The organism is Kribbella sp. NPDC004875 (assembly GCF_042873375.1).
Taxonomy (GTDB): domain Bacteria; phylum Actinomycetota; class Actinomycetes; order Propionibacteriales; family Kribbellaceae; genus Kribbella.
On the sequence record NZ_JBIALI010000001.1, the window covers coordinates 1,178,693 to 1,234,281 of the forward strand.

The 55,589-nt window shown below is 68.2% G+C and carries 57 protein-coding genes (2 of these 57 running past the window's edge); 36 read left to right on the forward strand and 21 right to left on the reverse strand.

The features are described from left to right. Nucleotides 1-12, forward strand: the 3' end of a protein-coding gene (locus ACFYRH_RS05615) for an acyl-CoA thioesterase (RefSeq protein WP_387768603.1). 405 nt of this gene lie to the left of the window's left edge; the window shows 12 of its 417 coding nt (coding positions 406-417); the start codon falls outside the window, past its left edge; the stop codon is at nt 10-12. Next, complete coding sequence (locus ACFYRH_RS05620; RefSeq protein ID WP_387768605.1) at nt 9-1,115, forward strand: zinc-dependent alcohol dehydrogenase family protein; 1,107 nt, start codon at nt 9-11, stop codon at nt 1,113-1,115. Before ACFYRH_RS05615 ends, ACFYRH_RS05620 begins: the two co-directional genes overlap by 4 nt. Here the strand turns inward: ACFYRH_RS05620 and ACFYRH_RS05625 are convergent. Continuing rightward, complete coding sequence (locus ACFYRH_RS05625) at nt 1,097-1,567, reverse strand: YciI family protein (protein WP_387768608.1); 471 nt, start codon at nt 1,565-1,567, stop codon at nt 1,097-1,099. The two genes, ACFYRH_RS05620 and ACFYRH_RS05625, sit on opposite strands and share 19 nt — an antisense overlap. Before the next feature lie 138 nt (nt 1,568-1,705). Between ACFYRH_RS05625 and ACFYRH_RS05630 the strand changes: the two genes are divergently transcribed. Both ACFYRH_RS05630 and ACFYRH_RS05635 read left to right on the forward strand, forming a co-directional pair. After that, on the forward strand, nt 1,706-3,151 hold the full coding sequence (locus tag ACFYRH_RS05630; RefSeq protein WP_387768611.1) for a M12 family metallo-peptidase: 1,446 nt from the start codon (nt 1,706-1,708) through the stop codon (nt 3,149-3,151). A gap of 94 nt (nt 3,152-3,245) precedes the next feature. Then, nucleotides 3,246-4,676, forward strand: a complete 1,431-nt coding sequence (locus ACFYRH_RS05635) for a pre-peptidase C-terminal domain-containing protein (protein ID WP_387768614.1) — start codon at nt 3,246-3,248, stop codon at nt 4,674-4,676. A gap of 62 nt (nt 4,677-4,738) precedes the next feature. On the opposite strand, the gene ACFYRH_RS05640 is transcribed toward ACFYRH_RS05635, so the two are convergent. The 7 genes from ACFYRH_RS05640 to ACFYRH_RS05670 all read right to left on the reverse strand — a co-directional run bounded on the left by ACFYRH_RS05640 (nt 4,739) and on the right by ACFYRH_RS05670 (nt 10,534). After that, on the reverse strand, nt 4,739-5,926 hold the full coding sequence (locus tag ACFYRH_RS05640) for a M20 family metallopeptidase (RefSeq protein ID WP_387768617.1): 1,188 nt from the start codon (nt 5,924-5,926) through the stop codon (nt 4,739-4,741). 146 nt (nt 5,927-6,072) lie between these two features. After that, the gene (locus ACFYRH_RS05645; protein WP_387768620.1) at nt 6,073-7,134 is read right to left on the reverse strand and encodes a hypothetical protein; all 1,062 of its coding nucleotides are present in this window, start codon (nt 7,132-7,134) and stop codon (nt 6,073-6,075) included. Beyond that, on the reverse strand, nt 7,131-7,346 hold the full coding sequence (locus ACFYRH_RS05650; protein WP_387768622.1) for a hypothetical protein: 216 nt from the start codon (nt 7,344-7,346) through the stop codon (nt 7,131-7,133). The genes ACFYRH_RS05645 and ACFYRH_RS05650 overlap by 4 nt, the downstream gene beginning before the upstream one ends. Before the next feature lie 85 nt (nt 7,347-7,431). Then, nucleotides 7,432-8,262, reverse strand: coding sequence for a DUF72 domain-containing protein (locus ACFYRH_RS05655; RefSeq protein WP_387768625.1), 831 nt, complete (start codon nt 8,260-8,262; stop codon nt 7,432-7,434). Between the two features lie 2 nt (nt 8,263-8,264). Continuing rightward, the gene (locus ACFYRH_RS05660) at nt 8,265-8,804 is read right to left on the reverse strand and encodes a GNAT family N-acetyltransferase (protein ID WP_387768628.1); all 540 of its coding nucleotides are present in this window, start codon (nt 8,802-8,804) and stop codon (nt 8,265-8,267) included. 69 nt (nt 8,805-8,873) lie between these two features. After that, entirely contained in the window at nt 8,874-9,953 is a 1,080-nt protein-coding gene (locus ACFYRH_RS05665) for an inositol-3-phosphate synthase (protein ID WP_387768631.1), read from the reverse strand. After that, nucleotides 9,950-10,534, reverse strand: coding sequence for a helix-turn-helix transcriptional regulator (locus ACFYRH_RS05670; protein ID WP_387768634.1), 585 nt, complete (start codon nt 10,532-10,534; stop codon nt 9,950-9,952). Before ACFYRH_RS05670 ends, ACFYRH_RS05665 begins: the two co-directional genes overlap by 4 nt. A 215-nt stretch (nt 10,535-10,749) precedes the next feature. Between ACFYRH_RS05670 and ACFYRH_RS05675 the strand changes: the two genes are divergently transcribed. Further along, nucleotides 10,750-12,243: a short-chain fatty acid transporter gene (locus tag ACFYRH_RS05675; RefSeq protein ID WP_387768636.1), complete on the forward strand. Its 1,494-nt coding sequence runs from the start codon at nt 10,750-10,752 to the stop codon at nt 12,241-12,243. Here the strand turns inward: ACFYRH_RS05675 and ACFYRH_RS05680 are convergent. Then, nucleotides 12,236-14,350 carry a family 43 glycosylhydrolase gene (locus ACFYRH_RS05680; protein ID WP_387768639.1) on the reverse strand — a complete coding sequence of 705 codons (2,115 nt, stop codon included), beginning with the start codon at nt 14,348-14,350 and terminating at the stop codon, nt 12,236-12,238. The genes ACFYRH_RS05675 and ACFYRH_RS05680 overlap by 8 nt on opposite strands. Nucleotides 14,351-14,519: 169 nt before the next feature. Between ACFYRH_RS05680 and ACFYRH_RS05685 the strand changes: the two genes are divergently transcribed. The 5 genes from ACFYRH_RS05685 (at nt 14,520) to ACFYRH_RS05705 (ending at nt 20,273) form a co-directional block, all read left to right on the forward strand. Further along, nucleotides 14,520-16,766 carry a transglycosylase domain-containing protein gene (locus tag ACFYRH_RS05685; protein ID WP_387768642.1) on the forward strand — a complete coding sequence of 749 codons (2,247 nt, stop codon included), beginning with the start codon at nt 14,520-14,522 and terminating at the stop codon, nt 16,764-16,766. 168 nt (nt 16,767-16,934) lie between these two features. After that, nucleotides 16,935-17,432, forward strand: a complete 498-nt coding sequence (locus ACFYRH_RS05690; protein WP_387768645.1) for a DUF2690 domain-containing protein — start codon at nt 16,935-16,937, stop codon at nt 17,430-17,432. A 168-nt stretch (nt 17,433-17,600) separates the two neighbouring features. Further along, complete coding sequence (locus ACFYRH_RS05695) at nt 17,601-18,710, forward strand: mannosyltransferase family protein (RefSeq protein WP_387768648.1); 1,110 nt, start codon at nt 17,601-17,603, stop codon at nt 18,708-18,710. Nucleotides 18,711-18,996: 286 nt separating this feature from the next. Next, nucleotides 18,997-19,509 (forward strand): SigE family RNA polymerase sigma factor, encoded by a 513-nt coding sequence (locus ACFYRH_RS05700; RefSeq protein ID WP_387768651.1) that lies wholly within the window; start codon nt 18,997-18,999, stop codon nt 19,507-19,509. Then, entirely contained in the window at nt 19,506-20,273 is a 768-nt protein-coding gene (locus ACFYRH_RS05705; protein WP_387768654.1) for a hypothetical protein, read from the forward strand. Before ACFYRH_RS05700 ends, ACFYRH_RS05705 begins: the two co-directional genes overlap by 4 nt. Before the next feature lie 21 nt (nt 20,274-20,294). Here the strand turns inward: ACFYRH_RS05705 and ACFYRH_RS05710 are convergent, their stop codons facing one another. Further along, nucleotides 20,295-24,245 (reverse strand): GH92 family glycosyl hydrolase, encoded by a 3,951-nt coding sequence (locus ACFYRH_RS05710; RefSeq protein ID WP_387768657.1) that lies wholly within the window; start codon nt 24,243-24,245, stop codon nt 20,295-20,297. A gap of 340 nt (nt 24,246-24,585) precedes the next feature. Here ACFYRH_RS05710 and ACFYRH_RS05715 point away from each other — a divergent pair, with 340 nt between their 5' ends. From ACFYRH_RS05715 to ACFYRH_RS05755, 9 genes are all read left to right on the forward strand, one after another. Beyond that, a complete protein-coding gene (locus tag ACFYRH_RS05715; RefSeq protein ID WP_387768660.1) occupies nt 24,586-25,209 on the forward strand; it encodes a hypothetical protein in 624 nt (207 codons plus the stop codon). Next, entirely contained in the window at nt 25,202-26,758 is a 1,557-nt protein-coding gene (locus ACFYRH_RS05720) for a hypothetical protein (protein WP_387768663.1), read from the forward strand. The genes ACFYRH_RS05715 and ACFYRH_RS05720 overlap by 8 nt, the downstream gene beginning before the upstream one ends. A gap of 62 nt (nt 26,759-26,820) precedes the next feature. Then, complete coding sequence (locus ACFYRH_RS05725) at nt 26,821-27,336, forward strand: hypothetical protein (RefSeq protein ID WP_387768665.1); 516 nt, start codon at nt 26,821-26,823, stop codon at nt 27,334-27,336. Nucleotides 27,337-27,350: 14 nt separating this feature from the next. Then, nucleotides 27,351-27,680, forward strand: coding sequence for a hypothetical protein (locus tag ACFYRH_RS05730; protein WP_387768667.1), 330 nt, complete (start codon nt 27,351-27,353; stop codon nt 27,678-27,680). Next, nucleotides 27,673-28,317, forward strand: a complete 645-nt coding sequence (locus ACFYRH_RS05735; protein ID WP_387768669.1) for an HD domain-containing protein — start codon at nt 27,673-27,675, stop codon at nt 28,315-28,317. The genes ACFYRH_RS05730 and ACFYRH_RS05735 overlap by 8 nt, the downstream gene beginning before the upstream one ends. A gap of 16 nt (nt 28,318-28,333) precedes the next feature. Continuing rightward, a complete protein-coding gene (locus ACFYRH_RS05740; protein WP_387768671.1) occupies nt 28,334-28,558 on the forward strand; it encodes a hypothetical protein in 225 nt (74 codons plus the stop codon). A gap of 134 nt (nt 28,559-28,692) precedes the next feature. Beyond that, nucleotides 28,693-28,854: a hypothetical protein gene (locus ACFYRH_RS05745; RefSeq protein WP_387768673.1), complete on the forward strand. Its 162-nt coding sequence runs from the start codon at nt 28,693-28,695 to the stop codon at nt 28,852-28,854. Between the two features lie 203 nt (nt 28,855-29,057). Next, nucleotides 29,058-29,957, forward strand: a complete 900-nt coding sequence (locus ACFYRH_RS05750) for an NAD-dependent epimerase/dehydratase family protein (RefSeq protein WP_387768675.1) — start codon at nt 29,058-29,060, stop codon at nt 29,955-29,957. Continuing rightward, nucleotides 29,954-32,197 carry a glycosyltransferase gene (locus tag ACFYRH_RS05755; RefSeq protein ID WP_387768677.1) on the forward strand — a complete coding sequence of 748 codons (2,244 nt, stop codon included), beginning with the start codon at nt 29,954-29,956 and terminating at the stop codon, nt 32,195-32,197. The genes ACFYRH_RS05750 and ACFYRH_RS05755 overlap by 4 nt, the downstream gene beginning before the upstream one ends. Here the strand turns inward: ACFYRH_RS05755 and ACFYRH_RS05760 are convergent. Then, the gene (locus ACFYRH_RS05760) at nt 32,103-32,570 is read right to left on the reverse strand and encodes a GtrA family protein (RefSeq protein ID WP_387768679.1); all 468 of its coding nucleotides are present in this window, start codon (nt 32,568-32,570) and stop codon (nt 32,103-32,105) included. The genes ACFYRH_RS05755 and ACFYRH_RS05760 overlap by 95 nt on opposite strands. 156 nt (nt 32,571-32,726) lie before the next feature. Between ACFYRH_RS05760 and ACFYRH_RS05765 the strand changes: the two genes are divergently transcribed. Then, on the forward strand, nt 32,727-33,881 hold the full coding sequence (locus tag ACFYRH_RS05765; protein ID WP_387768681.1) for an NAD-dependent epimerase/dehydratase family protein: 1,155 nt from the start codon (nt 32,727-32,729) through the stop codon (nt 33,879-33,881). On the opposite strand, the gene ACFYRH_RS05770 is transcribed toward ACFYRH_RS05765, so the two are convergent. The 5 genes from ACFYRH_RS05770 to ACFYRH_RS05790 are packed head-to-tail and all read right to left on the reverse strand — an operon-like array spanning nt 33,871 to nt 38,121. Further along, nucleotides 33,871-34,242: a VOC family protein gene (locus ACFYRH_RS05770; RefSeq protein WP_387768683.1), complete on the reverse strand. Its 372-nt coding sequence runs from the start codon at nt 34,240-34,242 to the stop codon at nt 33,871-33,873. The two genes, ACFYRH_RS05765 and ACFYRH_RS05770, sit on opposite strands and share 11 nt — an antisense overlap. Nucleotides 34,243-34,252: 10 nt before the next feature. Continuing rightward, complete coding sequence (locus ACFYRH_RS05775; protein ID WP_387768685.1) at nt 34,253-34,975, reverse strand: methyltransferase domain-containing protein; 723 nt, start codon at nt 34,973-34,975, stop codon at nt 34,253-34,255. 34 nt (nt 34,976-35,009) lie between these two features. Beyond that, nucleotides 35,010-36,011: an alanine racemase gene (locus ACFYRH_RS05780; protein ID WP_387768688.1), complete on the reverse strand. Its 1,002-nt coding sequence runs from the start codon at nt 36,009-36,011 to the stop codon at nt 35,010-35,012. Nucleotides 36,012-36,015: 4 nt separating this feature from the next. Beyond that, nucleotides 36,016-37,146: a lipid II:glycine glycyltransferase FemX gene (locus ACFYRH_RS05785; RefSeq protein ID WP_387768691.1), complete on the reverse strand. Its 1,131-nt coding sequence runs from the start codon at nt 37,144-37,146 to the stop codon at nt 36,016-36,018. A gap of 54 nt (nt 37,147-37,200) precedes the next feature. Continuing rightward, entirely contained in the window at nt 37,201-38,121 is a 921-nt protein-coding gene (locus ACFYRH_RS05790) for an SDR family NAD(P)-dependent oxidoreductase (RefSeq protein WP_387768694.1), read from the reverse strand. A gap of 121 nt (nt 38,122-38,242) precedes the next feature. On the opposite strand from ACFYRH_RS05790, the gene ACFYRH_RS05795 reads away from it, so the two are divergent. From ACFYRH_RS05795 to ACFYRH_RS05805, 3 genes are read left to right on the forward strand one after another with little or no spacing between them, the layout of a single operon-like run. Next, on the forward strand, nt 38,243-38,809 hold the full coding sequence (locus ACFYRH_RS05795) for a TetR/AcrR family transcriptional regulator (protein ID WP_387768697.1): 567 nt from the start codon (nt 38,243-38,245) through the stop codon (nt 38,807-38,809). A gap of 17 nt (nt 38,810-38,826) precedes the next feature. After that, nucleotides 38,827-39,525, forward strand: a complete 699-nt coding sequence (locus ACFYRH_RS05800; RefSeq protein WP_387768700.1) for an SDR family NAD(P)-dependent oxidoreductase — start codon at nt 38,827-38,829, stop codon at nt 39,523-39,525. 31 nt (nt 39,526-39,556) lie between these two features. Beyond that, a complete protein-coding gene (locus ACFYRH_RS05805; RefSeq protein WP_387768703.1) occupies nt 39,557-40,765 on the forward strand; it encodes an MFS transporter in 1,209 nt (402 codons plus the stop codon). Here ACFYRH_RS05805 and ACFYRH_RS05810 read toward each other — a convergent pair. Further along, a complete protein-coding gene (locus ACFYRH_RS05810; protein ID WP_387768706.1) occupies nt 40,734-41,267 on the reverse strand; it encodes an NUDIX domain-containing protein in 534 nt (177 codons plus the stop codon). The two genes, ACFYRH_RS05805 and ACFYRH_RS05810, sit on opposite strands and share 32 nt — an antisense overlap. 28 nt (nt 41,268-41,295) lie before the next feature. Between ACFYRH_RS05810 and ACFYRH_RS05815 the strand changes: the two genes are divergently transcribed. Next, the gene (locus tag ACFYRH_RS05815; RefSeq protein WP_387768708.1) at nt 41,296-41,826 is read left to right on the forward strand and encodes a hypothetical protein; all 531 of its coding nucleotides are present in this window, start codon (nt 41,296-41,298) and stop codon (nt 41,824-41,826) included. On the opposite strand, the gene ACFYRH_RS05820 is transcribed toward ACFYRH_RS05815, so the two are convergent. Together ACFYRH_RS05820 and ACFYRH_RS05825 are read right to left on the reverse strand one after the other, a co-directional pair. Beyond that, nucleotides 41,819-42,622 (reverse strand): deoxyribonuclease IV, encoded by an 804-nt coding sequence (locus ACFYRH_RS05820; RefSeq protein ID WP_387768711.1) that lies wholly within the window; start codon nt 42,620-42,622, stop codon nt 41,819-41,821. The genes ACFYRH_RS05815 and ACFYRH_RS05820 overlap by 8 nt on opposite strands. 51 nt (nt 42,623-42,673) lie before the next feature. Beyond that, a complete protein-coding gene (locus tag ACFYRH_RS05825) occupies nt 42,674-43,174 on the reverse strand; it encodes an Lrp/AsnC family transcriptional regulator (RefSeq protein WP_387768713.1) in 501 nt (166 codons plus the stop codon). A 94-nt stretch (nt 43,175-43,268) separates the two neighbouring features. Between ACFYRH_RS05825 and ACFYRH_RS05830 the strand changes: the two genes are divergently transcribed. The 5 genes from ACFYRH_RS05830 (at nt 43,269) to rplI (ending at nt 46,316) form a co-directional block, all read left to right on the forward strand. Then, nucleotides 43,269-44,387 (forward strand): MFS transporter, encoded by a 1,119-nt coding sequence (locus tag ACFYRH_RS05830; RefSeq protein WP_387768716.1) that lies wholly within the window; start codon nt 43,269-43,271, stop codon nt 44,385-44,387. A gap of 197 nt (nt 44,388-44,584) precedes the next feature. After that, nucleotides 44,585-44,875 carry a 30S ribosomal protein S6 gene (rpsF, locus tag ACFYRH_RS05835; protein WP_130386399.1) on the forward strand — a complete coding sequence of 97 codons (291 nt, stop codon included), beginning with the start codon at nt 44,585-44,587 and terminating at the stop codon, nt 44,873-44,875. 95 nt (nt 44,876-44,970) lie between these two features. Then, complete coding sequence (locus ACFYRH_RS05840; RefSeq protein ID WP_387768719.1) at nt 44,971-45,546, forward strand: single-stranded DNA-binding protein; 576 nt, start codon at nt 44,971-44,973, stop codon at nt 45,544-45,546. 75 nt (nt 45,547-45,621) lie between these two features. Beyond that, nucleotides 45,622-45,855: a 30S ribosomal protein S18 gene (gene rpsR, locus ACFYRH_RS05845; protein ID WP_012924539.1), complete on the forward strand. Its 234-nt coding sequence runs from the start codon at nt 45,622-45,624 to the stop codon at nt 45,853-45,855. Nucleotides 45,856-45,869: 14 nt separating this feature from the next. Further along, nucleotides 45,870-46,316 carry a 50S ribosomal protein L9 gene (gene rplI / locus ACFYRH_RS05850; protein ID WP_387768723.1) on the forward strand — a complete coding sequence of 149 codons (447 nt, stop codon included), beginning with the start codon at nt 45,870-45,872 and terminating at the stop codon, nt 46,314-46,316. Between the two features lie 81 nt (nt 46,317-46,397). Here the strand turns inward: rplI and ACFYRH_RS05855 are convergent, their stop codons facing one another. Beyond that, nucleotides 46,398-46,583, reverse strand: coding sequence for a hypothetical protein (locus ACFYRH_RS05855; RefSeq protein WP_387768726.1), 186 nt, complete (start codon nt 46,581-46,583; stop codon nt 46,398-46,400). Next, nucleotides 46,580-47,998 (reverse strand): hypothetical protein, encoded by a 1,419-nt coding sequence (locus ACFYRH_RS05860; protein WP_387768729.1) that lies wholly within the window; start codon nt 47,996-47,998, stop codon nt 46,580-46,582. The genes ACFYRH_RS05855 and ACFYRH_RS05860 overlap by 4 nt, the downstream gene beginning before the upstream one ends. Before the next feature lie 410 nt (nt 47,999-48,408). Here ACFYRH_RS05860 and ACFYRH_RS05865 point away from each other — a divergent pair, with 410 nt between their 5' ends. The 7 genes in view from ACFYRH_RS05865 to ACFYRH_RS05895 are tightly spaced (at most 38 nt apart) and all read left to right on the forward strand, a layout consistent with a single transcriptional unit that may run on beyond the window. Beyond that, nucleotides 48,409-48,867, forward strand: a complete 459-nt coding sequence (locus ACFYRH_RS05865) for a DUF6668 family protein (protein WP_387768732.1) — start codon at nt 48,409-48,411, stop codon at nt 48,865-48,867. Nucleotides 48,868-48,882: 15 nt separating this feature from the next. Continuing rightward, the gene (locus tag ACFYRH_RS05870) at nt 48,883-49,155 is read left to right on the forward strand and encodes a TrbC/VirB2 family protein (protein ID WP_387768735.1); all 273 of its coding nucleotides are present in this window, start codon (nt 48,883-48,885) and stop codon (nt 49,153-49,155) included. A gap of 38 nt (nt 49,156-49,193) precedes the next feature. Then, the gene (locus ACFYRH_RS05875; protein ID WP_387768738.1) at nt 49,194-50,054 is read left to right on the forward strand and encodes a hypothetical protein; all 861 of its coding nucleotides are present in this window, start codon (nt 49,194-49,196) and stop codon (nt 50,052-50,054) included. After that, nucleotides 50,051-50,950 carry a hypothetical protein gene (locus ACFYRH_RS05880; protein WP_387768741.1) on the forward strand — a complete coding sequence of 300 codons (900 nt, stop codon included), beginning with the start codon at nt 50,051-50,053 and terminating at the stop codon, nt 50,948-50,950. Before ACFYRH_RS05875 ends, ACFYRH_RS05880 begins: the two co-directional genes overlap by 4 nt. A 1-nt stretch (nt 50,951) precedes the next feature. Beyond that, nucleotides 50,952-52,529: a hypothetical protein gene (locus tag ACFYRH_RS05885; protein WP_387768744.1), complete on the forward strand. Its 1,578-nt coding sequence runs from the start codon at nt 50,952-50,954 to the stop codon at nt 52,527-52,529. After that, nucleotides 52,516-54,024: an SCO6880 family protein gene (locus ACFYRH_RS05890; protein WP_387768747.1), complete on the forward strand. Its 1,509-nt coding sequence runs from the start codon at nt 52,516-52,518 to the stop codon at nt 54,022-54,024. Before ACFYRH_RS05885 ends, ACFYRH_RS05890 begins: the two co-directional genes overlap by 14 nt. Nucleotides 54,025-54,058: 34 nt before the next feature. Then, nucleotides 54,059-55,589 carry the 5' portion of an ATP/GTP-binding protein gene (locus tag ACFYRH_RS05895; RefSeq protein ID WP_387768750.1) on the forward strand. 83 nt of this gene lie beyond the right edge of the window, so the window shows 1,531 of its 1,614 coding nt (coding positions 1-1,531); it begins with the start codon at nt 54,059-54,061; its stop codon lies off the right edge, out of view.

Genomic DNA, 55,589 nt, shown 5'->3' on the forward strand with positions numbered 1-55,589 from the left:
ATCACGGGATGATCGTGCGCGGCGCCGTACTCCGGGAGATGGGCCTGCCGGCACCGTACGCCGAATCGAGGCCGCTGCGGGTCGAAGAACTGGAGCTGGCGCCGCCGGGGCCGGGTGAGTTGCTGGTCCGGATCCGGGCGGCCGGGTTGTGCCACTCGGATCTGTCGGTGATCGACGGGTCCCGACCGCGGGTGATGCCGATGCTGCTCGGCCACGAGGCGACCGGTGAGGTCGTGGAGTCGGCGGCGCCCGGGTTCGCGCCAGGCGACGTGATCGCCTGCGCCTTCGTCCCGGCCTGCGGTGGGTGTGCGCCGTGTGCCGAGGGGCGGGCTGCGTTGTGTGAGCCGGGTGCCGCCGCGAACACCGCGGGCACGTTGCTCTCGGGGTCGCGCCGGCTGGACGGCGTACACCACCATCTGGGCGTCTCCGGTTTCGCGGATCACGCGGTGGTGTCCGCGCAGTCGGCGGTGAAGATCGATCCAACACTGCCGCCGGAGATCGCCGCGCTGTTCGGGTGTGCGGTCATGACGGGCGTCGGCGCGGTCGTGAACACGGCGCAGGTCCGGGCCGGCCGGAGTGCGGTGGTCTTCGGCCTCGGTGGTGTCGGGCTGTCGGCGTTGCTCGGCGCTGTTCTCGTCGGAGCGCATCCGATCGTCGCGGTGGACGTCGTACCGTCGAAGCTCGCGCTGGCACGGGATTTGGGTGCGACGACCGTCGTCGACGCCCGGGACGGCGATGCGGTCGAGCAGATCCGGGACGCGACCGCGGGCGGCGCCGACTACGCCTTCGAGACCGTCGGGAGCGCGAAGGTGCTCGAGCAGGCGTATGCCGCGACGCGCCGCGGCGGCACCACCGTCACGGTCGGGCTACCGCATCCGTCGCAGGCGTTCAGCGTCCCGGCGGTCAGCCTGGTCGCGGAGGAACGCACGGTGAAGGGCTCGTACCTCGGTTCGTCGGTGCCGTCCCGCGACATCCCGCGGTACGTCGCCCTCTACCGTGCCGGCCGCCTCCCGGTCGACCGTCTGCTGACCGCGACGGTCCGCCTCGACGACCTGAACCGGGCCTTCGACGACCTCGCCGCCGGTACGTCGATCCGTCAGGTGCTGCTCTTCTGAACCTTCTCCAGGTTCTCGGCGGCCTTCCGGAAGGTGTCCTCGTTCCGGTCCCGCGCCTCGTCGGTGTAGTTGTCACCGAAGTAGTCGGCGGTCGGCACCGGCCGGATCTCCAGCAGCCCGGACGTGTCGGGTTCGCCGGCGCCGAGGGCGTCCGCCGCGATGCAGCGCCACCCCCACTCCATCGCCTCCTCGCGGGACGCCACCTCGATCAGGCAGAACCCGGCGATCAGCTCCTTGGTCTCAGTGAACGGACCGTCGACCACGCGCCGCTTGCCCTCGTCCAGTTGGAGCCGGAAGCCGTGCGAACTCGGCAGCAGCCCGTCGCCCGCGAGCAGGACGCCCTTCTCCGCCATCTCGGCCATCACCAGACCCATCGCGGTCAGGCTCTCCTCGGACGGCAGCCCGCCGGATTCGGAGACGTCATTGGCCTTGAAGATCATCATGAAACGCATCGGGAGCCCCTCCCAAGTCGGCGTTAAATCCCGAGACGAATCTATACAGCGGCAGGGACTTTCCGGCAGGCTACCGAGGGTGCGTGCCCGCGCACGAGATGTGAGGCCAGTCCGGAGTCCCTGAGGAGGACCCCAACCATGCGCACCCGCCCCCGCCGGATCGGCGCGCTCGCCGCCGCCGGTGTCGCCGCTTTCGGAGCGCTGGCCGTCGTGGTCGGCAACCAAGCCGACGCCCAGCAGCCCGCTCCGCTCCCGATCGACCAATTGCTCGGCCAGGAGCTGCAAGGACAGGCCGCGCTCGGCCGGGTCCAGTCCCGACTCGCCGAGGTAGCCGGCCAGAACCAGCTGTCCGCCGGCAACCTGCGCCAGATTCTCGCGACCGACCGTACCGCCTGGCTGGACCAGGCCGGCAAGCTCTTCTACCGCGAGCCGGTCGCCACCGGCAGCGAGCTGAAGACCGCCGCCGTGGCGTCGCCGCGCTGGGCGACGCAGTCCGTCGCCGCCGCGACCGGGCCGGCCTTCGAGCTGCACAGCAAGCCGGGTTCGAAGCGGGTCATCTACCTCGACTTCACCGGCCACACCATCACGGGTACAGCGTGGAACACGAACGGCAAACCGGCGACGGTCAAGGTCGCGGCGTACGACACCGACGGGGACACGAGTAACTGGAGCGCCGCCGAGCAGGACGTCGTACACGATGTGTGGGCGCGGGTTGCCGAGGACTACGCACCGTTCGACGTGGACGTGACGACGCAGGAGCCGTCGGCCGCCGCGATCGACCGGAGCGGTTCGGCGGACGACCAGTACGGGACGCGTGTGGTGATCGACCCGGGCACCTGGTACCAGTCCGGCTGTGGATGCGGCGGCGTCGCGTACGTCGGGGTGTACGACAACACCAGCAAGCACGCGTACTACCAGCCGGCTCTCGTCTTCACCAAGGGTGTCGGCACCGGCGCGAAGAACATCGCTGAGGCCGCCGCGCACGAGGCCGGCCACAACGTCGGCCTGAGCCACGACGGTACGGCGTCGGTCGGGTACTACGCCGGGCACGGAGCCTGGGCGCCGATCATGGGCGTCGGCTACTCCAAGGCGATCAGCCAATGGAGCAAGGGTGAGTACTCGGGTGCCAACAACAAGGAAGACGACTTCGCGGTGATCGGCCAGAACGGGTTGGCGCTGCGGGCCGACGACCACGGCAACGGCACCGGCACCGCGACCGCGCTCACGCTGGGCACGAGCGTGAAGGGCATCTACGCGAGTGACGCGGACGTCGACATGTTCCGGATCGACCTGCGGGCCGGCACGTTCAAGTTCGCCGCGAACTCCGCGGCGACCGGCGCCGACCTGGACATCAAGCTCCAGTTGCTGGACTCCTCCGGTGCGGTCGTCGCCACGGCCAACCCCGCAGCCGGGCAGTCCAGCGCCGCGACGCCGACCGGGCTGAGCGCGAGCATCAGCCGCCAGGTCACAACCGGCCGCTACTACCTGAAGGTCGTGAACACCGGGTACGGCGACCCGCTCAACACCGGCTACTCCACGTACGGCAGTCGCGGCGCCTACTCGGTCCGCGTCACCACCGCCTGACACCGAGCCACCCGGGGCCGTCGATCCCACCGAGATCGACGGCCCCGGGTCTTTGGGGGGACCCGCCCGCGGGGGGACGTGAGGAGGAACCCGAATGAACAAGATCCGCCGCACCGGCGCGCTCGCGTGTGCTGGTGCCGTCGTTTTCGGAGGGCTGGCCGTCGCACTCGGCGGCCAGGCCGATGCGCAACAGACGCCGATCGACCAGTTGCTGGCCCAGCCGTTGGCCGGTGGACAGGCGCTCGGCAAGGTCCAGTCGCGGCTGGCCGAGGTGGCCGTGCACAACGGTCTGCCGACTGAGCAGTTGCGGCAGATCCTGGCCACCGACAAGACCGCGTGGCTCGATGCCGACAGCAAACTGTTCTTCCGCGAGCCCGGTCTGACCAGCGCTCAGAAGGCTCCCGAGGCCGCGCCGCGCTGGGCGCGCGCCGCTGTTGACGGCGCGACCGGTCCGGCGTTCGAGCTGCACAGCAAGCCTGGTTCGAACCGCGTCATCTACCTGGACTTCGACGGTCACACCATCACCGGTACGGCGTGGAACGCGTCGAAAGGTGTGGACCCGGTCAACGTCTCGGCGTACGACACCGATGGTGACCCGGCGAACTTCAGCACCGCCGAGCAGGACGTCGTCCGCGAGGTGTGGGCGCGCGTCGCGGAGGACTACGCGACGTTCGACGTGGATGTGACGACGCAGGAGCCGCCGCAGTCCGCGATCGACCGGTCGGGGGCGTCGGACGAGCAGTACGGAACGCGAGTACTGATCGACCCGGATACCTGGTATCAGTCCGGGTGCGGTTGTGGCGGCGTCGCGTACGTCGGGGTGTACGACAACACCAGTCAGCACGACTACTACCAGCCGGCGCTGGTGTTCACCAAGGGAGTCGGGACCGGCGCGAAGAACCTCGCCGAGGCCGCGTCGCACGAGGCGGGCCACACGGTCGGGCTGAGTCACGACGGGACCTCGACAGTCGGGTACTACCAAGGTCACGGCGCCTGGGCGCCGATCATGGGCGTGGGTTACTACCGCGGCATCAGTCAGTGGAGCAAGGGTGAGTACGCCGACGCGAACAACAAGGAAGACGACTACGCGGTCGTCGGGTCGCACGGCCTCGCACTGCGGGCTGACGAGGCCGGTGACACGGTCGGCGACGCTGGGGCGCTGACCGTCGGTACGCCGGTCTCGGGGATCATCGCGCAGGAAGATGACACCGACGTCTACCGTGTCGATGTGGGGGCCGCCGGCAACTACACCGCGACGGCGAGCCCGGCTGCGACCGGCGGCAACCTGGACATCAAGCTGGACCTGCTGGACAGCTCCGGCGCCGTCGTCGCCTCGAACGACCCGGCCTCCGGCCAGAGCGACGCCGGTACGCCGACGGGCCTCGGCGCGAGTGTTAGCGGCAACCTTCAGCCGGGTACGTACTACCTGCGGATCGACAACGTGGGCTATGGCGACCCGCTGAACACCGGGTACTCGACGTACGGCAGTCGCGGCGCCTACACCCTCGGCATCACGCCCTCCTGATCCCCTGTGGCTGGTCGGTCTCTGGCGGACCGACCAGCCACAGGCTCACTTCTTGTGCGATCTCAGGTCGGTAGGAGGTGCCTGGTCGCGAGGTGCGCCAGCGCCGCTGCTTGATCGGCGAGGACCGCGTCGTCGAACCTCACGATGCTGGAGTGGTTCGACGGCGCCTCCGCGGCGGACACGTCGTCCGGTCGCGCACCGACCATCGCGAACGTGCCCGGCACCTCCCGCAGCACCATCGAGAAGTCCTCAGCACCCATCAACGGGTTCTCGAGCCGCTCGACCCGATCCGCTCCGAACAGTCCGGACAGCGCCTGGATCGTCTCCTCCGTACGTCCCGCGTCGTTCACCGTCACCGGGTACTGCGGGTTGAGTCGCGCGTCGACCGTGCATCCGTGTGCCGCCGCGATCTGCTCCGCCAGCGCCGGCAGCTCACGGGTCAGCTGGTCGAGCATCGCGTCGGACAACGTGCGCACGGTCGCCCCGAGGCGGGCGGTGTTCGGGATGACGTTGATCGCGACACCGGCCTCCAGTTGCGTCACCGTGATCACGACCGGGTCGAACACGCTCACCCGGCGCGTCGTGTACGCCTGCAATGCCAGCACCAGCTCGGCCACCACCGGCACCGGATCCACCGTTGTCGCGGGCATCGACCCGTGTCCGCCCTTCCCGCGCACGGTGATGTGCAGCTGGTTCGAGCTGGCCATCATCGTGCCCGGCCGGAGCTGGAACGTGCCCTTCGCCGCCTGCGCCCAGACGTGCAGCGCGTACGCCGCGACCGGCTTGTCACCCGTCGCTTCCAGCAGCCCTTCGCGCACCATGTACCCGGCGCCGCCGAGCCCTTCCTCGCCCGGCTGGAACATGAAGATCACGTTCCCGTGGAGTTCCTCGCGATGCGCACTCAGCAGCCGCGCCGCACCGACCAGACCCGTGGTGTGCAGGTCGTGGCCGCAGGCATGCATGTTCCCGTTCTCCGCGGCGTAGTCGAGACCCGTTTCCTCGACCACCGGCAACGCGTCCATGTCCCCGCGCAACAACACCGTCGGCCCGGGCGCGCCGCCTCGCAGTACCCCGACCACCGAGGTCACCTCGTTGCCTGTGGTCACCTCCAGCGGCAGCCCCGCGATCGCGTCCATCACCGTCGCCTGAGTCCGCGGCAACACCAGCCCGACCTCAGGCTCGCGATGCAACTCGCGCCGCAACTCCACCAGCCCGGCCTGCAGCTCGCGACTCTCACTCACCAATTCCATCCACCACTCCTTCCGTCACCCCGCGCCCGCCACCGTACCCACCCCCGACCCAATCCGCCCCGAGCCGCCTGCTGCACCCGATGGACAGCTCGGATTTGCGTTCTCCTCCGCGAAGGCTCCGGTCCGCAGCTGCTGGGCGAGGCAGGCTACTGGGCGGGGCGGTGGAGGCCTCCTCTGGTCAGGCGGGGGCTGGTGTGTGCGGGGCGGAGGTGGGTGTTGGCCGGGCGGGGTGCGGTGGGGGGAGCGATGCCGGTGAGGGCCGCATGATGCGGGGGTGGGATCTGGTGAGTGGGCGTTGGCGCGTGCCGAGTGGGCGGTAGGGCGTGGCCGGTAGATGAGGAGACGGCTAGGGCGGTTGAGGTGGGGGTGAAGAGGGAGGCGGATTCGGCGGTGCGGATTTCGTGGTTGAGGTGGTCGAGGATGTGGTCGGCGGTGGAGAGGGACTTGGCGGTGGCGAAGCTGGGGGCGGTGAGTTCGTAGGCGTCGAGGTGTGCGAGGCCGGAACGCAAGGTGTTCTCGAGGCGGGAACGGGTCATGACGCCAGGCGGCAGCTCCAGATCAGGGAGGCGGGTGGAGTTGTAGACGAGGTCGACCAGTAGCGGGAACTGACCGTCGGCGGTCTGGCGGTTGAGGAGGTCGAGGACCTCGCCGCGGCGGAGGCCGTTGCGGTTCTCCAGGTCGGCGCTGAGCTTGCGGACGGCGGGCACGAACGCGGCGTAGTACCCCGGCGCCTGGACGGAATTGATGCCGGGAGCAACTCGGTCGATGCCTAGCCGGTGGATGTACTCGTCGAGGTGGTCCTGAGCCCAGGCTTCGGTGACGCCTTCCTCCAGCTCACGGCTGCCGGGTTTGAGGAACGCTTCGCGCGCCGACTCCTGGGTGGAGCCGGACGGGCCGAGGAAGTGCGCATGTTCGTGGAGCAGTGTGGCCAGGGCCTCGCGGTAGCGGGCGAGGGTGGGGATGGCGTGGTCCTCACCGGCGTGCTCGTACAGATGATGCAGTGGATCGAGGATGGACTCGCGGTCGAGGTACAGCGTGCCGTCCCAGTGCGCCAACCCGAGGACCCCGGCGGGCGCCTCGGCGATCTGCCCGTTCCACGCCGAATGCTCGGCGCCGGCGAGATCGCGAGCGATCTCCCCGCTGCGGGCAAGGAGCTCAGCGGCCGAGGCCGGGACGGGAGGACTCGGCGCGATCGTCGCGGTGGTCACGAGCGGAACGCGATCGCGAGCCGGACGAGCGAGTCCGCGGTACGGCGGAAGCGGGCCTGGTCGTGCGGATCGTCGGCGTCGGCCGCGAGTCGCCCGAGCTCGGTGATCAGCCAGTCCGCCCGAGCCTGCCTCTCGTCGCTAGGCGAGACAGGTGCAACAGACGCGACAGATCCGGCAGGTGCGAACGGCGCCGTACCGTTGGGGTGCTCCATGTGATGTCCTCCCGAGGTGTGAAGTCGGCGGAGAACATACGGAGATCGACCACGAAATCCGCGGCCACTTCGAAGCTGTGGATAACTAGAACAGAGTCGGCGGTTCGGTGGCGACGGGCTCCGCGAGCGGGGCCAACGAGGGCACGATTGCCGCGACAGTCGCGTGGAAGCGGCGCGCGAGATTGAGAGCCTCGGCGTTGTCCGGGGTGTGCAGGAAGACCGTCGGGGAGCGGCCCTCGGACAGCCAGTTCACGACCAGGTCGACGAGGTACGACCAGCCCTCGACGGTCTCGTCGACGGAGTCCCGGCCGATGTAGCGGACGATCGGGTGACCGGTGAGCGCGCGCGTCCGCCGAGCCACTCGCGGCTTCTTCATCCAGGCGTCGCGCTCCGCCAGGCTTGTCGGGCGGCGACCGAACAGCGTGCCGGTGTCGAACGGGACCCACTCCGCGTTCGCGCGTGCCAACACGCGTTCCAGGTTGGCGGCCGCGCTCGGGTCCTCGAAGAACGCGCGGTGGCGGACCTCGACGGCGTACCGGAACTCGCGGGGTGCGTGGTGCAGGAACGCGGCGAGGGTGCCGAGGTCGGTGGGTGAGAACGCCGCCGGCAGTTGGATCCACAGGGCGTGGTTGCGCGGGCCGAGCGGTTCGACCGCGGCGACGAACTCGCGGAGCTCTGCGTCGACGTTGGTCAGTCGGCGCTCATGGCTGATGACCTGCGGCAGCTTCACCACGAAGCGGAAGTCCGGTGGTGTCTGCTCAGCCCAGTGAGCCACCGAGGACACGGACGGTGTCGCGTAGAACGTCGTGTTGCTCTCGACCGCGTTGCACCACGAGGCGTACGACCGCAGCTTCTCGCGACTCGGCTGCGGCCAGGCAGGATGCGTCCACTGCGCACATCCGACATGAAGCGGCACGACTACAACGCTCGCACGTACTGCCGGCAGACATGCACTCGCGCGAACCGCTCCCGCATCGCAGCCTCGGCCGAGATCGGCGCATGCATGAACGCGGACATCACCTTGTCGACACCCTCAGGCGCCGCAAGCGTCTCGTCGTCCTGCCAGGACTTGTAGACATGCAGATAGCGGAAGTTCTCCACAAACCCCGACCGCTGGTACCAGGCGTTCGCCGACGCATCCCCACGCGTCCACGCATCCAGTACGCCGACCTTCAGCCGAGGCAGCACCGCCTCGAGCAGCTGGGCGGCGAGCCCGCGTCGCTGGTGATCCGGGTGTACGGCGAGTACGTCGATCGTCGCGCGATCCGCGAGGATCTCGACGTCCATCAGCCCGATCACCGTGTCGTCCTGCACCGCCACGAGACGGTGCGCCGGGTTCTCGAACGACGGACGGGTCACGACGACGTCGTCGAAGTACTCCGTGGTCAAGAAGCTGAGGACTCGGCAGCGAAGCCAGCTGGTGGCGTCGGAGTCTTGGTACTCGCGGATCTCGGTCATCCGGCGCCATGATCGCACGCTGCCCCGCGACCCGGGAGGGGTGCGGGGCGGCGTGCTGTCAGAACGGGGTCAGCGCTCGACCTCGCCGCGGATGAACTTCTCGACGAGCTCGCGGCAGACGTCGTCGGCGTACTGCTCCGGCGGCGACTTCATGAAGTACGACGAGGCGGAGAGGATCGGGCCGCCGATGCCGCGGTCCTTGGCGATCTTCGCGGCGCGGATCGCGTCGATGATGATGCCGGCCGAGTTCGGGGAGTCCCAGACCTCGAGCTTGTACTCCAGCGACAGCGGGACGTCGCCGAAGTTGCGGCCCTCGAGCCGGATGAACGCCCACTTGCGGTCGTCCAGCCAGGCCACGTAGTCGGACGGGCCGATGTGGACGTTGCGGTCCTCGATCTCCGCACGCAGCTGCGAGGTGACGGACTGCGTCTTGCTGATCTTCTTGGACTCCAGCCGCTCCCGCTCGAGCATGTTCTTGAAGTCCATGTTGCCGCCGACGTTCAGCTGGTACGTGCGGTCCACGGTGACACCGCGGTCCTCGAACAGCTTGGTCAGCACGCGGTGCGTGATGGTGGCACCGATCTGCGACTTGATGTCGTCGCCGACGATCGGCAGACCGGCCGCGGTGAACTTGTCCGCCCACTCCTTGGTGCCGGCGATGAACACCGGCAGCGCGTTCACGAACGCGACACCCGCGTCGATCGCGCACTGCGCGTAGAACTTCGCCGCCTGCTCCGAACCGACCGGCAGGTAGCAGACCAGGACGTCGACCTGCGCCTCGCGCAGCGCCGCGACCACGTCGACCGGGTCCGCGTCGGACTCGGTGATGGTCTCCCGGTAGTACTTGCCGAGGCCGTCGAGGGTGTGACCACGCTGGACGGTGATGCCCGTCGGGGGCACGTCGCAGATCTTGATCGTGTTGTTCTCGCTGGCGCCGATCGCGTCGGCGAGGTCCAGGCCGACCTTCTTGCCGTCGACGTCGAAGGCGGCCACGAACTGCACGTCGCGGACGTGGTAGTCGCCGAACTGGACGTGCATCAGACCCGGGACGCGCTCCTCGGGCTTGGCGTCGCGGTAGTAGTGCACGCCCTGGACGAGCGAGCTTGCGCAGTTGCCGACGCCGACGATCGCTACGCGGATCGAGGTCATCTGGATTCTCCTTGAGTAGGCGGGTGGTGCTGGTCAGGGGGCCGCTGGTGCCGCCGCTCGCCGTCGATCAACTCGGACAGCCAGCGGACCTCGCGCTCGGCCGACTCCAGGCCGTGCCGTTGCAGTTCGAGGGTGTAGGCATCGACCCGCTCCGCCGTCCGGCTCATCGCCGCCCGGAAGTTGGCCAGCCGCTCCTCCATCCGGGCCTTGCGGCCCTCGAGGATGCGCAACCGGGTGGCCGGATCGGTCCGGCCGAAGAACGAGAAGCGGACGCCGAAGGTGTCGTCCTCCCAGGCCGACGGGCCGGCCTCGTGCATCGCGTGCGCGAAGTAGTCCTTGCCGTCGGCGGTGATCGTGTAGACGATCTTGGGCCTGCGACCCGACTCCGGCGTCCCGGGGTCGGCCGTGATCAGCCCGTTGCGGAGCATCGCTTTCAGGCACGGGTAGAGCGAACCGAACGACAGCACGCGTCCCCACCCGAACTGGGCGTTGACGCGCTTGCGGAGCTCGTAGCCGTGCATCGGCGCTTCGTGCAGCAGACCGAGTACGGCGAGCTCCAGGACACCACTGCGGTTTCCCATGAGTCACCTCCCACGGTCTAGTTTGTCATGACCTGATGTATCGGTTCGATACATCGCACCGCCACTGTAAACAGACGCCAGGCCTGTGGACAAGCCCTAACAAAGTCGTTGTTTGTCACCTCATCGGACCGCCGCGCCCGGAAACCTGTTACGTCAGGCGCCGATCTGCGTTAATCGAATGACAACTCAGAGTCGTGGTCCAGGAGCGGAGGGTCATGGCCGACGTCCATGCGAAGCACGCCAAGTCCGATGTCGAGACCGACGGGCTACTCGCCCGCGTGGCGCTGCGGTTCACCGCGTTCACCGAGAAATGGCTGCCGGACGCGTTCGGGTTCGTCCTGGTCGGCACGTTCGTGGTGCTGCTGTTCGGCCTGCTCACCGGCGAGCCGTTGCTGAAGCGGCCCGACGACCCGGCCGCGACAAAAGGCTTCGGGCTGGTCGACGCGTGGGGCATCGGGTTCTGGTCGCTGATCACGTTCACCCTGCAGATGGCGATGATCATCATCGGTGGGTACGCCGTCGCAACCAGCGGACCGGTCGCGCGGCTGATCACCAGGCTGGCGCGGATCCCGAAGAGTCCGCGGAGCGCGGTCGCGTTCGTCGCCGCGGTCGCGATGCTGGCGTCGTACCTGAACTGGGCGTTCAGTCTGATCTTCGCTGCGATCCTGGCGCGCGAAGTGGCGCGGAACGTGCCGAAGGCGGACTACCGGGCGCTGGGCGCGATGGCGTTCCTAGGGCTCGGGACCGTCTGGGCACAGGGGCTGTCGGGCTCCGCGGCGTTGCAGGTGGCGAGCGCGAGCAGCAGCCCGCCGCCGGTGCAGGAAGTCATCAAGGCAAGCGGTCACGCGAGCGGACTGATCCCGCTCAGCGACACGATCTTCACCTGGCAGGCACTCGTCGCGACGCTGATCGTGTACGTCGTCGGTGTCGGGATGGCGTGGTTCATCGCACCAGGCGAGGGCACTGCGCGGACCGCGGACGACATCGGGATCGAACTCAAACCGCTCATCGGCAGAGGGTCGGCGTACAACGGAAAGCGGGGCAACGGGGATCGCCAGGAGACGCGCAGGCCTGGTGACTGGTTGGAGCACTCACCACTGTTCAGTCTGCTGATCGTGCTGCTCGGTGCGGTCTACCTCGTTCGCTACTTCAGTGGGAAGAGCTTCTTCAACGCACTGGATCTCAACACGGTCAACCTGATCCTGTTCCTGCTCGCACTACTTTTGCAGTGGCGCCCGTGGCGGATGGCCCGTGCGGTGCGTGACGGAGCGCCCGCGGCAGCCGGCGTGCTACTCCAGTTCCCCTTGTACGGCGGGATTTTCGGGATGATCGCCTACACGGGGATCTCCGGGCGATTGGCCGGCTGGTTGGTGCACGCGAGTAACCAGTTCCTGTTCCCGCCGCTGGTCGCGATCTACTCGTGTGTCCTCGGCATCTTCGTCCCGAGTGGCGGCAGCAAGTGGGTGATCGAGGCGCCGTACGTGCTGCAGGCCGCCAACGAACTCAAGGTGGACGCCGGCTGGATGGTCGTCGTGTACGACCTGGGGGAGGCGAGCGCCAACCTGCTGCAACCGTTCTGGATGCTGCCGACGCTCGCCATTCTCGGCCTGAAGGCGCGAGACATCATGGGCTACACGTTCACGATGTTCCTGGCCTGCTTCCCCGCCGCACTGATCGCCGTGACGCTCTTGGCGCCACACGTCACCTAGTGACTCTAAAATATTCGAACTGCGCGGTCGCCTTGCCGTACTGCGTTTCTGTCTGTGCTGACGACCCCTGCGACACCAGTCCGATCCGGGGCGTCGTACCGGCGGGCAGCGTCCACGCCGCACCCCACACCCAGTGCTTGCCGTCCGTGCTGGACGCAGCGCGGTACCGGTGCTCACCAGTCTGCGGTACGACGTCATGCGCGAGCCGCAACCAGGTGGTTTCGGCCGGCGGACCGATCATCGCACCGCCGAACGTCACCACCGACGGCGCACCGACCGGAGTGAACCGCATCCGCTTGCCGAACTCGACGAACCGTCCGGTGCCGCCGGCAACGTGATCGAGTCGCATCCAGTTCTCATCGTCCAGATAGACCAGCAGACCGGCCTGCTGGTAGTTCCGCACGGTGTCGGTGCCGACGTCCAGCTTCAGCTTGGTCTCCACGACGAAGTCGCCGGTCGGCTGATCACGCAGCAGCAGCGACGCCTTGGAGGCGGTGTTGTTGTCAGTCAGGTCGTTCGTCTCGGTCTTCCACTGCAGTGCGCCGTTGCTGACAGTGGCGTCCGCACTGGTGTTCCGCCATGTCCAGCCGGAGCCGAGTCCGCGCGTGAACTCGTCGGAGTACTGCTGGTCGACCCGACCGATGCGAGGGGTCGGAGCGGCACGCGTGACCGGCTTGTAGAGCGGCGCGACCGAGAAGTTGCCGGCCGCACCGACCGGTCCTGCCGAGCCCGCAGGTCGTGCGACCGGAAGCGCGATGGTGGCCAGCGGGTCCCCGAGTCGGTCCTCACTGAACTCCGCAGTCGCCTGGTGACCGCGGACCTCCAACGAGACCGTGCCCGGGACCTTCAGTGGAAGCTGTGCGGTTCGCGTGAAGCCACTGGAGGTTGTCAGCCGGAGTTGCCCGTTGGCGATGACGGCCGTCGCGCCGCGAGCGGTGACGCCCTGACTGGAGACAGACACGTCGGCCTCGGCGCGGACGTCGCCTGCCGGAGCGCCTGACGTAGTAACCGGTGCGATCTTGCTCGACTCACTCGGTCCGGTTCCTGCGTTGACGGTAGGCCAGCCGTCGATCCAGTCGAGACGGTCCAGCAGCATCGGGCGGAGCAGCCATCCGTTGGAGTTCGTCACGAACGGGTCGGTCCGGTCGACCGCGTGGTACGCGAACCACTGCTGACCACTCAGGTCCGTCACGATCGACGAGTGCCCGGTGCCGACCCAGCGGTTGCCGTTCGACGCGACGACCGGCGTGCCTCCGGTGCGCGACGCGTTCAGGTCGTTGCCCAGACGATCCACGAAGGGTCCCAGCGGACTACGGGAGCGGCCCGCGAAGACGGCGTACCCCGTGGTGGGGCCGGCGCAGCAGTTCGAGGACGAGCCGAACAAGTAGTAGTACCCGTCGTGCTTCACGACGTACGGGCCCTCGAAGCGGTCGCGTGCCACGTCGGTGACGGCACCGACGGTCCGCAGTCCGTCAGCGGTCAGCCGTACGACGTGGATGCCGCCGTTGTAGCTGCCCCAGTACAGGTACCGCGTACCGTCCGTGTCCGTGAACTCGGCCGGGTCGATGGTCCACTGGAATCCGCCACCGGACGCCGGCCGTGGCGCGACAACCGGTGCACCGGAGTCGGTCCACGGGCCCGCCGGCGTCGGTGCGGTCGCCGCACCGATCGCGTAGTCCCAGTTGTCCGGCGTGGTCGTCGTGTTGTGGACCGTGAAGTACAGCACGTACTTCCCGTCGACGTACCGGATGTCCGGGGCCCAGAACCCGCTGGTCGGGTCGGCCCAGGTCGGCCGGTTGTCCGCACCGAACACGGAGCCGACCTTCTCCCAGTGCGTCAGGTCTCGGGAGCGGGCGATCTTGTACGAGTCGCCGTCGTGCCCGTCTTTCGCGTACGGGCCGCCGGTCGAGTACGCGTACCACCAGCCGTCCCGGCCCTTGATCATCGAGGGGTCCGGGAAGTCGGCGGAGTACCCGGCGGTGACGGGGTTGGCGTAGCCGGTGGACGGCGGGGCCGCGGCGTGGGGCACGGGCGCGGCGTGGGCGACGGAGGTGGCCAGCAGAGTCAGGCCGGCGGCGAGCAGTGAGAGGCGGATCACAGTCCCCACCCAAGGCCAACCCTGCAACGTTGTAAAGAGTCAGTACATCGGTGCCCGTAGACCAATTTTCCCTTGGGTGGCCCCTCGTTGCTACCATCCGGAGCGGATTCGGGCCCGTTACCACACCCACCGTAGTCTGTGGGGCAATGACTTCCGCGAGATCGTCGAGGATTGCACTGTGAGTGAAGGTCGTAGAAAGGCCGCCCCGCCCCGCCGGCGCAAGAAGCACTGGGCGCTCCGGGTCCTCGGGTGGTTCGCCGCACTCCTCTTCCTCGGCATCATCGCGGGCTGCGCGGCGTTCTTCGTCATGTACCAGACGACGAAGATCCCGGACCCGAACAAGGAGTTCGCCACCAACACCACGACGGTGACGTACGCCGACCAGCGGAACCCGCTGGGATCGTTCTACGAGCAGAACCGGCACACGGTGCCGCTCGCGCAGATCCCGAAGTACGTGCAGGACTCGGTGATCGCCGCCGAGGACCGGACGTTCTGGACGAACCCCGGCATCTCCCCGTCCGGCATGGTCCGGGCCGGCGTGAACATCATGCGCGGTGAGCAACTGCAGGGTGGTTCGACGATCACCCAGCAGTACGTCAAGGTCATGTACCTGACCCAGGAGCGGACGGTTTCCCGCAAGTTCAAGGAACTGTTCATCGCCACCAAGCTCGGCCGGCAGCAGGACAAGAGCAAGACCCTCGAGGGCTACCTGAACACGATCTACTTCGGTGAGGGTGCGTACGGCATCTCCGCCGCGGGTGATGCCTACTTCAAGAAGCCTGACCCGAAGACGCTGTCCGTCCAGGAATCCGCTCTTCTCGCGACCGTGCTGAACAACCCGACTCTCTTCGACGTCAATGACCCCGATCCACGGACCAAGAAGCGGATCATCGAGCGCTACAAGTACGTTCTCGACGGCATGCAGCAGATGGGCACGATCACCCCGACCCAGGAGAAGCAGTACGCCAACCGTCTGCCGAAGCTCAACCCTCGGGAGAAGAGCAGCCGCTACGGGGGGCCGAACGGTTTCCTGCTCGACATGGCGCGCAAAGAGCTGGTGCGGCTCGGCTTCGACGAGGACGCGATCACCGGCGGCGGCCTGAAGGTCACCACCACCTTCAACTACCAGCAGCAGAAGAGAATCCTGCTCGCCGCCAAGAACGAGCACCCGAAGAAGGACGCCGGACTGCACATCGGAATGGCCTCGGTGCAACCGGGCACGGGTCAGCTGCTCGCGATGTACGGCGGACCGGACTTCCTGAAGAGCCAGTTGAACTGGGCGACGACGAAGGCCAGACCGGGTTCGTCGTTCAAGCCGTTCGCCCTGGCCGCGGCACTCCAGCAGGGAAAGTCACTCTGGGACGTCTACCAAGGTGACAGCCCGATCGTGGTCCAGGGGCAGAAGTTCGGCAACGAGCTCAGCACCGACTACGGCGACGTCACCCTGATGAAGGCGACCGAGCAGTCGATCAACACCGCCTTCTACGACCTGGTCGACAACGACATGGAGGACGGCCCCGCCAAGGTTGTCGACGCCGCCGAGGCGGCCGGTATCCCGGCTTCGAAGACGCTGGAGAAGGACCGGCAGGCACCGGCGACCGTGCTCGGCCCGGACGCGTACGCGTCGCCGGTCGACATGGCGAACGCCTACGCGACGTTCGCTGCCGACGGCAAGTACACGCCGCTGCACGTGATCAAGGAAGTCCGCGGCCCGGACGGCAAGGTGCTGTGGTCGGACGCGAGCGTGATCAAGCAACAGAAGAAGGCCTTCGACCCGGAGATCGCCCACCTCGTCAACTACGCCCTGCAGAACGTGGTCCAGAAGGGCACCGGCGAGGGTGCCAAGGATCTGGACCGCGCAGTTGCCGGCAAGACCGGTACGGCGGGTGGCGTGGCCGTCGAGGACCGTGCCAAGAACAAGGCCTGCGACGGTTGTAAGGACGGCTCCGCGACGCTGACCTCGTGGTGGACGGGCTACACGCCGCAGTTGTCCACGTCGGTGCTGTACCGGGCCGGCGCCACCGGTGAGTCGGACCTGGACCCCTACAGCGACGACCCGGCGTTCTTCGGTGGCAACTGGCCGCTGAAGACCTGGCTGGCGTTCATGAAGCCCGCTCTCGAGGGCGTGCCCGACGCCGAGTTCGCCGAGCCGGACAAGGACCAGATCAAGGACACGTCGACCCCGACGTCCACGCCGCCGCCGAGCACGCCGACGACCACCCCACCGCCCAGCACACCGCCCCCGAGCACGCCGCCGCCGAGCACGCCGCCGCCCAGCACGCCGCCCCCGAGCACGCCGACGGACAAGCCGACCAAGACGAAGCCGACCCGGACGACGACGACCCCGGTCTTCCCGTCACTACCGACCGGCGGCCAGACCACCAAACCCACAAACACACCGAAGCCTCCGGGCGGAGGCCAATAGCGCACCAGAACGGCACCCCACCCGGGGTGCCGTTCTGGTTTCACACCACGAGCAACTGCAGCAACGTGCAGATTCGTTGACCCGGCAATTTCGCGCCGCCTACCGTTCCCAGAGCGTCGATCGCCAACCGCAGAGCGTAGTTTTCTGCCGAGAATCTGGGGGAAGTCCATGCTGGGAACGAAGATGTCCCGCGCCGTGCTCGCGCTCGTTTCCTTGGCCGCGTTCTCGCTGACCGGAGTCAGCTCCGCCAGCGCGGTGGCCTGTACCTACAACAACTGCAACGGCATGGACCCGCAGGCCGCCGGCTGCAGCTCGGGGTCGACCACCCTGAAGAACTTCACCACCGCGAAGGGTGTGTACGTCGAGCTGCGCTATTCGAGCACGTGCCACTCGACCTGGACCCGCATCTCGGCGAGCTGTACTCCGGGCCAGAAGCCGTACCTCGAGACCGGGTACATCGACTACTACGGGACCTATCACCGGCAGAACATCTACGTCGGTCCCGGCCAGACCCAGTTCGGCTGCACCGGTCACGACAATCCGCCCAGGGAGGTCGTCTGGACGCCGATGTCGTCGTTCCACCGGGAGCGCCTCACGTACGGCGTCGACGACTACGGCACGCGGCACGCCTACACCACGATCACCACCTGCAACGACTGCCTCTGACGGACGGGGCCGGCCTGCCTGGCACGTCTATGAGGGACGATAGAGGCGTGACTCGGGCGGACAGTGGTGTTCGGTGGTGCGGGCGTGTTTGAGCGCGCGGCTGCCGGTGAGCCCAGGCCCGGGCGGGCTCGGCGGGCCCGGGTCGACGGGGTGGGGTGGAAGCGGTGGATGCCGACTGCTCAGGCTCGGGAGGTGCTCGGGTGGTGGCTGGTCACTCGGGCCGGGCTGTTCGTGCTGTCCGTTTCGGCGCCGTTGCTGTTCAACCGCGGCACTGATTACCCCAATGTCTGGCGTGCCTGGCTGCAGTGGGACGTCTGGCACCTGAAGGCGGTCGCCGAGTTCGGCTACAACAACGGTGAGCCGTCGGGTGCGCCGCTGGCCGCGTTCTTCCCGGGCTTCCCACTGCTGATGCGGCTGGTCAGCTACACCGGCATCGGGTACGTCGCCGCGGGCATCGTGGTCTCCGCGGTCGCCAGCGCGATCGCGGGTGTCTATCTCGCGCGACTGGCGCAGTACGAGTTCCCGGAGCTGAAAGGTATCGGGCCGAACGCGGCGATCATCTGGTACTGCGCTCCGGTCGGGGTGTTTCTCGCCGCGGGGTACACCGAGGCGCTGTTCTGTGCGTTCGCGTTCCCCGGCTGGCTGGCCGCTCGGCAGGGACGCTGGGCCCGCGCCGCGATCTTCGTCGCGCTGGCGTCGACCGTGCGGGTATCCGGGATCTTTCTGATCTTCGCGCTGCTGGTCGAGTTCGTGACGTCGAAGAAGCGGGACTGGCTCTCGCTGCCCTGGCTGGCGTTGCCCGCCGTACCGGTGCTCGGCTTCATGGCGTACCTGAAGCAGATCCACGGGTCCTGGTTCGCCTGGCAGCAGGCGCAGGAGAAGGGCTGGGCGCGCGAGTTCACCTGGCCGTGGACCTCGCTGATGCACACCGTCCAGGCTGCGAGCACGGGCCACTTCCCGGCGGACCGCAGCGACTGGACGTGGATGTTCCGCGCCGAACTGGTCGCACTGTTCGTCGGGCTGGTCCTCCTGGCCTGGCTGTTCTGGCGCCGGTCCTGGGGCGAGGCAGCCTGGGTCGCCGCCACCCTCGGCGCGTTCTGTACGTCGTTCTGGATCTACTCACTCACCCGCGCCACCCTGCTGATGTGGCCGCTGTGGATCGGGCTGGCCGTCCTGGCCCGGCGCAAACCGTGGGTCGGCCGGCTGTACCTGGGGGTGGCGATCCCGCTCGCCGCGATCTGGGCGGCGGGCTTCTTCACCGGCCGCTGGGCCGGCTGAACCCGGTCTGGTTCCTGTCGTTTGTCCGGCATGTGGACAGTTCTGGGCGAAGGCAACCCTCGGGAGGGTTCGGACGTCGATAGGGAAGAAGGGGTGGCAGTCCGGGCGGGGACCGCCACCCCTCATTCGCTGGAAACCCGGCGGAGCCTCTCAGGGGCAGGCTCCGGCGGCGACACCATCGAGGGCGACGGCAGCAGCCGTCGCCCTCGCGTCATGATGCAACCTCCCGGCGGGCTCACCCAGTAGTTCCAGGGTGGAGATCACCGACAAGGGGGGAGGGCCGACCGTGAGCGACCGCGACGCGGAGTACCTCGAGTACGTGACGGCGCATCGGGGCCGGATGCTGCGCACCGCCCGGCTGCTCACCTCGGGGGACGCGCACTGGGCGGAGGACCTGGTCCAGGTCGCGCTGACCAAGCTCTACGTGCACTGGTCGAAGGTGCGCCGCGAGGACGGTGCCGCGAGGTACGCCGACCGGATCCTGGTGAACGCCTTCCTCGACGAACGCCGGCGGCTCTGGCGCCGGCGGGAGTCGACCACCGAGCAGCTGTACGACGCCGCTCCGCCGCCGACGCAGGATCCGGCCGAGCGGCTGACCGTGCTGGGCGCTCTCGCGAAGCTGCCCCGCCGGCAGCACGCGGTCGTCGTACTGCGGTACTTCCGCGACTTCGACGTCCAGACGACGGCCGAGTTGATGGGGTGCTCGGAAGGCACCGTGAAGTCCCAGACGTCGCGGGCGCTCGCGACGATGCGCGATCTCCTGAACGATTCCCTCGAAACGCTGGAGAGTCTGCGATGACCGAGCTGAAGCAACTGCTCGACGAGGCCGCCGGCCCCGAGCCCGCGGTCATCGACGCCGACGTGACCGCCGACCTGGCCCGTGGGCAACGCGCCCTGCGCCGCCGACGTCTCACCGGCGTCGCCTCCGGCGCGGTCGCGACCGCCCTCGTGGTCGGCGTCGCATGGTCCGTCCTGCCGACCGGCATGAACAACGGCGCACCCGACCCGGCCACCCACACCACCAAGACCCCGGCACCGGTGAAGACGACGCCCAAGGACTTCCGGTCGCTGCCGCGGGACACGCGCAAACCGCCGGTCATCCCCGCCCAGCAGGTCCCGCTGGTCGCGAACACGACGCCGTTCCCCGGGGTGATCACGTGCGATCTGATCCCGCAGGGCTGGGTTGCGCGAGTCACTGTCACCGCCGCACAGGGCGGGGGCTGGGAGCAGCAGGAGCTGTCCGACCCGAGCCTAACGAACCCGAAGCAGTACCACGGGGCGACGTTCACGCTGGTCATCCGGCAGACGGAGCTGATCGACGAGGGCGAGGGCCCGACCGTGGACAAGTACTCGACGCCGTGGACGAAGCTGCCGAAGGTGCCGGCCGGGAAGTACCAGGCGGTCACGAGCGGCGTGCCCGGCAGCCCGAACGGGCGTCAGGAGGTCTACATCAAGCCTGACAAGAGCACCAGGATCGTGGGCATCAGCAACAAGGCCTACAACCTGGCCTGGGACATGGACACCCTGCTGAGGTTCGCCGGTTCCTGTCACTACAAGAAGTGACAGGAACCGGCGAACGGGGGGTCAGCCCCAGTTTCGGTCGATCGACTGCGACGGCGTCGGGCTCGGCTTGGTTGCCGCGACCCGCTTGTCGCTCGGGTGCGTGCCGGTCTCGACGCCCTTCAGCGTGCCCAGGAGCTCGACCTCGGACAGCGTGACGCCGTCAGCGCCCGCCGCCGGCGTCAGCACCAGGCGGTACTGCGTGTACGCCTTGGGAGACGTGATGCTGAAGGACCGCGTGTACGACGCCCACGCCCACTTCTGATCGGTACGCCGGTCCACCGTCGTCCACGTCGTACCGTCGTTGGATCCCTCCAGCGTCCACGCGGACGGCGCCGTACCGGTCGCACCACTGGTCAGCGTGTACATGCCGACCGGACGGCCCTGTGGCAGGGCGACCGTGACGGTCGGCTGGGCGCCGGTCAGCGTGACCTGCGTCTTCGAGTCGTTGTCGATCAGCGCCGAGACGTCCGTACCACCCGCGCCGATCACCGCACCGGTGTCGGAGGTGGAGTCCCGCCACGTCATCGGGTCCTCGCCCGGGGTGGTGATCGACGGCGGGGCGTCGTTGCGGCCGGTGCCCCACTTGGTCGGCTGGTCGGTCATCTCGAACTCGATCTTGCCGCCTCCTCCGATCAGGTCGTGCGGCAGCGCGGTCGAGGTCCAGTTCTTCCCGTTGACCTTGACGCTCTTCACATAGATGTTCTTCGACGAGTTCTGCGGCGCGCTGACCACCAGTTTCTTGCCACCGGCCAGCCGGATCGTCGCCTTGGTGAACAGCGGCGAACCGATCGCGTACGTCGGCGAGCCGACCTGCAACGGGTAGAAGCCGAGCGAGCTGAACAGGAACCACGACGACATCTCGCCGTTGTCCTCGTCACCCGGGTACCCCTGGCCGATCTCGGACCCGAGGTACAGCCGGGACAGCACCTCGCGCACCTTCTCCTGCGTCTTCCACGGCTGCCCCGCCACGTCGTACATGTAGGTGATGTGATGTGACGGCTGGTTGCTGTGCCCGTACTGACCCATCCGGACGTCGCGGGCCTCGAGCATCTCGTGGATCGTCCCGCCGTACCCACCGGTGTGCAGTGCGTCCTCGGGAGTACTGAAGAACTCGTCGAGCTTCTTCGCCAGCCCGTCCCGGCCGCCGTAGATCGCGGCCAGGCCGGCCCCGTCCTGCGGTGTCGAGAACGCCATGTTCCACGCGTTCGTCTCGGTGTAGTCGTGACCCCAGTCGCGCGGGTCGAACGTGGTGGGCGAGTTGCCCCAGACCCCGTCCGGGCCCTTGCCCTGGAAGAACCCGACCGTCGGGTCGAACAGCGTGACGTAGTTCCGGGCCCGGTTCAGGAAGTACTTGTAGTTGTCCAGGTACTCCTGCTTGCGCGGGTCGTTCTTCTTCGCCTGGTCGTACAGCGCCTTCGACAGGTTCGCGATGCCGAAGTCGTTGATGTAGCCGTCCATCGACCAGCTGAAGCCCTCACCAGTGGTGTTGGCCGTGTAGCCGTTGAACGTGGACAGGTCCATACCCTTGCGGCCGACGTTCTGCGACGGTGGTACGACGGACGCGTTCTTCACCGCCGCGTCGTACATCGCCTGGACGTCGATGCCCTTGATCCCCTTCAGGTACGCGTCCGCGAAGGCGACGTCGGACGACGTACCGACCATCAGGTTCGCGTACCCCGGTGACGACCAGCGGGAGATCCAGCCGCCGTCCTTGTACTGCTGGACGAACCCGTTGACGAGACTCGCCGCGTCGTCCTGCGAGAACAGTGAGTACGCCGGCCAGACGGTGCGATAGGTGTCCCAGAACCCGTTGTTCACGTAGGTCTGGCCGGCCACGATCTTCGAACCGGTCGTGGTCGGGGTGTCGGCGCCCACCTTCGGCGAGGTCGGCGACGCGTAGGTGATCACCGGCTTCGACGCCGTACCGGTGTTCTCGGAGCCGTTGTTCGGGTAGAGGAACAGGCGGTAGAGGTTCGAGTACAGGGTGGTCAGCTGGTCGGCCGTCGCGCCTTCGACCTCGATCGTGCTGAGCTTCTTGTCCCACTGCTCCTGCGCGGCGTCCTTCACCTTGTTGAACTTCGAGCCCGCGGGGAGCTCGAGCTCGAGGTTCTTGCGAGCCTGCGCCGTACCGATCAGCGAGGTGGCGATCCGCAGCTGCACCTGGGTGGTCTTGGCGTCGAACATGAAGTAGCCGCCGACGTTGGCGCCACCACCGTTCGACAGCTTGCCCGAGGCAAGGACCTTCTGGTCCACGACGCCGTACACGAAGAGCCGGCCGGCGCCGGTGGACAGTCCGCTCTTGATGTCGGTGTACCCGGTGACCACGCCGGTCGCGGGGTCGAGGGTCAGGCCGCCGCTGTTGTTGACGTTGTCGAAGATCAGCGATGCCTTCCCGGCCGGGAAGCTGAACCGCAGCATCGCCGCGTGGTCGGTCGGCGCGATCTCGGCCGCGTTGCCGTTGTCGAACGTGACGCCGTAGTAGTACGGCCTCGCGATCTCGTTGTCGTGGCTGAACGACCACGCGCGGGCCTTGCGATCCGCGGTCGGGGTGTCGGCCGTCGACGGCATCACCTGGAACGTCTGCCGGTCACCCATCCACGGGCTCGGCTCGTGACTGATCGACAACGCCTGCATCGTCGGCTTGTTCGCCTCGTTGTTGCCCTTGGCATAGTCGTACAGCCAGGACGTCGAACCGGCGTTCGTCACCGGCGTCCAGAAGTTGAACCCGTGCGGTACGGCGGTCGCCGGGAAGTTGTTGCCGCGCGAGAAACCGCCGGTGGCGTTCGTCCCACGGGTGGTCAGCGCCAGGTCCGACGGATGCTTGGCCGCGGTCTTCTGGGCAGCCCGGTCCGGGTTGATCGCGGCGGCGATCCGGATGTCGTCGAGCCAGCCGCGGAAGTCCGCCGGGCCGGACGGCTTGTCGTACCCGACCAGGATCCGGGTGATCGTCTTGCCGGCGGCCACCGCGCCGAGGTCGGCCTCGACGTTGTTCCACTGGTTCGTGGACAGCGCCTTCGAGTCGCCCTGACCGCGCGGACTCAGCTCGAAGCCGTGGTGGTCCTTCGCCTTCAGGTCGCTCAGATAGGTGCCGTCGTCGAACGCGAGGTCGACGGCGGCGTACGTACTCGGATAGCTGAGGTCGCCTTCGACGTGCTCGGGGAAGATCTTGTAGGACAACCTGGTGTCCTTGCCGACCTTGAGGTCGACGTCCGAGATCTTGTTCCACGTGTACCCGCGTCCCGTGGCGTCCTGGTGACCGGCGTACCGGAAGGACTTCACGCCGGTGAACCCGACGCGGGCGCGGGCGTTGTACGCGCTGCTCGGGCCGGAGTCGAGCCGCGATTCCGCGACGGGTCCGGGCGGCGGCAGCGGGTCGCCGTTCGAGAGGTACCAGTCGGCGAGCTGGACGATGTTCTCGCCGTGGTTCAGCGTGACGTCCAGCTTGAAGTACGTGTACGCCGTGGTGTTGGCGAAGCTGTACTCCTTGGTCTGGAAGCGGTTCTCGAAACTCTGGTTCGTCCGGGTGTCCAGGGCGGTCCAGGTGGTGCCGTCGTTCGAGCCGGAGACGGTCCAGTTCTTCGGGTCGCGACCGTCGGCGTCGTTCGCCGAGGTCAGCGCGTACTTCTTGATCACCACCGGGGCCGAGGTCTGGTAGACCAGCCAGCCGGTCGGCTCGAACACCAGCCACTTGGTGAACTTGTCACCGTCCGCGGCGTTGCTGGCGATCTCGCCGCCGCCGGTGTTCTCACCGCTCGCGGTCACCTTGGTGACCTTGTCCATCTCGCTGCCGCCGATCCCGGTCGGCGTCGGGCCGCGGACACCGTCGGTGCGCGGCTTCCCGTCCGGTCCGGTCTCGACCGTGTCGGTGTAACCCGGCTGCGGCTGTCCGGCCTCGAACGAGGTGAAGAACGACGAACCGCTGACCACCGGCTGCTCCGAGGCAGTAGGTGACGCGGCATGCGCTGGCGTCATGGCAACAGACATTGTCACAACCAGCGTTAGAGACGAGACGAGCCCCAGTGGGCGGCGGAGATCCATCTACGCTCCTTGCACATCCGGCCGGCACCACGGGACGCCCCCGTCCACCGGTGTGAGTACGCGGCCCCGATGACAAGGTTGTCAGCCCGCGTCCGGCCGGAATCGTCTCCCGCCGATCACTCCGGGTCAAGACTTCGTCGCAGTCGGTCCGCCTTGCGCCGGGAGTTTTCCACAAGTGGCAACGCGATCGTGCTGCGACAGGCACAGGCGGTAACTACAGTTACCTTGCGCGGTGCCGGTTCCGGCCCGTCGGGTGGCGATCTCGGGAGGACGTGTGGCTGTGGACCGAGCCAAGCTCGTCCGTCGGCAGCACACCCACCTGCTGCTGCCGCACGCCGCGCTCGACAACCCACAGCGCGCCCTGTTCGAGATGGCGCTCCGCCCGGCCGGGTGGGTCAGGGATCCGGAGAGCGCCTCGACCCTGTCCTTGCAGTGGACCAAGGGCTCGGCCGTCCTGCGGTTGCAGACGCTCGGCTGGTTCCCGCTGCTGGTGACGGTCGGTGCGGTTGGGAAGGCTGCGACCGTTCACCGGGACGCCGTCGCCCGGCTGACCTCGGCAGTCCTCGGCAGCGGTGGGAAGAGCTTCACCGATCAGCAACTGGTCGAATACCTGCCGCAGGCGCAGCTCCGCTGGCAGCGCGCGTTGATGGAGCGCCAGCGGCTGGCCCACGCGGAGCGGATGCTCCAGGCGCGCCGCTGCTCGTACTGCGGTGCCTGGTCTGATCCGTCCGCGACGCACTGCGCAGGCTGCCGTCGGCGGTTCACCTCCGCCGATGACGCCGAGCGCGACGCCGGTCTCGACAATGCGTCCGCGACTGTCGCCGAGGCCGAATCGATTCTGAGCGAGCTGGCACGTGGCGTGGTGCTGGAGCGGTTGGACGGTGCACGACATGGCTGACACGAGGCTCGCGACCCGGCAGACCGAGCAGTGGGGCTGGGAGTACCGCGGGCAGGAGGTCGTGGTCATCGAGCACCAGGAGCCGCCCGTTCCCGCCGTACCGGCGCCGACGGGGCTCGCCAAGCTCGAGAGCCGGCGGGCGACCGTGACGAGGCTCAGGCCGGTCCTCGTATGGGCGGTGGCCGGGGCCGCCGTACTGACGGTCGTGGTCGGCGTCGTCGTACAGCCGCTTGTGGCTTTGGCGTCCGCCGCGCTCACGCTCGGGCTCGCCTGGCTGCGGTGGGGATGGCCGGAGCAGTTGCGGCGGGCGTCAGCTGTCGAGCATCAACGGTGGCTCGAAGAATGCATCGACACGATGGACGAGTTCGAGCACGACGTACAGACCTGGCAGCTGGAGCTGAGCGAGCGGGAGCGCACCAAGGCGTCCCAGGTCGCCGCGACACGACCCTGGGTGCCTGTCGGCCCGGCGACCAAGGAGCGCGTCGATCTGTACGGCGGGACCGCCGCCGGCTGGCGTGCCGCGGTGATGGCGATGGGCAGCTCGCTGATGAGCGCCGGCGGTCGGCTGACCGTCCTCGACCTCACGCAGGACGCAGTGGTGGAGCCGCTGCACCGCATGGCCGAGGAGTACGGCGCACCGATCCAGGCGACCGTGGTGCCGTCCACGGACACCTCATCGAACCTGCTCGCCGGTCTGAACGCCGACGAGATCGGCGTGGTGATCGCGGAAGGGCTGCGTGGCGCGGAGCCCGAGCAGTCCGAGTCGCGTGGTGTGGATGCGACATTGGTCCAGCAGGTTGTGGAGTGCCTGACTGACTCGCCGGTGACGTTCTCGCGGCTGCACCTGGCGTTCCAAGTCCTGCAGCGGCAGCTCACACCGGATCAGCGCGGGGAGCTGTCCCGGGGCGAGTTCGCGCGGTTGACCGATCTGTTGAGCGAGTCGGCGCGGCGGTCGGCGGAGCCGCGGTTGTTCCGGCTCGCTGCGGGCGTGAAGCGGCTGGCGTCCGTCAGCGGCGATCTCGCGATGGACGGGCCGGACATTTCGATTCGACACCAGAGCCGGATGACTCGTCCACCAGCCCGGGTGAAGAACAGTCGACACCCTCAACGGACGACGTCACCGCACAATCGCCGGAAGAGGATGACGCTGACGATCGCGCGACTGGCGTCGACCCCACCGCCGACGCTGAGGTCGATGCCAGTGCAGAACGCGAACGACGTACGGAAGCGGAAGGCCGCGAGTCCCCTCCGCCACCAGCCGACACCCACCAGGCCGAAGTCACCGAGGACGCCCGTACGAAGTTTGCCATCGACACTGAAGTCGGGGGTGCAGTGGTCAGAGACCGCTTTGCGCAATGGGCTCCTGAGAGGTTGGCGATGCCACGTCCCCAGAAGCCCGAAGGTCCTGAATCGAAGGACGTCGAGGTCGACCAGCGGAGCGAAGTGGACGACCGACGAGCAGAGGACGAGCGCAATGGGGTCGCCTACATCGCGGCCAACAAGGACTCGCGCCCGTGGTTGGCTCCGGTCGCAGACTGTGAGCCGCTAGTTCAACGGGTCTACGCATCGATCGACCTGTCGGACGGTCACGGACATATCCGGCACGGCGCGATGGGACCGGACGAACTGCAGGCGCGCCGGGTCGCGTTCAACGAAGACCCAGCGCAGGTCGACCCGGAAAAGCGGTCAGCCGGCGTGGACGGCCTCGACGACACGAAGCAGCACTACTGCGGAAAGGACTCCACACGAGTTCACGACGCGACTGCGCTCGCCGCGATCTACGTCATGGCATCGGAGCATCCCAAAGTACGTGCAGTGCTGGACCTGCCTTTCGACAACGACGCGCAGCCGCGTGACATATTGATTCCCATCCATGAACTCCTGGGGCCGGACGGTCACAAGTACTGTTCCGGTTTTGCACTCAAGGGGTGGCCGGCGAGTAAACCGGAGCGAAAGGCCTGGCTCCAGGCGAAGCGCTCCGGAGCAGATCTCTCGGAGCTGCCTGCCCCGGAGATCGAACGGATTCCGACCTTCGAAGGCGGCGACATCAAGATCATTTTCAAGCGGAACGCTGCGACCCAGAGCTACGGGATCTACACGCTCTTTCCCCGTCCTGACGAAGAATGATTGAGGAGATCCACGTGACCTACTCCGGTGAGTACTGGCTGAAGCACCCAGATGCGCCGTTCGCCACCTTCCTGGCGGTGGTGCAGACGCATCTCCACTCGGAGGCCGATCCGGACAACTTCTCGGCCTTGAAGCGACGGGTGCAGGCTGATCGCCCCGACGATGTGGAGTTGCAGACCTTCAAGGAGGAGTTCTCCCAGCTGTTGCGGGGCGATCGCGAAGGACTGCCGCGTGACGCCTTGAGTCTCGCGGCCGACGGTGACGACTGGAACACCGACGACAAGTTCCTCGCGTGGTTGTGGCAGCAGTTGTATCCCGGCGAGCCTGCGCCGAGTCGTGGCTGAGGCTGTGGGCGACGTCCGGGTCTTTCCCGGGTGGAGCGACTGGGGTGCCGCGGAGGCGGCGCTCGGGACGGTTCTTCCCAAGCGGGTCGTCGATGAGTTGGGGGAGGCGTTTGCCGCTGCCGTCGGGTGGCATGGTGGGCAGACGAGACCGGCCGGTGAGGCCTACTGGCAGCATCTCCTGCAGGTGCTGGACGTGTTGGCGATCGGGCTTGAAGTGACGGACGTCGACCTGCTGCGGGCGGGACTGTTGCATGACGTCGTCGAGGACACCGCGGGGACGCGGGCTGATCTAGTGGCTAGGTTTGGGGAGCGTACGGCGGGGTTGGTGGACGCGGTCACGATTCCTCAGGTTGGGGTGGGGGAGTCGAAGGAGACGGTGCGTGCGGCGTATCTCGGGAGGCTCGCGCAGGCGTCTCACGACGTACTGCTCTTGAAGTTGTCGGATCGGTATAGCAACGTGCAGCGGTTGCATACGCATCCGCGGGTGGGGAAGCAGCGGTCGTATTACGCGGAAACTGTTGAGCATTTCGTGCCGTTGGCAGTTGTGGATGAGCGGCTGGAGGAGCTCTTCATCGTCTGGGCGAATGCGTACTCGTATCTCGGCTGCTCGGTCGACACAGTTGAGGCCGCGCAATGACAATTTTGACGAGCTGGTGGAGTTTGCACGGACCGGTCGTGGCGGCGAACGCTTGGTGCTCTTCAAGGAGGAGTTGGCGCGGCTGGTGAGCGGCGATCGCGAGGTCCTGCGGCCGGGTGCGATCCTTGCTGCGGCGGAGTACGACGCCTGGAACAACGACGACGACTTCCTGGACTGGCTGTGGAGCGAGCTGTATCCGGGTGAGCCGAAGCCTAAGCGTTCGGATGACGGCGGGCGTTGATTGGCATGCCGGGCAAACTCGGCCGGCTGGTGAGGCCTATTGGCAGCATCTGCTGCAGGTTCTGCAGGTGTTGGTGACTGGGTTGGGTGTCGGATGACATTGCTCTGCTCAGGGCCGGGTTGTTGCATGACGTGGTGGAGGATACGGCTGGGACGTACGCCGACCTGGTGGCGCGGTTCGGGGCCCGTACGGCCGGGTTGGTGGCCGCGGTCACGATTCCTGAGGTCGGTGTGGGGGAGTCGAAGGGCGCGTGCGTACGGCGTACCTCCGGGGGCTTTGCTGCAGGGACATCGTGACGGCCTGCGGCCCGGTGCGATCGACGTCGCGGCGGCGTACGACGAGTGGGGCAGTGACGACGAGTTTCTGGCTTGGTTGTGGCGGAGCTTTGTCCGGGGAGGCGGTGCCGGGTCCGGGCGCTGAGTGACGAGGTGGGTGCGGGCGGTCGCGAGTGGGGCGGGAGCGTGGCTCGGGGTGGTTGGGTGTGGGTAGGTTGAGGGGCATGGACGAGCGTGTGTTGGTTACTGGGGCCTCGGGGTTTATCGGGCGGGCGCTGGTGGCTGCTTTGCGGGGGCGGGGGGTTGCGGTGACGGCGGTGGATCGGGAGCCGCCGGATTCCTCGTGGGATGACGGGGTACAGGTGGTGACGGGGGATCTTGCGGAGCAGGAGACCTGTGTGGCGGCGTTCGAGACGCGGCCTACGAGTGTGGTGCACCTGGCGGCGTTGACGTCCGTACTGCGGTCGGTGGATGCGCCGATGCAGACGTTCGCGCAGAACGTGACGATCACCCAGGTGCTGCTGGAGTTGGCGCGCGGGAGCGGCGTGGAGGGGTTCGTGCTGGCCTCGACGAACGCGGTCGTGGGGGATGTGGGTACGTCGACCATCACCGCGGACCTGCCGCTGCGACCGTTGACGCCGTACGGCGCGACGAAGGCGGCGTGCGAGATGCTGCTCTCGGCGTACTCGGGAAGCTACGGGCTCGCGACCGCCGCGCTGCGGTTCACGAACGTGTACGGGCCGGGCATGTCGCACAAGGACAGCTTCGTACCGCGGATGATGCGGGCCGCGCTGAGCGGGACCGGCGTCCGGGTGTACGGCGACGGCGAGCAGCGGCGCGACCTGGTGTTCATCGACGACGTGGTGAACGGCATCCTGCTGGCGCTCGACAGCAAGTACGACGGCCGCGCGATCATCGGGTCCGGCCGCTCGGTCAGTGTGCTCGAGATGATCGAGACGGTCCGGGAGGTCACGGACTGTCCGGTGCCGGCCGAGCACATCGAGGCGCCGGCCGGTGAGATGCCGGCAGTGGTCGTGGACATCACCAACGATCTCGGATACGAGCCGACGGTGTCGCTGGAGGACGGCCTGGCCCGGACGTGGCAGTACTTCAAGAACCAGTGACAAGACTTCAAGCAACAGCGACGAGACTCCGGCGGACAGCGCGCAAGCACTGGCTGCTCACCGCCTTCCTCGTCCTGGGCCTCGTACTGCGGGTCCTCGCGACCGTCGCGTATCGTCCCGCGATCGTCTACACCGACTCCGTCCAGTACCTCACGAACATGGACAAGCTGAGCCCCGATCAGCTGAACCCCATCGGGTACGACTTCGTGCTCGGGCCCCTGGTCTGGATCGGCGGCCTCACGTTCGTCGTCATCGTCCAGCACCTCGTCGGACTGCTGCTCGGCGTCGCGATCTACGCGCTGGCCCGCCGGCTGACCGTCTACCGCTGGCTGGCCGCGGTCGCCGCCGCGCCGATCCTGCTCGACGCCTACCAGGTGCAGATCGAGCAGAACATCATGGCCGAGACCACCTTCGACGTGATCCTGGTGGGGATCCTCTGGCTGCTGCTCGCGAAGGGCGTGCCGGGCTGGCGGCGCGCGGGTCTTGCCGGCCTGCTGGTCGGCGCGGCGTTCTCGGTCCGCGCGATCGGCATGGTTCTGCTGATCGCCGTGGTGCTCTACCTGGTTGTCGTCGGCAACGCCTGGCGAAAACGCCGCATGGACGTGGTACGCCGTACCGCGGCCGCGATCGCCGGCTTCACTCTCGTTTTCGGCGCGTACGTCGTCTACTACCACTCGGACACCGGCCGCTGGGGTTTCACGGGCGCCGAGAACCAGATCCTGTACGGCCGGACCGCGACGGTCGCCAACTGCGAGACGCTGCCACTCGACGAGGGCACTCGGCTGTTCTGCCCGAAGGAGCCGCTCGGCCAACGCCTCGGCGTCGACAAGTACGCACACAACCACTACGGCGACCCGAACTGGCCCGGCCCGCTCCCACCCGGTACGACGAAGCGTCAGCTGGCCACCGAGTTCGCGCATCTCGTCATCACGCATCAACCGGTCGACGTGACATGGGCTGCCCTGAAGGACTTCGCGAAGGGTTTCGCACCCACCCGGAGCAGCTCGCCCAACGACGTACCGCTGGATCGTTGGCAGTTCCAGCTGACCTATCCGAACCTCAAGGACCCCAACACCGCGAAAGCGGCGGTGAAATGGGGAGGGTCCGAGCCACAGGTCTCCCACGGACCCGCGGTCATCCTGCGCGGCTACCAGCTGCACGGCGGCTACACGTCCGGCACCTTCCTCGGCCTGTGTGTCCTGCTCGCACTGGCTGCAGCCGCCGGGTTGGGGCGCGCCAAGCAGTCAGGTCTCCGTTCGGCCGCACTGTTCCCCGCGGCGGCCGGTGTGATCCTCCTGCTCGGCTCAGCCGCGTTCGAGTTCTCCTGGCGCTACCAACTGCCCGGACTGATCTTCTTCCCGCTCGCAGGTGCCATCGGACTTCGCGCGATCCTCGGTAAGGACCAGGCCCGCCCCCCGATGGCGGACTATCCGGATGCCGTCGATTCCGAGGCGGCGAAGAGTCTTGGCCGGCCGGAATTCGCGCCGGTCGTCGTGGTCATCGCGGCGTACAACGAAGCCGGCGGGATCGGTCCGGTGCTCACCAACATGCCGCGGACCTGCGCGGGCCTGCCGGTCAATGTGCTGGTCGTGGTCGACGGTGCCACCGACAACACCGCTGAGGTCGCCCGCGAGCACGGAGCCTACGTCTGCGTTGCCCCGAGCAACCGCGGTCAGGGCGCCGCGCTCCGGCTCGGATATCACCTGGCAGCCGCGGGCGGAGCGGAGTACGTCGTCACGACCGACGCGGACGGTCAGTACGACAACGACGAGCTCGAGACGCTGATGGAGCCGATCCTGCTCGAACGGGCCGACTTCGTCACCGGGTCGCGGCGGCTCGGCGCCGAGGACGCGGACAGCCGGCTGCGCTGGGTCGGCGTCCGGGTGTTCGCGGCGCTCGCGTCGATCCTGACCTGGCGGAAGCTCACCGACACGTCGTTCGGGTTCCGCGCGATGCGGGCCGAGTTGGCGACCGCGGTCACGCTGCGTGAACCGCAGTACCAGTCGTCGGAGCTGCTGCTGGGTGCGCTGGCGCTCGGCGCGCGCGTCGTGGAGCTGCCGATGACGATGCGCCGGCGCGGTGACGGGAGCAGCAAGAAGGGCCCCGGGATCGTGTACGGCGCGAACTACGGGCGGGTGATGACGACTACGTGGCTACGGGAGTACGTGCTGGGGCGGGCTCGGAAGCGGCGGCAGGCTTGGCGAAAACCAGCCGATCGAACAGCACGAACTTCACGATGAACAGCACCGCGTACGTCGCGAAGTACGAACCGGTCACCAAGAGTGTCTTCCAGGCGTGGGATTCGAGCCCCCGCACCAGGTGGTCGGTCAGCGACGTGACGAGCGCGGCGGTGACGGCCGAACCGATCACGATCAGCGTGTACGGCAGCTTCTGACCGCTGCGGCCCCAGGTGTAGCGGCGGTTCAGCACGTAGTTCGGGATCGCGCCGGCCAGCCAGGCGACCAGGGTCGCGACGAGGGCCGCCGTACCGAACCAGTAACAGAGAGCGAACGCCAGTTGGCTCACCACGGTGGCGACCACCGAGGACGCCGAATACTTCGCCCAGAGCAACAAACGGGCGCGAGTGAGCTTGATCTTGGTGAGAGCGCGCATCGGGGCCTATTCTGCACCTCCACACCGGCGGGTGGCACTCCGGCGGAAATTCTCAGCCGATTACCAGCGAATAGGTGGGGCCGGTCACGTTACTGGAGCGGGTACTCGGGATAGGAAGGACTGTGACGACTTTCCCCGACGGAAGGCGGCCGAGCCGTGCGCGTACTCGTCCTGGGCGGTGACGGCTACCTAGGGTGGCCGACAGCCCTGCACCTCTCCGACCGCGGCCACCACACGGCCGTGCTCGACAACATGGCCCGCCGCGGTTACGACCGTGAGCTGGGCGTCCAGAGTCTGGTCCCGATCGAGGATCTCGAATCGCGGGTCGCCGCCTGGAAGGAGGTCTCCGGCCAGGAGATCCCGGCGTACGTCGGTGATCTGCTCGACGCGGACTTCGTCTACCGGGTACTGCGTGAGTTCGAGCCGGACGCGATCGTGCACTTCGCCGAGCAGCGGGCCGCGCCGTACTCGATGATCGACCGCGAACACGCTGTGTACACGCAGCACAACAACGTGGTCGGCACACTGAACCTGATGTACGCCATCGCCGAGACGAACCCGGACATCCACCTGGTGAAGCTCGGCACGATGGGTGAGTACGGCACGCCGAACATCGACATCGAGGAAGGCTGGCTGGAGGTCGAGCACAACGGGCGCAAGGACCGGATGCTCTACCCGAAGAAGCCCGGGTCCTTCTACCACCTCAGCAAGGTGCACGACTCGCACAACCTCGAGTTCGGCTGCCGGATCTGGGGGATGCGCGTCACCGACCTCAACCAGGGCGTGGTGTACGGGCAGCAGACCGACCAGACCGTGCGGGACGCGCGGCTGGCGACCCGGTTCGACTATGACGCGGTGTTCGGCACCGTGCTCAACCGGTTCTGCATCCAGGCCGTGCTCGGCGAGCCGCTGACGGTGTACGGCGCCGGCGGTCAGACCCGCGGCTTCCTGGACATCCGCGACACTGTCGAGTGCATCCGGCTCGCGGTGGAGAACCCGGCGGACGCCGGCGAGTTCCGGGTCTTCAACCAGATGACGGAGAGCTACTCGGTCTCCCAGCTCGCCGACCTGGTCGCGGAGTGTTTCCCCGGCCCGGTCCAGGTCGAGCACCTGGAGAACCCGCGGGTCGAGCAGGCCGAGCACTATTACAACGTCAAGCACACCGGCCTCGTCGGCCTCGGCCTCCAGCCGCACCTGCTGTCGGAGACCCTGATCGAGTCGATGTTCGACATCGTCTCCGCCAACAAGGACCGCGTCGACCCGGCCGCGCTACTCCCCACGGTCCGCTGGAAGGGCCACCTCAAGCAGTGAAGAAACAGAAGATGTGACCGACCGGGTCGGCGTACACCCGGACGTCGGGCTGCGGCTGGAACTCCATCAGCCGTGCCCCGGCATCCAGAGCTCGGGCGTGCGCCGACTCCAGGTCGTCGACCTGGAAGTCCAGATGAACCTGCATCTGCTGCTCGTCCCTGGAGCTCGGCCAGCTCGGGGGCCGGTGCAATGGCTCACTCTGGAAGGACAGCACCACGCTGCCCGCGGGGCCGTTCACGACAGCCCAGTCCTCCTCGTCCGTGCCCAACTTCCAGCCGAGCAGCCGGCAGTAGAAGCGCGCCAGCTCCCGGGGATCCGGCGCGTCCAGCACGACGCCTTTCAACGGGATCATCTCGGTCATACCCCGGACGTTAGCGACGGGCACCGACAAGAAGCGTCGGTACGACGGCCAGGAAGCGATCGCGGCGGCCCCGACGGGACTGCTCCCCGAGCCAGCTGTCCGCGTCCTGCTGCGTGATCAGCGCCTTCTCGACCGCGGCGCCGGCGGCCGCCTTGAGCTGCGGTGCCATCTGCTGGTGTTCGGTGACGACCTGGCTGTGGACGGAAACCTCCACGTCTTGGAAGCCGGCGTCCAGGAGCACGTCGCGAAGCGTCCTGGTCGCGCGTGGCGAGACCGCGCGCGACTCCAGGCCGAGGCAGATCACGTCGGTCAGGTCCTGGTCGGAGCTGTCGATCAGCAGGAACCCGTAGTCCTGTCCGCCGACCACGATCCGCCCTCCGGGACGCAGTACCCGATGGGCTTCGGCGATCGTCGGCACGGGATCCTCGAGCAGGTGGAAGAGCCGCAGCGCGCGATACCCGTCCATCGACTCGTCCTCGAGCGGCAGGTCGGCGGAATGTGCCACGTGAAACATCGCACCAGGCGCCCGCAGCCGCGCGGCCTCGACCGCCGCGGGATCGGCGTCGACCCCGGTCACCTTCAGGCCCTTACGCGCGAGCTCCGCCACGGCGTACCCCGCACCGCAGGCCACATCGACGCAGCTCGCACCGCGTTTCAGCCCCAGTACCCGGTACGACGCAGCGCGCAGCTCCGCCGCCCCGGGGCGTTCCTCGATCTGCTCCAGAAAGCTCATACGGTCCACGCTGCAACTTCAGGTGGACCTGAAGTCAATCCATCGACACCTTGTCGAAGTTCGTCGTCGTGTAGCGGACGTCGAGGTCGATCTCGTCGCCGACCGCGGGCGGGGCCACCGAGGACGGCAGGAACAGCATGCTCGCCTGCATGTGCGGCGGCTCGGCGAACCAGCGCTGCTTGCCATCGATGCTGAACGGGGACAACGCCATCCCGGCCGCGTCCAGGCTGCCCTTCGCCATCGCGATCGCCCGCTGCCGGACGGTCGCGGCCGCCGTCGGGGCCTCCAGGCCGACGCCGTGCGCCGTACCGCCGGAGACGATCAGGATGTGGCCGTCGCCGCTGACCCGCCGTTGCCGGTAGCCGACGCGCTCGCCGCGCCGGACCGAGTGCACGTCGAGCACGGTCGCCCGGACATGCAGCGCACCGCGGTCGCCGAGCCACAGCCCGGTGCCCATCCGGAGCTTCACGTCGTCACCGATGTCACCCAGCTTCTGCGCCGGCACGTGCGACACCCACAGCGTGCTCTTCCGTACGTCGAGAGCTGCCTTCGCCAGCTGTTGCGCCTCGCGGAGGTTGGCCGACGTACCGCCGGCGCCCATCGGGAAGTGCAGCGACCAGCCCTCGAAGCGGATCCGGTCGAGCGCGTTCAGCAGCATCGTGTGCCGCAGTTCGCGGGCGCCGATGCCGTGCCGGCGCATCGAGGTCATCACCTCGATCAGTACCCGGCTGCCGGCCGGGATCGAGACCAGGTCGGCCAGCCGGCTGACGGTGTGGATCACGTTCCGGCTCTGCGGCACCTCGAGGAACGGCCGCCACGGCGACAGCACCACGATGTCCTCGCGGGGATCCGCGGGAACCTCGAAGTACGTGCCGACCGCGACCGTCCGGGCGCCGAGCGCGCGGGACTCCGCGAGCAGGCGCTGGTTGCCGAACCCGTACCCGTTGCCCTTGGCGACCGGGACGATGTCGGGGTTCCACGTGGAACGCAGGTGATCACGCCATCGATCGGAATCGACGTGCAGGACTAGGGGCATGGTGTCAACGCCGTCTCATGTAGAGGTCGAATGCGGTGTAGAGCGCCTTGTTCAACGGCAGATCCCACTCACCGACGTACTCGACGGCCTCGCCGCCGGTCCCGGTCTTGAACTGGATCAACCCGACGTGCGGGTCGTTCGGGTCCAAGGTGTCGGTGATGCCCCGTAGGTCGTACACGGACGCACCCGCCGCGAGTGCGTCCGACATCATGCGCCACTGGACCGCGTTCGATCCGCGCACGTCCCGCTTGGCGGTCGAGCTGGCCCCGTAGGAGTACCAGGAGTGACCGCCGACCCGGACCCAGATCGTCGATGCGACCAGGTCGCCCTCGTGGTGGGCGTTGTAGATCCGGAAGTCACAGCAATCGGCCGGCTGGTTGGCCATCGCGGCGTACATCTTCTCGAAGTACGGCAGTGGCCGCGGCGTGAAGTGGTCGCGCTGCGCGGTCTCGACGTACAGGCCGTGGAAGGCCTTGATGTCCTCCGGGCCGCCCTGGGTCACCTCGACGCCGGCCTTGTCGGCCTTCTTGATGTTCCGCCGCCAGAGCTGGTTCATGCCCTTCAGCAGGTCGTCCTCGCTGCGGCCGCCGAGCGGCACCTGGAACACGTACTGCGGTTGTCCGGCGGCGAACCCTTCCGCGATCCGCGGCGCCTTCCAGCCCAGCTTGCGTAACTGGTCGGTGACGGTGGCGCCGGACGGCTCGATCACGTCCGGGCGGACGTCGCCGAGCTTCGGCTGCTGACCGCCGGCGATGGCGTCCTTGATGGTCTTCGCGGTCCAGCGCCGGGCGGCGACCGGCGGGCCCATCCGGATGCCGAACGCGCCGCGCTCCGCCAGGTGTGCGGCCAGCGGACGCAGGTAGCTGCCGAGGTCGATCGCGTCCCAGTCGATCACCGGGCCTTCCGGCAGGTAGGCGAGGTACCGCTTCACCTTCGGCATCTGCCGGTACAGCACCAGGCCGACGCCGACCAGCTCCGCGGGGTTCGCCGGGTCGTACCAGCCGAGTGACTCCGCCTTCCATTCACTCTTCACCGCCGCCCACCCAGGGGTCTGCAGGAAGCTCGCCGCCGGCTGTGCCGCGATGTAGGCGGCATGCTCCTCGGCCGAGATGGTCCGAATGCTCAAGTCACTCACGGGTGGTCACAGTACCGGCCCAGCCGCGGGAACCGTAGCTGAGCCGGTGTCTGATCACACCTGTGCGAGCAGCTTCTCGGACAGGTCCCACAACCGAGTGGCCGACTCCGGATCGAGCGCGTACGGCGCGACTCCGGTGTTCTCGCCCGCGACGTTCGGCAGCGCCTCGTTGTTGTCCTCGAAGTACTTACCCGTCACGCCCTGGACGAGCGGCGACGCGGCCAGCAGCACCGAGGTCGCCGCACCCTGCTCGACCGTCTTCCAGCGGTACTGGTCCCAGTCCCGCTGCACGTCCTCCGGGACGTGCCGCTGCAGCGCGGTCCGGATCCCGCCCGGCATCAACGCGTTGACCACGATCCCGTCCGCGGCCCACCGCTTCGCGCCTTCGACCGCGAACAGGATGTTGGCGGTCTTCGACTGCCCGTACGCCGCCCACGGCTCGTACTCGCGGTTCTCGAAGTGTGGGTCGTCGAGGTCCACGTCCGAGCGCAGGTGCGCGCTAGAGCTGACCGACACCACCCGAGCGTCACCGGCGGCCGCAAGTGCGTCGTACAGGCCGAGCGTCAGTCCGAAGTGGCCGAGGTGGTTGGTCGCGAACTGGTGCTCCCAGCCCTCGGGTGTGCGGTTCAGCGGCTCGGCCATCACGCCGGCGTTGTTCACCAGGATGTGCAGCGGGCCGCTCCAAGTCGCGGCGAAGGCGCGCACCGAGGCGCGGTCGGCGAGCTCGATCGGTGCGACGAAGACATGGTTGTTGCCGGTGCTCTCGATGATCTGCCCGGCGACGCGTTCACCGGCGGCGGTGTTCCGCACGGCCAGCGTCACCTCGGCGCCCGCCGCGGCGAGCGCGCGGACAGTCTCGACCCCGATCCCGGACGCCCCGCCGGTGACGACCGCGCGCCGGCCGCTCAGGTCGACTCCGGCGATCACTTCGCCGGCGGTGGAGTCGTAGCCGAAGGGGGTGGTGAATCTGCTCATCAGCGTCTGTCCTGTTCTGCGAGCTAGGCTTAACCGGAGGAGCCTCCGGTAATTCCAGTTAACCGGAGGAGGCTCCGGTTATCAAGTTCGGCTAGGTTGGTTGGTCCGGACGGGAGGGGACATGAGCAGCACGAGCGAGCGCCCGCTGCGCGCGGACGCCCAGCGCAACCGGGGGCAGATCCTGACCGCGGCGTCGCAGGCCTTCACCAAGTGCGGTCTCGAGGCGACCCTCGAAGGCATCGCGAAGGACGCCGGCGTCGGCATCGGCACGCTCTACCGCCACTTCCCGACGCGGGAGGCGCTGATCGAAGCGGCGTACCGCAGTGAGCTCGCCGCCGTGTGCGACGCGGCTCCCGAACTGCTCGCGGAACTGCCGCCGGCGGAGGCGCTGCGGGCCTGGATGGACCGCTTCATCGACTACATGACCCGCAAGCTCGGCATGGCCGACGCGCTGCGCGCCGTGATCGCCTCCGGCGCGGACCCGTACGCGCACAGCCGCGATCTGCTGGTCGGTGCGATCAAGCCGATCCTGGACGCCGGCGCCGCGTCCGGTGACCTGCGGTCCGACGTGACGGCTGACGACGTACTGCTGAGCCTGAGTGGTGTCGGCCTGGCCGCGAGCGGTCGGCGGGATCAGGCCGATCGACTCCTCGACCTACTCCTCGACGGTCTGCGGTACGGCGCGTGAGCCGCAAGGTGGCCCTGGTGACGGGGTCCGCCTCAGGCATCGGAGCGGCAACGGTACGGCGGTTCGCCGCGGACGGGATGACCGTCGCAGTGCACTCGCGCTCGAGCCGGGACGCGGGGGAGACGTTGGCCGCGGAGCTCGGCGGGACGTACCACCAGGCCGACCTCGCCGACGACGCGGCGGCGCAGGCGTTGGTGCCCGAGGTGGTGGCCGAGCACGGGCGTCTCGACGTACTCGTGAACAACGCAGGGATCAGCTGGCCCGTCCCGCACGCGGACCTCGACGGGCTGACCGCGACCGACTGGCGCCGGTTGCTCGACGTCAACCTGATCGCCCCGTGGCTGCTCTGCACGGCGGCGCTCCCGGTACTGCGCGAGTCGGGCGGCTGCATCGTCAACGTGACCAGTCACGCCGGCGTCCGTCCGAAGGGCAGCTCGGTCGCGTACGCCGCCTCGAAGGCCGCGCTCAATCACGTGACCAAGCTGCTCGCCGCCGCTCTTGGACCGGACGTCCGGGTCAACGCGGTCGCACCAGGCCTCGTCGACACACCGCTCACCGAGTCGTGGACAGAGGCGCAGGACCTGTGGAAAACCGCGAGCCCGATGCGTCGCGCGGCGCAGCCGGCGGACGTCGCCGACCTGATTTCCGCGGTTGTCCACAACTCGTATCTGACCGGTGAAGTGATCCTGCTCGACGGCGGCCTGAACCTGCGCTGATTCTGTCGGCAGCGGCTTCTACGATTCCGGGATGTCTTTGGGTCGAGACTTCCGCCGGTTGTGGTTCGCGTTCACGGTCAGTGCCTTCGGATCGGCGGTCGGTCTCGGCGCCTTGCCACTGGTCGCCGTCCTGGTGCTCGACTCGAGCACGCTGCAGGTCTCGATGCTCGCCGCGATCTCGGCGGTGGCCGGTGCCGCGCTCGCGTTGCCGATGGGGGACTTCATCGAGCAGCGCCGGAAGCGGCCGGTGATGATCGCTGCGGACCTGGTGCGGTTCGCCGCGCTGGCCTCGGTGCCGGTCGCGGCCGCGTTCGGCGTACTGACCTATCTGTTGCTGTGTGTGGCGGGTGTGCTGCAGGCAGCCGGGACGATCGCGTTCCAGGCGGCGAGCGGTGCGAACCTGAAGGCGCTCGTGCCGGCCGAGGGACGGGCCGAGGCGAACAGCAAGTTCGAGCAGACCAACTGGCTCTCGCTGAGCATCGGTCCGGCGATCGGCGGCGCACTGGTCAGCCTGGTCGGTGCGACGGCGACGCTGGCGGTCGACGCGGTCTCGTTCCTCGGGTCGGCGCTCGGCATCCGGCGTATCCAGGCACCCGAGCCCGAGCCGGTGAAGCGCGAGGGCCGAGCGGACTTCACCGCCGGCTGGCGCTACATCCTGCGGCACCGGGGCTTGCGCGCGCTGTTCTGGAACTCGCAGCTGTTCGGTGGGCCGGCGATGATGATCTCGCCGTTGCTGGCCGTCTTCATGCTGCGCGACCTCGGACTCGCCGCGTGGAGCTACGGCGTGTTCCTCGGCATCTCCTGCCTCGGTGGAGTGATCGGCGCGCGGATGGCGCCGCGGCTCACCAAGCGGTACGGGCTGCACTGGATGTTGCTGGTATTCGGCGTACTGCGCGCCCCGTGGCTGCTGCTGCTCCCGCTCGCGCCGCACGGGTGGGGTGGCTTCGCGGTGCTGACGCTGGCCGAGACCGCGCTGCTCGTCGGTGCCGGCGCGTTCAACCCGTCCTTCGTGACGTACCGGATGGAGGCGACCGAGGACGGGTACATGGCGCGGGTCCTGGGCTCGTGGTCGATCACCTCGCGGTGCGTGCAGCCCGCGTTCATGGCGCTCGGCGGCGTGCTCGCGACACTGGTCGGGATGCGCGGTGCCCTCTGGGTGGCGGGCGGTGCTTGTGCGCTGAGCGCCGTACTGCTGCCGTGGCGCGCTGCTAAACCAGCTGCATTGCCTGAGCCAGCCTGACGACCGGGCCCATCACCCCGTCGGGCTGACCGTCGAGGTACATGGCCGCCTCGTCCGGAGGGAGCACCAGGACGTCGGTCACCTGCTCGCCGTCCTCGGGGTTGGTCGGCTCCTGCTCGATCACGACGTCCGCGACGAAGTTCGCCCAGTACGAGACGGGATGCGGCAGATGCGGACGGTACGGCGCTGGGCGGCGATGGCCGGCGCGGTGCGCACCCAGCCAGGTCAGCGGTCCGGTCACCCGGGCGCCGGCCTCTTCGAGCAGTTCACGCTCGACGAGCTGCTCGATCGTCTCCCCGGGTTCGCGGGTGCCGCCGGGGAGGAAACGCCAGCCGAGATCGTTGGAACACACAACGATTCCGCCGGCGGTCCGGCAAACGACGTGGACGTTGCTGATCAGCGCGTCCGGCGGTTCCTCGAGGGTGTACTCGACGTCGAGGTCGCCCCACTCCCAGTAGCCGGAGGTGAACAGTTCGGGGAACCGGTCCGCCCAGGGCTGCATAGCCTCATTCTGCGCTACCGTCACAGACATGCCGCAGTCAGACCCCGAGCCCGCCCCCGACGCCGATCCCGGAACCACGTCCGAGACCGGCTCCGACGCGGAATCCGAGGGCGACGCCACGGCCGCGGCGAAACCCAAGACCGAGGCCGAGCTCCAGGAGGCGGCGGAAGCCAGGCAGCGTGCCACGGTGCTCCGGTTTCTGTGGTCCTGCGCCTGGCTGACCGTCCTGGCCGGTGTCTTCCTGATCTCCGGCATGGCCCAGAGTCACGAGAGCTACAGCGCGCTCGCCACGCTCGGGGCCGTCGTCGTGGTGCTCTGCCTGCTCGCACTCATCGCCGGGTACGTCGCCTGCGCGCGGACCATGATCACGCTGCGAACCAAGGTCTTCGGCCGCGTCGACGTGTTCCAGGTGAGCACGCTGGTCGTGGTGATCGCCGTGATCTGCGGCCTGCTCGTCCCGGCCACCAACACGTCGGCGCTCGCACTGCTCCTCCCGTGGGCCCTGACCTACTGGATGTACGGCCTGGACCGGGCGAAGTCCGAGTCGCGACCTAGCTGAGGTGCGTCCGCAGGTAGTCGAGGTCCGCCTTCTGCCCGTTGTTCGCGGTCGGGGTCTCGACGACGACCGGGGCATTGGCTGCCTGCACGACAGCGACGATGTCGGCCGGGTCGATGTGGCCTTCCTCGAAGTTGCTGTGCCGGTCCGCGCCCGAGCCGAACTCGTCGCGTGACCCGTTGGCGTGCACGAGGTCGATCCGCCCGGTGATGGCGAGCACCCGCTCGACGATCGTCGGCAGCTCCTCGCCGGCCGCGTGGAAGTGGCAGGTGTCCAGGCAGAACCCGACGTTCTCCAGCCGGTCGTTGCCGGACGACTGCACCGCGTCCCAGAGCCGGGCGATCCGCTCCAGTTGGCGGGCCATCGCGTTCTCGCCGCCGGCGGTGTTCTCGATCAGCAGCGGCACCGGCAGCTCGGCGCGCTCGATGCACTTGCGCCAGTTGTCGAACCCGGCCTCGGGGTCGTCCTCGTCGCCGACGTGCCCGCCGTGCACGATGACGCCCTTGACGTCGATCTCGGCCGCCTTGTCCAGCGTCTGCTGCAGCAGCTTCCGGCTCGGGATCCGGATCCGGTTGTTCGTGTTCGCCACGTTCAGCCGGTACGGCGCGTGCACGTACAGGTCGACGCCCGCGGCGGCGGCCCGCTCGCGCAGTGCTTGTTCTCCGTCGGCGTAGGCGAGCTTGGGCGCCTTGTAGTCCTGCGGGTTGCCCAGGAAGAACTGCACCAGGTCGGCACCCCGATCGGCCGCCTCGGCCAACGGGTCGTCCTGATCAACATGCGCACCCAACTTCACAGTCATGACACCACCCTAGAACCGCCCACGGACAGTTCCGTATACCCTCCCGGGATCTCAGGAACCCCATCCGGCCGACCGGGTCACCTTCCGCTCGTCGCTCGCCGGCTCCTGCACCGGCCGCCCCTCGAACTCGGTGGACAACACGATGTGCGTGTTCATCTCGCCGTGCTCCCCGAGCCGCTCGAACAGCCCCTCGAGGTGCCGCATCGACGTGACGCGCACCCGCAGCATCGAGCACGAGTTGCCGCTGAGTTTGTGGATCTCGAGTACTTCCGGGAAGTCCTCCGCGCGCGTCGTCTTCAGCAGGCAGCGGCCCGTCGTACAGCGCATCTGGACGAAGGCCGACAAGGGTTGGCCGGCCTTCGCGGGGTCCACCGCGGCGCGGTACCCGGTGATGACGCCGGCCTCTTCGAGACGGCGTACCCGGTCGGCGACGGCGGGTGGCGAGAGGTTGACGCGCTTGCCGAGCTGGTTGAAGGACAGCCGCCCGTCCGACTGCAACGCGGCCAGGATCTGCCAGTCGGTGGAGTCCAGTTCGCGCTCCTGAAAGGTCATCTCCTCAGAACACCTTCGATATCGGTGCTCCACAAGGCCTGACGCCTTCTTTCGGCCATTCTTCGGCGGGACATGCCTTTCTAGCGTTGTGGGCATGTTGCTCCCCGTCGTTCTCGCCGCCGCCCTGATGAACGCCGCGATGGTCGCCGCCAGTGCGGTCAGCGCCATCCTGATCGCCGACGACCTCAGCCCCGCCCTGGCCGGTCTCCCCAACACTGCCGGTGTCCTCGGCACCGCCGCCGGCGCGATGCTGGTCGGTCGCTGGACAGCCCGCCTCAGTCGCGCCCAAGCCCTCCGCACCGGGTACGGCGTGGGCGTAGCCGGCGGAGCGTTCACCGTCCTCGCTGCAGTGGGTGCTCCGATCGCACTGCTCTTCGTCGGCATGTTCCTCCTCGGAGTCGGTAACGCAGCGAGCCTCCTGTCGCGGTACGCCGCAGCAGACGCCGTACCGCTGGCTCGGAGGGCACGGGCGATGAGCACCGTCGTCTGGGCAAGCACGATCGGCGCGGCGGGCGGACCGTTCCTGATGGCGCCGTCACAGACGTTCGCGTCCGGATTCGGGCTTCCGGCGATCGCAGGTCCTTTCCTGCTCGCGGTGGCCGCGGTGTTCTCCGCACTGGTCGCCTCGACGTACATCCGGCGTACTGACTCGGCTGAGGTGCTCCAGGTACGTCAGGACTCGTCAAAGCGACCTGTACTGCTGGCGGCAGCGGTGATGGTCGTGGGCCACGTGGTGATGGTCTCGCTGACGAGCGCCGTACCGGTCCACGCGCACCAGCACCATGAAGGGCTTGGCGTGCTCGGAGTGATGCTGTCTGTCCACACCCTGGGGATGTTCGCGCTGTCGCCGCTGACGGGCTGGTTGATCGACCGGTACGGAGCGCAGGTGGTGATCCACGCCGGACTGGTCGGTTTGCTCGCGTCCGCCGTACTCGTGACGCAGACCGGTCTGGTGTTCACGCCTGCGCTGTTCCTGCTCGGGTACGCGTGGAACCTCTGCTACCTCGGAGGCAGTGCACAGCTGGGATCGGCCGAGCTGGAGAGCCGCGTGGAGTCGTCGATCTGGACCGTCGCCGCGCTCGCCACCGCCACGTCACCCTGGCTGTTCACGCTCGGCGGCTTCCCGATCCTGGCGGTCGTCGCGATCGTTCTCGCCGTTCCGCTGCTCGTGCTGGTACTCCGTCATCGCGAGCGCACCGCCGTGGCGCGATGACGCAGAGTTACCGGAACAGGCCTGTGGATATGGTCAGGTGGCCGTCCGGACGCTGGTATTCTCTTGGATGTGGCCCGGTCCATCGACCGGGCTCGTTGCTTGGCGCCGGTGGCAAGAGCCGGCGCGGAGCAGACCGCATCGCCCTCCTGCCACGGAGAGACCGTGGCCGCCAAGTCCGAAGGAGGTGGAGTTCGCGCATGCGTCGTTACGAAGTCATGGTGATCCTCGACCCGGAGCTCGATGAGCGCACCGTGGAGCCGTCCATCGACCAGTACCTGAACATCGTCCGCAAGGAAGGTGGCACGGTCGAGAAGCTCGACATCTGGGGTCGTCGCAAGCTTGCCTATGACGTGAAGAAGAAGTCCGAAGGCATCTATGCCGTCGTCGACCTGACCGCCGAGCCGGCGGTGGTGAAGGAGCTCGACCGTCAGCTCACGCTGAACGAGTCGATCCTGCGCACCAAGGTCATTCGGCCGGACCAGCACTGAACCTGGGGTCGTCAGCAGCCATCGGTACTGTCGGTTCCAGCCGCTACTACTGATAGCTGTAGACACAGCCACACCCGATAGCAGGAGGAACGGCAATGGCAGGCGAAACCGTCGTCACACTGGTCGGCAACCTTGTCGACGATCCCGAGCTCCGGTTCACGCCGTCCGGTGCCGCCGTCGCGAACTTCAGGATCGCGTCGACGCCACGGACGTACGACCGGCAGTCGGGGGAATGGAAGGACGGCGAGTCGCTGTTCCTGAGCTGCTCCGTCTGGCGGCAGGCGGCGGAGAACGTCGCCGAGTCGCTGCAGCGCGGCATGCGCGTGATCGTGCAGGGCCGGCTGAAGTCCCGTTCCTACGACGACCGTGACGGCAACAAGCGCACGGTCTTCGAGATCGACGTGGACGAGGTCGGTCCGAGCCTGCGCAGCGCCACCGCGAAGGTGACCCGGGCGATGCGCTCCGGTCCCGGCGGTGACGGCGGCGGCTTCGGTGGTGGCGGTGGCAACCAGAACCAGGGTGGCGGCAACTACGGAGGCGGCGGCCAAGGTGGCGGCGCCCCGCAGAACGACCCCTGGGCGACCCCGCAGGGCGGTGGCGGCCAGTCCGCCCCGCAGAACGACCCCTGGGCCAGCCAGGGCGGCGGCTCGATGGAGGAGCCCCCGTTCTGATCGGCCCGCAAACACCAGTCAGGTGACCATTCCGGCACTCGTGCCGGGCTCTGGAAATAGGAAGAGAGCACCACAATGGCCAAGATCATTCGGAAGCCGAAGAAGAAGGTCTGCGGCTTCTGCAAGGACAAGGCGACGTACGTCGATTACAAGGACACCGCGCTGCTGCGCAAGTTCATCTCGGACCGCGGCAAGATCCGCGCCCGCCGGGTGACCGGGAACTGCGTGCAGCACCAGCGCGATGTGGCCACCGCTATCAAGAACGCTCGTGAGGTGGCCCTGCTGCCGTACACGAGCACGGCTCGCTGAGGGAGGCGCGGACCATGAAGCTCATCCTGTCTCAGGAGGTCGAGGGCCTCGGAGCCCCCGGTGACATCGTCGAGGTGAAGGACGGTTACGGCCGGAACTACCTCGTTCCGCGCGGCCTGGCCATCGGCTGGACCCGCGGCGCCGAGAAGCAGATCCAGACGATCAAGCGGGCGCGCGACGCCCGGGCGATCCAGGGCAAGGAGCACGCGAGCGAGGTCAAGAACCAGCTCGAGCAGCTTGCCGTGACGCTGGACGTGAAGGCCGGTGACACCGGCCGCCTGTTCGGTTCGGTCACCCCGGCCGACATCGCCGGTGCCATCAAGGCCGCCGGCGGCCCGCTGGTCGAGAAGCGCGCGATCGCGATCGCGTCGCCGATCAAGACCACCGGCAAGCACCAGGTCTCCGTGCAGCTGCACCCGGAGGTGGCCGCCACGGTCCGCCTCGAGGTCGCGGCCGGCTGACCTCAGCGCCGAACTCTTCAGCGCGAACCAAGGCCCGCGGTCCCGCAAGGGATCGCGGGCCTTGTCGTTGCTTCGACAGGCCTACCGTTGTACGACGGTAGGCCAGTCCGACGGCTGCGGCTCGGAGGCCTGGGCGTCCTGCTCGGGCTGCCCGACCGTCGGCCATTCGGTCGGGGCGGGCTCGTTGTTCTCGGCCAGCGCCCGCGCGGGCACCAGCAGGATGCCGACCGCCGCCAATGCACTCAGGACCCGCGTCGCCCGCTTCATCGGGCCGCCGGGTCCAGCGCGTACAGCACCGAGTCGTAGACGACGATCGCGTGCCGGCCCGCGATGCCCCACGGACGGGTCGGCGCCGGGTCCAGCAGGTGCGGCGTGCGGCCGGGAGTTACGGCGTACATCTTGCTGCCGATGGTGCCGTAGATGAACGGGCCGGTGATCGACAGCGGGTGGAAGTCCTTGGTGATCTGGGCCCAGGGGTTCGCCAGGTTGATCAGGCACTCGCCCCACGCCGCCATCCTCCGGTTCGGGTCAGGCACCCAGTCCCAGGACTGGACGTCGCTGATGCTCGACGCCGGGCAGACCGCGACGATCTTGCCGCTCGCGGTCGAGTGCACCGTGGGAATGATTCTCTCCGGGTCCTTGGTCGACCAGGCCACCAGGGCGTAGTCCGGGCTGGCCGCCAGCACCTGCTGGATCTCGATCGCACCACCTGGCTTCTGCGGGTTCACCTGCTGCAGCGGCTTGTCCGGCGCACTCCAGAACAACGGACCCTTGTACAGCCCGATCAGCGCGCGATCGCCTTCGGCCAGCAGGATCGTCGACAACCGCGGCTGGTTCGGCACCGCCTTGAGCACGCCGCCGGACACGACCATCGACCCGGCGTCCTCGCCACTGAGCACGATCAGCGGGGACTTGCCGAAGAACTGCACCTTCGCACCATCGGGCAGTTGGAGCTGCTTCGGCTCCGCGCCACCGCCGGCCCAGTAGATCAAGGTGTCCGGTGTGGCGACCGCGACCACCAGCTTGTTGTCGATCGTCGTGTAGACCGGGGCCTCGGCGTCCTTCGGCACCTTGTCCTGCCACAGCACCTTGCCGTTGCTGTCGAAGACCGCGACCTTCTGGTCGGTGGTCAGGATCGCCACCTCGGTGCCGTCCGGCTTGATCGCGGGCGCCGTGTCCTGGGCGAGGTCGACCGACCAGCCGGCGTGCGTCGAGTAGCCCGGCGGCACCGTACCCGGGGAGAACTCGTACGGCTGCACCTCCGGGCCGGGCAGCGACGGCAGCAACGGTGACGTGGTGACGGTCGGCTTCTTGTGCAGGTTGGGCTTGATGACGGCGACGTACACGATGGTGCCGAGGACCAGCACGCAGCCGGTCACCATCGCGACCACGATCGGCCAGATCGGCTTCTTGCCGCCGTTGCGGCCGCCCTCGGCCTCGACGGCCTCGACCTGGCCGTCCGGGTGGATGACCAGCGGCCAGGAGGCGCCGTCGGACTCGATCGCGGTCGCCTTGACGGCCCGGCCGAGCTGCGCGGCGCGCTCGCTGACGAGCTGGATGGAGGCTTGTCTCGGGTCGTGGTGGTTGACCGGGTGGCTCCGGCCGGCGATCTTCACCTCGGCGTTGTGGTCGTCGTACAGCCGGATCGTGACCTTCGGCCAGGAGGGGATCTTCTCAGCCACAATGACCTCTCATTACCGCCACAGATCTCCCTCGCTCATCCGGCACCGACGTCCTCGTTCTAGCATGTCCCCCGCACGAGGCATGCCACGGATTCCGGGCACGCAGAAACCGCGCGGGCCCGGCGGCTCGACTGACCCCGACAAGGGGGTAGAAACATCCTCGCCTGTGGATGGGTCACGAAAGTACACCCGGAAAGCGAGAGAATACTGTGGGCGACAGCCTGTGACGCACCGCGAGAGGAGGGGCCATGACGCAGAACCCGTGGACACGAGATCAGTCTCCGGGTCCGCAACAGCCGTCACCCGGCCCGACACCTCAGCCGGACATCACCCCGCGAGGGCCGTCCGCCCCGCAGCACGGGGTGCCGGCACCCGCGGAGGATCAGCGCCTGCCCAAATTCGCGATTCCGGTGGCGGACACGTTGTGGTGGGTCGGTGTGCACGGTGGCGCCGGCGAGTCCACGATGGCGCAACTGCTCCCGGGCACCCGGGCGGCCAATCACCGGTGGCCGATTCCGCCGCCGCCGGTGCCGACCCCGGTGATCCTGGTGGCCCGCACGCACGGCTCGGGTCTGCGCGCCGCGCAACGGGCCGCGATCGAGTGGGCCTCCGGCGTCGTGCAGGGCGTCGCCGTGCTGGGTCTGGTGCTGATCGCCGACGCACCGGGCCGGCTGCCACGGGTCCTCGACGACTTCGCCGACATCGTCGGTGGCGGGGTTCCGCGCGTCTGGGACATCCCGTGGATCGAGGAGTGGCGCAGAGGGGAGGCTCCGACGCCTGACAACACCCCGGACGAGGTTTTCGAAGTCCTTGAATCCATCTATGCACTTCGCGCGTCAAACCCAGCGGACTACCCCGCCCCGAACTGAAAGGTTTTCACCCTCATGATGTTCGTTCACCACCTGGTCACCGAAGTCAACACGGTGCTCCCGCTCGAGGCGCCGCCCGGGGTCGAGGGCGGCCTGAACAAGGTTCTCGGCTGGGTCAAGTGGATCGCGTACTCGGTTTGTACTCTCGGCATCCTGATCGCCGGCGGCATGATGGCCGTCGGTCAGCGCCGCGGTGAAGGTGGCGAGCACGCCGCCCGCCTCGGCTGGGTGCTGGCGGCCTGCATCGTGATCGGCGCGGCGACTGCCCTTGTGGACGCCCTGAAGTGATCCTGGCCCGCGTCAACCTGCTGGGAGGCTGATCGCAGGTGGGACTGTTCAGCAGGAACCCGGACTCCGACGACGATTTCGACGGTGAGAAGACCAGCTTCCTCGAGGAGCGTGGCTTCATCGCGTCGGCGATCGTCGTCGGAGCGGTGCTGATCTGCCTGGTGGTCTGGTTCATGGCGTCCGGCCGGAACGATACGCCGAGCGCGAACCCGAGCCAGTCACCGAGCACCGAGGCTCCTACCGGACAGCCCACCGAGCCGACCGGCCCACCGGCGACGCCGGTCGAGCCGACCGAGCAGCCGACCAAGACGGCGCCCCCGCCACCGAACAGCCACACCGGTGGCTGCCATGACCGGAGCCCGGCGCAGGGCATCCCACGGCTCGCCGCCCCGGCCGCGGTCACCTGGCAGTTCGAGGGCGAGATCCTGGTCCCGATCCAGGCCGCCGCCGGTCCGGCCGCCACCAGCCCGGATGGCGTGCGCTCCTGTTTCGCGCACTCACCGACCGGCGCCGTACTCGCGGCGATGGTGGTGCTCGGCCAGATCCAGAACCCGGACGTCAGCCTCGACGTGCTGCGGACCCGGGTGCTGCCCGGTCCGGGCCGGAACGCGGCGATCGCCGCGGCGAAGGAGCAGCTGAAGACGCCGCCGACGCCGGACGGTGACGTCCAGTTCGCCGGCTTCAAGGTGCTCTACTACCCGCCGGGCGGCGCGCAGGCGATCATCCAGGTGGTCGCCGACCTGAACCACAAGGCGTACGGCGCACTGCCGATCACCATGCAGTGGTCCCACGGCGACTGGTACGCCGTACTGCAGGACGACGGCACCTTCAACGGCTCGGTGGAGCCGGACATCCTGTCGAGTCTCAACGGCTACGTAAGGTTCAGTGGTGCGTCATGATCGCCCTCGGATGCTCGAAGTGGCCGTGGGACTGGGACGACTGCATCAGGGACGGCCTGAAGATCGCGCTGCAATGGGCCTTCGGCAAGTTCTTCGACTTCATCTTCCAAGCGATCGCGAACGTCGTCGTCGCCGCCGTCGAGGCGGTGCTGAAGGCGGTCGGCCTGCTCTGGGTCTACATCAAGACCCCGGACATCGCCGAGAACACCCCGGCGCTGTGGGTGCAGGACCACACCAACTTCATCATGGTGTTCATCGCCTCGATCGCGGTGATCGTCGGCGCGGTCCAGATGGCGATCTCGCACCGCGGCGAGCCGGCCAAGGAGATCCTCCGGTCGCTGATCACGCTGGTCGTCGTGACGGCCTCCGCGACCGCCTTCGCCGGGACGCTGATCTCGGCCGCGGACGGGTTCTCGAGCTGGATCATCGACCAGGCGCTGGCCGCGAACAACCACGACTTCGCCAAGGCGCTGGCCGAGACGATGACCGATCCGCTGAAGAGTCCGGGTGAGCAGTTCGGGTTCGTCCTGGTCATCCTCGTCGGCATCCTGATGGTGATCACCTCGATCATCCAGCTCTGCCTGATGATCGTCCGCTACGGGATGCTCGTGCTCCTCGTCGGTGTGCTGCCGCTGACCGCGGCGGCGACCAACACCGAGATGGGGATGATGTGGTTCAAGCGGTCTCTCGCCTGGCTGGCCGGATTCATCATCTACAAACCGGTCGCCGCGCTGATCTACGCCACCGCGCTCTACCTGATGTCGACGCCGGACACCAAGGGTGCACCGGAAGGTACGCCGCAGACCCTCAAGATCATCATGGGCGTCACGATGATGATCGTGGCAGTCGTCGCACTGCCGGCCATTCTTCGGTTCGTCTCGCCAAGGACGTCTTGACATGATTCCGCTCGGTGCAATCGATTGGGCCGTGGGTCTGCTGAAGACAGCGCTCGAGAAGGTCCTTGTGCCCGGTATGGAAGCGATGATGCAGTACGTGTTCCAACCAATTCTCGACGCGATCTCATCGGCCGTCGGCACCCTGATGAGCACCATCGCCACCTTCTGGATCTACGTGCCGACCCCGTCGATCGAGGGCGGTACGCCGGGCTCGCCGGCGAACAACTCGGTCAGCTGGATCTGGTCGCACACGCAGTTCATCACGCTGTTCATCGCCGCCATCGGGTTGCTCATCGGTGCCATGCAGATGGCCTGGACACAGCGTGGCGAGTCGGCCCGCGACCTGCTCCGCTCGCTGATCACGCTGGCCGTCGCGGCGACGTTCTCGATCGCCGTCGCGCAGGCGTTGATCTCGGCGGGCGACAAGTTCTCCCAGTGCATCGTGAGTTCGGCGCTGTCCTCGAACGGCGGCTGGGTGGAACACTGCGACCGGATCGGCTCCGGTGATGCCAAGGCGTTCGGCGCGAAGATGGCGCTGGTGCTGGGCTTCGCCGCGGTCGCGGCGCTGGCCGGTTCCCCGTTGCTGATCGGGATCATGATCGCGGTCGGCATCCTCTGTGTGGTCGCCGGCGTGATCCAGATCGTGCTGATGGTCGTCCGCAGCGCGATGCTGATCCTGCTGCTCGGCGTGCTGCCGATGGCGGCCGCCGCGACGAACACCGAGATGGGCCGAACATGGTTCAAGCGGATCATCGCCTGGATCCTTGCGTTCATCCTGTACAAACCGGTCGCCGCGATCGTCTACGCGACCGCGATCAAGCTGGTTGCGAACGACAGCGGTCCGCTGAAGTTCGACATCACGAACGCCGAGGACGTCGGCAGCCTGGTGATGAACGTGGTCACCGGTCTCACCATGCTGGTACTCGCGCTGTTCGCCCTGCCGGCCCTGATGCGGTTCATCGTGCCGATGGTCGCCGCCACCGCGGGTGGCGCCGGCGCCGGTGCACTCGCCGCGAAGCTGTCGCCCGCGATGGATAAGCTGGCCCAGTCGGCGAACAAGTCCGCCAGCGACAGCGGCAGTGACAGCGGCGGCGGTGAGGGCGACGGTCCGACCGGCGCCCAGAACGTCGGCCGCGCCCAGCAGCAGGCGCCGAGCGGCGGCGGTGAGGGTGCCGCCGGAGGCGAAGGCGCGGCTGCTGGTGGTGAAGGCGCGGCGGCAGCCGGCGGTGAGGGCGCGGCTGCAGGCGCGGGCGGCGGTGCGGCCGCAGGCGCCGGCGGTGGCGCGGCGGTCGGTGCTGGTGCCGCCGTGGCCGCTCCGGTCGCGGTCGGCGTGGTCGCCCTCAAGGGCACCCAGGCGGCCGGCCAGCATGCCGCGAACGAGACCATGGGCAACGACCAGATGGACCAGTCCTCGCAGAGCAACTCGGGCCCCGCCGGCAGCGACCCGCAGCAGGGCAGCCAGCCACAGGGCGGCGGCGGCAACCAGCCGCCACCTCCGGGGCCGCAGGGCGCCAACGACGACCCACCACCACCTCCATCGTCACCACCACCACCGGACGGACCAAGTGGCAGCGGCTGAGAACGTACGACGCGCACCTCGCACCTACGGCAACTGGCGGCAGCCCGCCTCGGCGGGCATCGCCGGGCTAGGCATGCTCGGCACGGCCATCATGATGCTCGGCCTGTTCGCGACGGTCATCGCGACGATGTCCGGCGGTCTCCCCGCCGCCGTCGTCACCCTGCTGATCGTCGGTGTCGCGCTGCTGCTCCTGATGAGCAAGGACAAGCACGGCCAGTCCGCGCTGCAACGGATCTCGACCCGTATTGGATGGCAACGAGCAAAGATGGCGAAGCACAACATCTACCGTTCCGGTCCGCTCGGCCGGACCGCGTGGGGCAAGTTCCAGCTCCCCGGTCTGGCCGCCTCCTCCCAGCTCAGCGAGTACCAGGACTCGTACGGGCGCCCGTTCGCGCTGCTCTACTACCCGAGCACGCGGCACTTCACGGTCGTCATCAACGCGGAGCCGGACGGCGCCTCGCTGGTGGACGAGGAGCAGGTCGACGTCTGGGTCGCGCACTGGGGCCAGTGGCTGGCCTCGCTGGGCCACGAGCCCGGCATCGTCGCCGCGTCGGTGACGGTGGAGAGCGCACCGGACACCGGCATCCGGCTGCGCCGTGAGGTCGGCAACAACATGATGGACGGTACGCCGGCGATCGCCCGCGCGATGCTCACCGAGGTCGTGCAGACGTACCCGGAGGGCTCGGCGCTGATCTCGGCCCGGGTCGCCCTGACCTTCAAGGGCACCGACCGCAGCGGCAAGCGGCGCAAGGAAGACGACATGGGCCGCGAGCTCGCGGCCCGGCTGCCCGCCCTCACCCAGAGCCTGAACGCGACCGGTGCGGGCGCGGCCCGGCCGGTCACCGCGCAGGAGCTCTGCGAGGCGATCCGGATCGCGTACGACCCGGCGTCCGCCGCGCTGATCGACGAGGCCCGTGGCCAGGGCATGCCGCCCGAGCTGCAGTGGACCGACGTCGGCCCGGCCGGCGCCCAGGCGTTCTGGGACAAGTACCGGCACGACTCGGCCTGGTCGGTGACCTGGCAGATGTCGCAGGCGCCGCGCGGTGAGGTGTTCTCGTCGGTGCTCTCGCAGCTGGTCGCGCCGCACGTCGACATCGACCGCAAGCGCGTCACCCTGCTCTACCGTCCGCTGGACGCCGGTACGGCGGCCCGGATGGTGGAGGCCGACAAGCGCAACGCCTCGTTCCGCGCGAGTACGTCGAGCCGTCCGTCGGCCCGTAGCCTCGCCGAGGCGCGCGCCGCCGACCGCTCCGCACAGGAGGAGGCTCGCGGTGCGGGTCTGGTGAACTTCGGCATGGTCGTCACCGGCACGGTGATGACTGTCGAGCAGATTCCGGACATGATCGCTGCTATCGACAACCTGGGCGCCACCGCGCGCGTCCTGCTCCGGCCGGCGTACGGCTCGCAGGACTCCGCGTTCGTGGCCGCCTTGCCGCTGGGCGTCGTACTGCAGAACCACCTGGCTGTGCCGGCCGGTCTGCGGGAGTCGCTATGACAGAAGCAAGCACGGTGACCTCTGGGGAGTCACAGTGAGCAAGAAGCAGAAGAAGCCGGTCGACCCGACGCGCCGCGGCAAGCGGCCGATGCCGCGCGGCTGGCCGGGCCCCGGCGGTGGCTACTCGACGTACCTGCAGGCGCCGCAGGAGTGGCGTGGTACGACGGTCCAGGTCTGCGGGATGTGGCCGTTCTCGGCCGGCACCGGCAGCCCGATGGTCGGCGTACCGATCGGGCGGAACATCCTGTCCGGCGCGACCATGTGCTGCGACCCGATCAGCTGGTTCATGCGCGCCAAGCTGATCTCGAACCCGTCGATGTTCGTGCTCGGCAAGCCGGGTCTGGGCAAGTCGACGATCACCCGCCGGATGGCCCTCGGTCTGGCCGGGTACGGCGTGATGCCGCTGGTGCTCGGCGACCTCAAGCCCGACTACAAGGACCTGATCGAGGCCCTCGGCGGCCAGGTCATCCAGCTCGGTCGTGGCCGTGGGCACCTGAACGTGCTCGACCCGGGCGAGTCCCGGGAGGCCGCGCTGCGGCTCACCGGCAAGGCACGCGAGGCGATCCAGGCCGACGCGCACGGCCGCCGGCAGACGATGGTCTCGGCGCTGATCTCGATCATGCGGTCCGCGCCGCCGAACGACCGCGAGGAAACCATTCTCGACGAGGCCCTCAAGGTCCTCGACGAGCGTTTCCAAGGTACGCCGGTGCTCCGCGACCTGCTCCAGGTCGTCCAGGACGCTCCGGACCGGGTCCGCAACGTGGCCCTGGACCGCGGCAGCCTGGACCGGTACCGGCAGATCACCGAGGGACTCGAGGCGTCGCTGATCGGTCTGGTCGGTGGCGGCCGGCTCGGTGAGATCTTCTCCGAGCAGACCGACAACCCGATGCAGCTCGACCGGCCGGTCGTCTTCGACGTGTCCAACATCGACGACTCCGAGACCAGCCTGCAGGCCGCCGTACTGCTGGCCTGCTGGTCGTACGGGTTCGGCGCGGTCGCGGTCTCGCAGGCGCTGGCGGACGCCGGCCTCGAGCCGCGCCGGCACTACTTCGTCATCCTCGACGAGCTCTGGCGGGTGCTGCGGGCCGGCAGCGGCCTGGTCGACCGGGTCGACGCGCTGACCCGTCTGAACCGGCAGCGTGGTGTCGGGATGGCGATGATCTCGCACACCATGTCCGACCTGCTGGCGCTGCAGAACCCCGAGGACCGGATGAAGGCGAAGGGTTTCGTCGAGCGGTCCGGCATGGTGATCTGTGGCGGTCTGCCGCGGGCCGAGATGGAGAACCTGAACGAGGTCGTCCCGATGTCCGGCGAGGAGCAGAACATGCTCATCGGCTGGCAGGACCCGCCCGCGTGGGACCCGGCCACCGGCAAGGAGGCGGCACCGCCCGGTCGAGGCAACTTCCTGATCAAGGTCGGTGGCCGCCCCGGCATCCCGGTGCACGTCGGCCTGACCACGGTCGAGCGCGAGATCAACGACACCAACAAGCTGTGGAGGACCGGCGAGGACGGCAAGCCGCTGAAGGTGGAGGTCGCACCGGACGGCACCGAGGCCGTCGTCGGCG

Coding starts and splice junctions, on each gene's coding strand:
- ACFYRH_RS05830 (WP_387768716.1), top strand. CDS start 43,269: ATGTTGCTCCCCGTCGTTCTCGCCGCCGCCCTGATGAACGCCGCGATG.
- ACFYRH_RS05750 (WP_387768675.1), top strand. CDS start 29,058: ATGGACGAGCGTGTGTTGGTTACTGGGGCCTCGGGGTTTATCGGGCGG.
- ACFYRH_RS05660 (WP_387768628.1), bottom strand. CDS start 8,804: ATGACCGAGATCCGCGAGTACCAAGACTCCGACGCCACCAGCTGGCTT.
- ACFYRH_RS05670 (WP_387768634.1), bottom strand. CDS start 10,534: ATGGGAAACCGCAGTGGTGTCCTGGAGCTCGCCGTACTCGGTCTGCTG.
- ACFYRH_RS05640 (WP_387768617.1), bottom strand. CDS start 5,926: ATGGAATTGGTGAGTGAGAGTCGCGAGCTGCAGGCCGGGCTGGTGGAG.
- ACFYRH_RS05790 (WP_387768694.1), bottom strand. CDS start 38,121: ATGAGCAGATTCACCACCCCCTTCGGCTACGACTCCACCGCCGGCGAA.
- ACFYRH_RS05840 (WP_387768719.1), top strand. CDS start 44,971: ATGGCAGGCGAAACCGTCGTCACACTGGTCGGCAACCTTGTCGACGAT.
- ACFYRH_RS05630 (WP_387768611.1), top strand. CDS start 1,706: ATGCGCACCCGCCCCCGCCGGATCGGCGCGCTCGCCGCCGCCGGTGTC.
- ACFYRH_RS05870 (WP_387768735.1), top strand. CDS start 48,883: ATGATGTTCGTTCACCACCTGGTCACCGAAGTCAACACGGTGCTCCCG.
- ACFYRH_RS05675 (WP_387768636.1), top strand. CDS start 10,750: ATGGCCGACGTCCATGCGAAGCACGCCAAGTCCGATGTCGAGACCGAC.
- ACFYRH_RS05620 (WP_387768605.1), top strand. CDS start 9: ATGATCGTGCGCGGCGCCGTACTCCGGGAGATGGGCCTGCCGGCACCG.
- ACFYRH_RS05760 (WP_387768679.1), bottom strand. CDS start 32,570: ATGCGCGCTCTCACCAAGATCAAGCTCACTCGCGCCCGTTTGTTGCTC.
- ACFYRH_RS05625 (WP_387768608.1), bottom strand. CDS start 1,567: ATGCGTTTCATGATGATCTTCAAGGCCAATGACGTCTCCGAATCCGGC.
- ACFYRH_RS05775 (WP_387768685.1), bottom strand. CDS start 34,975: ATGAGCTTTCTGGAGCAGATCGAGGAACGCCCCGGGGCGGCGGAGCTG.
- ACFYRH_RS05725 (WP_387768665.1), top strand. CDS start 26,821: ATGGGACCGGACGAACTGCAGGCGCGCCGGGTCGCGTTCAACGAAGAC.
- ACFYRH_RS05810 (WP_387768706.1), bottom strand. CDS start 41,267: ATGCAGCCCTGGGCGGACCGGTTCCCCGAACTGTTCACCTCCGGCTAC.
- ACFYRH_RS05710 (WP_387768657.1), bottom strand. CDS start 24,245: ATGACGCCAGCGCATGCCGCGTCACCTACTGCCTCGGAGCAGCCGGTG.
- ACFYRH_RS05820 (WP_387768711.1), bottom strand. CDS start 42,622: ATGACTGTGAAGTTGGGTGCGCATGTTGATCAGGACGACCCGTTGGCC.
- ACFYRH_RS05635 (WP_387768614.1), top strand. CDS start 3,246: ATGAACAAGATCCGCCGCACCGGCGCGCTCGCGTGTGCTGGTGCCGTC.
- ACFYRH_RS05695 (WP_387768648.1), top strand. CDS start 17,601: ATGCCGACTGCTCAGGCTCGGGAGGTGCTCGGGTGGTGGCTGGTCACT.
- ACFYRH_RS05880 (WP_387768741.1), top strand. CDS start 50,051: ATGATCGCCCTCGGATGCTCGAAGTGGCCGTGGGACTGGGACGACTGC.
- ACFYRH_RS05665 (WP_387768631.1), bottom strand. CDS start 9,953: ATGACCTCGATCCGCGTAGCGATCGTCGGCGTCGGCAACTGCGCAAGC.
- ACFYRH_RS05705 (WP_387768654.1), top strand. CDS start 19,506: ATGACCGAGCTGAAGCAACTGCTCGACGAGGCCGCCGGCCCCGAGCCC.
- ACFYRH_RS05690 (WP_387768645.1), top strand. CDS start 16,935: ATGCTGGGAACGAAGATGTCCCGCGCCGTGCTCGCGCTCGTTTCCTTG.
- ACFYRH_RS05855 (WP_387768726.1), bottom strand. CDS start 46,583: ATGAAGCGGGCGACGCGGGTCCTGAGTGCATTGGCGGCGGTCGGCATC.
- ACFYRH_RS05650 (WP_387768622.1), bottom strand. CDS start 7,346: ATGGAGCACCCCAACGGTACGGCGCCGTTCGCACCTGCCGGATCTGTC.
- ACFYRH_RS05770 (WP_387768683.1), bottom strand. CDS start 34,242: ATGACCGAGATGATCCCGTTGAAAGGCGTCGTGCTGGACGCGCCGGAT.
- ACFYRH_RS05720 (WP_387768663.1), top strand. CDS start 25,202: ATGGCTGACACGAGGCTCGCGACCCGGCAGACCGAGCAGTGGGGCTGG.
- ACFYRH_RS05795 (WP_387768697.1), top strand. CDS start 38,243: ATGAGCAGCACGAGCGAGCGCCCGCTGCGCGCGGACGCCCAGCGCAAC.
- rpsR (WP_012924539.1), top strand. CDS start 45,622: ATGGCCAAGATCATTCGGAAGCCGAAGAAGAAGGTCTGCGGCTTCTGC.
- ACFYRH_RS05780 (WP_387768688.1), bottom strand. CDS start 36,011: ATGCCCCTAGTCCTGCACGTCGATTCCGATCGATGGCGTGATCACCTG.
- rplI (WP_387768723.1), top strand. CDS start 45,870: ATGAAGCTCATCCTGTCTCAGGAGGTCGAGGGCCTCGGAGCCCCCGGT.
- rpsF (WP_130386399.1), top strand. CDS start 44,585: ATGCGTCGTTACGAAGTCATGGTGATCCTCGACCCGGAGCTCGATGAG.
- ACFYRH_RS05885 (WP_387768744.1), top strand. CDS start 50,952: ATGATTCCGCTCGGTGCAATCGATTGGGCCGTGGGTCTGCTGAAGACA.
- ACFYRH_RS05805 (WP_387768703.1), top strand. CDS start 39,557: ATGTCTTTGGGTCGAGACTTCCGCCGGTTGTGGTTCGCGTTCACGGTC.
- ACFYRH_RS05825 (WP_387768713.1), bottom strand. CDS start 43,174: ATGACCTTTCAGGAGCGCGAACTGGACTCCACCGACTGGCAGATCCTG.
- ACFYRH_RS05815 (WP_387768708.1), top strand. CDS start 41,296: ATGCCGCAGTCAGACCCCGAGCCCGCCCCCGACGCCGATCCCGGAACC.